The sequence below is a fragment of the Nostoc sp. genome, assembly GCF_036916655.1.
Taxonomy (GTDB): domain Bacteria; phylum Cyanobacteriota; class Cyanobacteriia; order Cyanobacteriales; family Nostocaceae; genus Nostoc.
The window spans coordinates 57672-115342 of the sequence record NZ_JBALFY010000079.1 but is presented as its reverse complement, the minus strand read 5'-3'; the positions used below and the strand labels follow the sequence as shown (position 1 = coordinate 115342).

Annotated in this window: 52 protein-coding genes, 2 tRNA genes, 1 pseudogene and 1 riboswitch; of the genes and pseudogenes, 31 read left to right on the top strand and 24 right to left on the bottom strand. The window is 41.4% G+C overall.

Annotated elements, in window-relative coordinates; translation table 11 throughout:
* Window positions 1–195: 195 nt before the first annotated feature.
* The 3 genes from V7L31_RS22455 to V7L31_RS22445 all read right to left on the bottom strand — a co-directional run bounded on the left by V7L31_RS22455 (window position 196) and on the right by V7L31_RS22445 (window position 2626).
* Window positions 196–1503: a recombinase family protein gene (locus V7L31_RS22455; protein WP_334698311.1), complete on the bottom strand. Its 1308-nt coding sequence runs from the start codon at window positions 1501–1503 to the stop codon at window positions 196–198.
* Between the two features lie 127 nt (window positions 1504–1630).
* Window positions 1631–1990, bottom strand: coding sequence for a VOC family protein (locus V7L31_RS22450; protein WP_334698310.1), 360 nt, complete (start codon window positions 1988–1990; stop codon window positions 1631–1633).
* Window positions 1991–2359: 369 nt separating this feature from the next.
* Entirely contained in the window at window positions 2360–2626 is a 267-nt protein-coding gene (locus V7L31_RS22445; RefSeq protein ID WP_334698309.1) for a transposase family protein, read from the bottom strand.
* 136 nt (window positions 2627–2762) lie between these two features.
* Here V7L31_RS22445 and purH point away from each other — a divergent pair, with 136 nt between their 5' ends.
* Together purH and V7L31_RS22435 are read left to right on the top strand one after the other, a co-directional pair.
* Window positions 2763–4283 (top strand): bifunctional phosphoribosylaminoimidazolecarboxamide formyltransferase/IMP cyclohydrolase, encoded by a 1521-nt coding sequence (purH, locus tag V7L31_RS22440; protein ID WP_334698308.1) that lies wholly within the window; start codon window positions 2763–2765, stop codon window positions 4281–4283.
* A 609-nt stretch (window positions 4284–4892) separates the two neighbouring features.
* Entirely contained in the window at window positions 4893–5270 is a 378-nt protein-coding gene (locus tag V7L31_RS22435; protein WP_334698307.1) for a hypothetical protein, read from the top strand.
* 76 nt (window positions 5271–5346) lie between these two features.
* Here the strand turns inward: V7L31_RS22435 and uvrB are convergent, their stop codons facing one another.
* Entirely contained in the window at window positions 5347–7344 is a 1998-nt protein-coding gene (gene uvrB / locus V7L31_RS22430; protein ID WP_334698306.1) for an excinuclease ABC subunit UvrB, read from the bottom strand.
* 253 nt (window positions 7345–7597) lie between these two features.
* On the opposite strand from uvrB, the gene V7L31_RS22425 reads away from it, so the two are divergent.
* The 3 genes from V7L31_RS22425 to V7L31_RS22415 all read left to right on the top strand — a co-directional run bounded on the left by V7L31_RS22425 (window position 7598) and on the right by V7L31_RS22415 (window position 9478).
* A complete protein-coding gene (locus V7L31_RS22425) occupies window positions 7598–8062 on the top strand; it encodes a hypothetical protein (RefSeq protein WP_334698305.1) in 465 nt (154 codons plus the stop codon).
* Between the two features lie 823 nt (window positions 8063–8885).
* The gene (locus tag V7L31_RS22420; protein WP_179063932.1) at window positions 8886–9068 is read left to right on the top strand and encodes a CsbD family protein; all 183 of its coding nucleotides are present in this window, start codon (window positions 8886–8888) and stop codon (window positions 9066–9068) included.
* A 212-nt stretch (window positions 9069–9280) separates the two neighbouring features.
* Window positions 9281–9478, top strand: coding sequence for a hypothetical protein (locus tag V7L31_RS22415; RefSeq protein WP_334698304.1), 198 nt, complete (start codon window positions 9281–9283; stop codon window positions 9476–9478).
* Window positions 9479–9603: 125 nt separating this feature from the next.
* On the opposite strand, the gene V7L31_RS22410 is transcribed toward V7L31_RS22415, so the two are convergent.
* The 9 genes from V7L31_RS22410 to fbp form a co-directional block, all read right to left on the bottom strand.
* Window positions 9604–10401, bottom strand: coding sequence for a WecB/TagA/CpsF family glycosyltransferase (locus V7L31_RS22410; protein ID WP_334698343.1), 798 nt, complete (start codon window positions 10399–10401; stop codon window positions 9604–9606).
* A gap of 779 nt (window positions 10402–11180) precedes the next feature.
* Window positions 11181–11264 (bottom strand) — tRNA-Leu (locus V7L31_RS22400).
* A gap of 94 nt (window positions 11265–11358) precedes the next feature.
* Window positions 11359–12498, bottom strand: a complete 1140-nt coding sequence (locus V7L31_RS22395) for an alpha-hydroxy acid oxidase (RefSeq protein ID WP_334698302.1) — start codon at window positions 12496–12498, stop codon at window positions 11359–11361.
* 39 nt (window positions 12499–12537) lie between these two features.
* Complete coding sequence (locus tag V7L31_RS32690; protein WP_442944472.1) at window positions 12538–12801, bottom strand: helix-turn-helix domain-containing protein; 264 nt, start codon at window positions 12799–12801, stop codon at window positions 12538–12540.
* 400 nt (window positions 12802–13201) lie between these two features.
* Window positions 13202–13486, bottom strand: a complete 285-nt coding sequence (locus V7L31_RS22390; protein WP_334698301.1) for a peptidase — start codon at window positions 13484–13486, stop codon at window positions 13202–13204.
* A gap of 468 nt (window positions 13487–13954) precedes the next feature.
* Complete coding sequence (opcA, locus tag V7L31_RS22385; RefSeq protein WP_334698300.1) at window positions 13955–15331, bottom strand: glucose-6-phosphate dehydrogenase assembly protein OpcA; 1377 nt, start codon at window positions 15329–15331, stop codon at window positions 13955–13957.
* 101 nt (window positions 15332–15432) lie between these two features.
* On the bottom strand, window positions 15433–16962 hold the full coding sequence (zwf, locus tag V7L31_RS22380; RefSeq protein WP_334698299.1) for a glucose-6-phosphate dehydrogenase: 1530 nt from the start codon (window positions 16960–16962) through the stop codon (window positions 15433–15435).
* Window positions 16963–17074: 112 nt separating this feature from the next.
* Window positions 17075–18220 (bottom strand): transaldolase, encoded by a 1146-nt coding sequence (gene tal / locus V7L31_RS22375; RefSeq protein WP_334698298.1) that lies wholly within the window; start codon window positions 18218–18220, stop codon window positions 17075–17077.
* A 337-nt stretch (window positions 18221–18557) separates the two neighbouring features.
* On the bottom strand, window positions 18558–19607 hold the full coding sequence (fbp, locus tag V7L31_RS22370) for a class 1 fructose-bisphosphatase (RefSeq protein WP_334698297.1): 1050 nt from the start codon (window positions 19605–19607) through the stop codon (window positions 18558–18560).
* Window positions 19608–19965: 358 nt separating this feature from the next.
* Here fbp and V7L31_RS22365 point away from each other — a divergent pair.
* The 3 genes from V7L31_RS22365 to V7L31_RS22355 all read left to right on the top strand — a co-directional run bounded on the left by V7L31_RS22365 (window position 19966) and on the right by V7L31_RS22355 (window position 22561).
* A tRNA-Val gene (locus V7L31_RS22365) sits at window positions 19966–20037 on the top strand.
* Between the two features lie 566 nt (window positions 20038–20603).
* Window positions 20604–21383, top strand: a complete 780-nt coding sequence (locus tag V7L31_RS22360; RefSeq protein ID WP_334698296.1) for a class II aldolase/adducin family protein — start codon at window positions 20604–20606, stop codon at window positions 21381–21383.
* 74 nt (window positions 21384–21457) lie between these two features.
* Complete coding sequence (locus V7L31_RS22355; RefSeq protein WP_334698295.1) at window positions 21458–22561, top strand: LLM class flavin-dependent oxidoreductase; 1104 nt, start codon at window positions 21458–21460, stop codon at window positions 22559–22561.
* A gap of 100 nt (window positions 22562–22661) precedes the next feature.
* Here the strand turns inward: V7L31_RS22355 and V7L31_RS22350 are convergent, their stop codons facing one another.
* From V7L31_RS22350 to ilvN, 3 genes are all read right to left on the bottom strand, one after another.
* Window positions 22662–23279, bottom strand: a complete 618-nt coding sequence (locus V7L31_RS22350) for a Uma2 family endonuclease (RefSeq protein ID WP_334698294.1) — start codon at window positions 23277–23279, stop codon at window positions 22662–22664.
* Between the two features lie 26 nt (window positions 23280–23305).
* Window positions 23306–24958, bottom strand: a complete 1653-nt coding sequence (locus V7L31_RS22345; RefSeq protein WP_334698293.1) for a metallophosphoesterase family protein — start codon at window positions 24956–24958, stop codon at window positions 23306–23308.
* A 377-nt stretch (window positions 24959–25335) separates the two neighbouring features.
* Window positions 25336–25854 (bottom strand): acetolactate synthase small subunit, encoded by a 519-nt coding sequence (ilvN, locus tag V7L31_RS22340; protein WP_179064652.1) that lies wholly within the window; start codon window positions 25852–25854, stop codon window positions 25336–25338.
* 271 nt (window positions 25855–26125) lie between these two features.
* Here ilvN and V7L31_RS22335 point away from each other — a divergent pair, with 271 nt between their 5' ends.
* Window positions 26126–26491 (top strand): BON domain-containing protein, encoded by a 366-nt coding sequence (locus V7L31_RS22335; RefSeq protein ID WP_334698292.1) that lies wholly within the window; start codon window positions 26126–26128, stop codon window positions 26489–26491.
* A 41-nt stretch (window positions 26492–26532) separates the two neighbouring features.
* On the opposite strand, the gene V7L31_RS22330 is transcribed toward V7L31_RS22335, so the two are convergent.
* Together V7L31_RS22330 and bioU are read right to left on the bottom strand one after the other, a co-directional pair.
* The gene (locus V7L31_RS22330) at window positions 26533–27486 is read right to left on the bottom strand and encodes an alpha/beta fold hydrolase (protein WP_334698291.1); all 954 of its coding nucleotides are present in this window, start codon (window positions 27484–27486) and stop codon (window positions 26533–26535) included.
* A gap of 163 nt (window positions 27487–27649) precedes the next feature.
* Entirely contained in the window at window positions 27650–28669 is a 1020-nt protein-coding gene (bioU, locus tag V7L31_RS22325) for a (S)-8-amino-7-oxononanoate synthase BioU (RefSeq protein WP_334698290.1), read from the bottom strand.
* Between the two features lie 579 nt (window positions 28670–29248).
* Here bioU and V7L31_RS22320 point away from each other — a divergent pair.
* The 7 genes from V7L31_RS22320 (at window position 29249) to V7L31_RS22295 (ending at window position 34747) form a co-directional block, all read left to right on the top strand.
* A complete protein-coding gene (locus V7L31_RS22320; protein ID WP_334698289.1) occupies window positions 29249–30832 on the top strand; it encodes a beta strand repeat-containing protein in 1584 nt (527 codons plus the stop codon).
* Window positions 30833–31135: 303 nt separating this feature from the next.
* Window positions 31136–31234 carry a DUF6888 family protein gene (locus V7L31_RS32685; protein ID WP_442944468.1) on the top strand — a complete coding sequence of 33 codons (99 nt, stop codon included), beginning with the start codon at window positions 31136–31138 and terminating at the stop codon, window positions 31232–31234.
* On the top strand, window positions 31231–31446 hold the full coding sequence (locus V7L31_RS22315) for a DUF6887 family protein (RefSeq protein ID WP_334698288.1): 216 nt from the start codon (window positions 31231–31233) through the stop codon (window positions 31444–31446). Before V7L31_RS32685 ends, V7L31_RS22315 begins: the two co-directional genes overlap by 4 nt.
* A gap of 75 nt (window positions 31447–31521) precedes the next feature.
* Window positions 31522–31618: riboswitch (TPP riboswitch) on the top strand.
* 7 nt (window positions 31619–31625) lie between these two features.
* Window positions 31626–32999, top strand: a complete 1374-nt coding sequence (gene thiC, locus V7L31_RS22310; protein WP_334698287.1) for a phosphomethylpyrimidine synthase — start codon at window positions 31626–31628, stop codon at window positions 32997–32999.
* Window positions 33000–33092: 93 nt separating this feature from the next.
* Window positions 33093–33236, top strand: a complete 144-nt coding sequence (locus tag V7L31_RS22305) for a hypothetical protein (protein WP_334698286.1) — start codon at window positions 33093–33095, stop codon at window positions 33234–33236.
* A 55-nt stretch (window positions 33237–33291) separates the two neighbouring features.
* A complete protein-coding gene (locus V7L31_RS22300) occupies window positions 33292–34074 on the top strand; it encodes an ATP-grasp domain-containing protein (protein WP_334698285.1) in 783 nt (260 codons plus the stop codon).
* A gap of 211 nt (window positions 34075–34285) precedes the next feature.
* Window positions 34286–34747, top strand: a complete 462-nt coding sequence (locus tag V7L31_RS22295; RefSeq protein ID WP_334698284.1) for a hypothetical protein — start codon at window positions 34286–34288, stop codon at window positions 34745–34747.
* A gap of 49 nt (window positions 34748–34796) precedes the next feature.
* Here V7L31_RS22295 and V7L31_RS22290 read toward each other — a convergent pair whose 3' ends face one another.
* From V7L31_RS22290 to holA, 3 genes are all read right to left on the bottom strand, one after another.
* Window positions 34797–36338, bottom strand: coding sequence for a phytoene desaturase family protein (locus V7L31_RS22290; RefSeq protein WP_334698283.1), 1542 nt, complete (start codon window positions 36336–36338; stop codon window positions 34797–34799).
* A 98-nt stretch (window positions 36339–36436) separates the two neighbouring features.
* Window positions 36437–36919 carry a DUF4168 domain-containing protein gene (locus V7L31_RS22285; RefSeq protein ID WP_334698282.1) on the bottom strand — a complete coding sequence of 161 codons (483 nt, stop codon included), beginning with the start codon at window positions 36917–36919 and terminating at the stop codon, window positions 36437–36439.
* Between the two features lie 109 nt (window positions 36920–37028).
* On the bottom strand, window positions 37029–38018 hold the full coding sequence (gene holA, locus V7L31_RS22280) for a DNA polymerase III subunit delta (protein ID WP_334698281.1): 990 nt from the start codon (window positions 38016–38018) through the stop codon (window positions 37029–37031).
* Between the two features lie 204 nt (window positions 38019–38222).
* Between holA and V7L31_RS22275 the strand changes: the two genes are divergently transcribed.
* Window positions 38223–39011 (top strand): DUF1868 domain-containing protein, encoded by a 789-nt coding sequence (locus tag V7L31_RS22275; protein ID WP_334698280.1) that lies wholly within the window; start codon window positions 38223–38225, stop codon window positions 39009–39011.
* Between the two features lie 303 nt (window positions 39012–39314).
* Window positions 39315–40613, top strand: coding sequence for a chloride channel protein (locus tag V7L31_RS22270; RefSeq protein ID WP_334698279.1), 1299 nt, complete (start codon window positions 39315–39317; stop codon window positions 40611–40613).
* Window positions 40614–40666: 53 nt separating this feature from the next.
* Here V7L31_RS22270 and V7L31_RS22265 read toward each other — a convergent pair whose 3' ends face one another.
* Both V7L31_RS22265 and V7L31_RS22260 read right to left on the bottom strand, forming a co-directional pair.
* The gene (locus tag V7L31_RS22265) at window positions 40667–41452 is read right to left on the bottom strand and encodes an RDD family protein (RefSeq protein ID WP_334698278.1); all 786 of its coding nucleotides are present in this window, start codon (window positions 41450–41452) and stop codon (window positions 40667–40669) included.
* Between the two features lie 42 nt (window positions 41453–41494).
* Window positions 41495–42340, bottom strand: coding sequence for a hypothetical protein (locus V7L31_RS22260; RefSeq protein WP_334698277.1), 846 nt, complete (start codon window positions 42338–42340; stop codon window positions 41495–41497).
* An 80-nt stretch (window positions 42341–42420) separates the two neighbouring features.
* Between V7L31_RS22260 and V7L31_RS22255 the strand changes: the two genes are divergently transcribed.
* From V7L31_RS22255 to V7L31_RS22200, 12 genes and pseudogenes are all read left to right on the top strand, one after another.
* On the top strand, window positions 42421–43407 hold the full coding sequence (locus V7L31_RS22255) for a stage II sporulation protein M (RefSeq protein ID WP_334698276.1): 987 nt from the start codon (window positions 42421–42423) through the stop codon (window positions 43405–43407).
* Between the two features lie 69 nt (window positions 43408–43476).
* Window positions 43477–44077, top strand: a pseudogene (locus V7L31_RS22250) (Uma2 family endonuclease).
* A 48-nt stretch (window positions 44078–44125) separates the two neighbouring features.
* Window positions 44126–44944, top strand: a complete 819-nt coding sequence (locus V7L31_RS22245; protein WP_334698275.1) for a DUF6745 domain-containing protein — start codon at window positions 44126–44128, stop codon at window positions 44942–44944.
* A gap of 382 nt (window positions 44945–45326) precedes the next feature.
* Window positions 45327–46370: a phosphate ABC transporter substrate-binding protein PstS gene (pstS, locus tag V7L31_RS22240; protein ID WP_334698274.1), complete on the top strand. Its 1044-nt coding sequence runs from the start codon at window positions 45327–45329 to the stop codon at window positions 46368–46370.
* Between the two features lie 188 nt (window positions 46371–46558).
* On the top strand, window positions 46559–47560 hold the full coding sequence (gene pstC, locus V7L31_RS22235) for a phosphate ABC transporter permease subunit PstC (RefSeq protein ID WP_334698273.1): 1002 nt from the start codon (window positions 46559–46561) through the stop codon (window positions 47558–47560).
* A 71-nt stretch (window positions 47561–47631) separates the two neighbouring features.
* Window positions 47632–48513: a phosphate ABC transporter permease PstA gene (gene pstA / locus V7L31_RS22230; protein ID WP_334698272.1), complete on the top strand. Its 882-nt coding sequence runs from the start codon at window positions 47632–47634 to the stop codon at window positions 48511–48513.
* Between the two features lie 193 nt (window positions 48514–48706).
* Window positions 48707–49486, top strand: a complete 780-nt coding sequence (gene pstB / locus V7L31_RS22225; RefSeq protein ID WP_334698271.1) for a phosphate ABC transporter ATP-binding protein PstB — start codon at window positions 48707–48709, stop codon at window positions 49484–49486.
* A gap of 368 nt (window positions 49487–49854) precedes the next feature.
* Entirely contained in the window at window positions 49855–50634 is a 780-nt protein-coding gene (locus V7L31_RS22220) for a phosphate ABC transporter ATP-binding protein (protein ID WP_179065392.1), read from the top strand.
* Between the two features lie 186 nt (window positions 50635–50820).
* Window positions 50821–51969 carry an IS1/IS1595 family N-terminal zinc-binding domain-containing protein gene (locus V7L31_RS22215; protein WP_334698270.1) on the top strand — a complete coding sequence of 383 codons (1149 nt, stop codon included), beginning with the start codon at window positions 50821–50823 and terminating at the stop codon, window positions 51967–51969.
* A 210-nt stretch (window positions 51970–52179) separates the two neighbouring features.
* Window positions 52180–52884, top strand: a complete 705-nt coding sequence (locus V7L31_RS22210) for an SDR family oxidoreductase (RefSeq protein ID WP_334698269.1) — start codon at window positions 52180–52182, stop codon at window positions 52882–52884.
* A 106-nt stretch (window positions 52885–52990) separates the two neighbouring features.
* Window positions 52991–54067, top strand: a complete 1077-nt coding sequence (gene hppD / locus V7L31_RS22205) for a 4-hydroxyphenylpyruvate dioxygenase (protein WP_334698268.1) — start codon at window positions 52991–52993, stop codon at window positions 54065–54067.
* Window positions 54068–54146: 79 nt separating this feature from the next.
* Window positions 54147–54839 (top strand): HAD family hydrolase, encoded by a 693-nt coding sequence (locus V7L31_RS22200; RefSeq protein WP_334698267.1) that lies wholly within the window; start codon window positions 54147–54149, stop codon window positions 54837–54839.
* 158 nt (window positions 54840–54997) lie between these two features.
* On the opposite strand, the gene V7L31_RS22195 is transcribed toward V7L31_RS22200, so the two are convergent.
* The gene (locus V7L31_RS22195) at window positions 54998–55624 is read right to left on the bottom strand and encodes a CPP1-like family protein (protein WP_334698266.1); all 627 of its coding nucleotides are present in this window, start codon (window positions 55622–55624) and stop codon (window positions 54998–55000) included.
* Window positions 55625–56271: 647 nt separating this feature from the next.
* On the opposite strand from V7L31_RS22195, the gene V7L31_RS22190 reads away from it, so the two are divergent.
* Window positions 56272–56991, top strand: a complete 720-nt coding sequence (locus tag V7L31_RS22190) for a response regulator transcription factor (protein WP_334698265.1) — start codon at window positions 56272–56274, stop codon at window positions 56989–56991.
* The last annotated feature ends 680 nt before the right edge of the window (window positions 56992–57671 follow it).

Genomic DNA, 57671 nt, shown 5'->3' with positions numbered 1-57671 from the left:
ATAAATTTTCGGGCTAATAGCTTAAGTCTACTGAAGTAGACTTATTTAGTCATCTTCAGATGACTTTAGCTATGAGACGGGAATTGAAATTCCCGGCGGACAAGCGGTTTCGCGTTAAGTTGACACCAATGAGCATTGCTGTGCCCCTATCCCGTTTACCATACTCAGCACTCTTCATCTGAAAATAGCTGTAGCTTAAAAAATAAAAATAACTTGGAGTTTTAATTCTTTATTCTGAAAAATAATCTCAATTTGCCTGATAAATTCTCGAAAGTAAAATCGTCGCTCTGTTTCCGACAAATCTAACCAAAATTGTGGTATTGAAACAGCTTGAGCAACAGAACGCAAGTTAACCGGGGGGAGAGTTGCCAACTTTGCTTCGAGTGCAGATATTTCTGTGCGGAGTTTGTAAGCCCTTAACTTTGCTGTTTCGGCATCTAAAATTCCAGTTTCAATTAAAGCGGGTAACTGAGCGAGTATTTCTTGCTGACGAGCGATCGCTTGCCCTAAACTATTTTTGACTGCATCCAATTGGGGAAAATTCATCCCTGCTACCGCCAAAGGTAAATCACGGCAAACGGTTTCAATGGTATGTTCCAACACCTCTTGGTAAGGAATAGCCTTACACTTAGGGGTTTGGGGGCAGCTAGTAGAACGTAAATAAAGATACTCCTTATCTTGGTTGCGTCGGGTGACACGGGTAATTGTCAGATGTGACTGACATTCACCACAGACAACTAAGCCAGCTAAAGAACGAGGCGCACTAGCAGTTCGAGATGGTAAACGGCTGTTACGGCGTAAAAGTCGGTCAACTTGGGCAGCTTCTTCTTTAGAAACGATCGCAATATGGGTATTGGAGATAATTTCGCCATTTTGGTAAGCTGTATTGCCGCGATAGACTGGATTAGTTAGCCAGCGTCTTCCGGTGGTGACAGAGATTTTCTTGCCGTATTTTTTCGCCAAATAACGAACTGAACCCCGCAGGGAACCATAGAGTAAAAAGTGTTCAAAAAAATCTTTGACTACTGGTGAAGTACTGCGATCAATGGTATATTTTCCCTTACCTCTGCGATAGCCGTAGGGAACTTTGCCGGGTGGTGGTGCAACCTCAAGACGATTACGGGCGTGTCCTTGGCGGATGCGACGACTGCGTTGTTGACGTTGGATTGCGTGTAGTAGATTCAGCAAATCAGCGCCCAGAGGGTAATTTTCGGAAGTGTAGGGTTGTTCGGTGGCGATTACAGCTATTCCCATAACTTCGAGTTGATTTAAGCGATCGCTAATTTCTTCTACAGTATCCCCCAATTCTTCCAACCGACGGATCAGGAGATAATCTGCTGGTTCAGTTTCGCAATCGGTGAATAATTGTTGTAATTGCGATCTTTCAGAAGAGTCTGACTTGCCCAAATCTTCATAAACCCGATCCACCTCCCATCCCCAATCGGCTTGATCGGGAGAAGATTCTAAAAGCGGATCGGTATAAGAGTAGGCAATGATTTTCATTATTTATGGGGCATTGGTTATTACTCATTACTCATTACTCATTACTCATTACTCATTGGATAGGTTATTCTCTTGATCTCCCCAGTCCCCAGTCCCCAGTCCCCAATCCCCAGTCCCCAGTCCCCCATCACTGCTGACTCAACTCGATAATATTGCCATCGGGATCTTGAGTGAACAGGGCAGGGCGACCGGAGGCGCTGGCTTGAATGGGATAATTATGATTGAGTAATTCCTGTTTGGCGGTGTCTAAGTCAGCAACAGAGAAAGCAATGTGGGGATTGCGCCCCCATTTTTCGTTTGGGTTTTCTGTGGGGACAACAGTTGCAACTATCAGGTGAAGTTGGTAGTCACCGACTTGATACCATACGCCAGGGTAGTTTAGGGAACGATATATTTTGGATAATCCCAATACTTTGCCATAAAATTGCTCAGAGCGTTCTAAGTCAGTCACAAGAATTGCTGTATGGAGACTTTGGTTAATCTGCATTGTCGGTAAGATGCGATCGCATTTATTTAGATTTTGACTTAGTTTGCATTCTTTTAGGGAGTAGGGAGGTAGGGGAGGCAGGGGAGGCAGGGGAAGAAGAATTATTGATTGATTCTTTAACCATGCTCAATCCCCAATGACAAATGACAAATGACTAATAGACTTGTCCGCAAATCCTAAATGCTTATGAGGCAAGGTTTTGACAGATTAGATAGAAACTGCGATCGCGTCATGAAAGCCACGAGAAAAGTAGGTTTTTGAGACTATAAGTGGCTATTTTATCAAAACTTTCTGCCAAAATAGAAAAAACTAAAATCATTTTTAAGAGCAGCTACCAATTGTTTATGTGAATAAAACTAATCGATTTAGTCATAATCTAACTAATCCACTAATAGTTTTAATTACTTGAATGTATGTATTCCTATTCATACCGAACCTTTCACTGGCAATTCGGAATATTTTGAGCCGACATATAAGATGTTCAACAGCTATTCTTCTGGAAGATAATTCTTTGTTTTGGTTTTTTTGTAATTCCGTGATTTCAGTTTTTTCGTTTTTTTTTATGTGGTGTGATAATCGTTTCTTCTCCCTTGTAAGTCTAATACTAAAGGAGACGCTTAAGATAATACCTGCCATTTGTAGCAATATTAATTGATAAAACTGATGGACAGATAGTTATTAACGCTATTATCCTTAATGGTCTTGAAGTAAACCAAGGCTTATGCAAAACTTGAGATCCTTCGCTTCTAGCCTAATTTTAAGGAATTGATCAATGGCGCGTCTAGCCCTGCTGAGTGTATCTAACAAAACTGGTATAATTGACCTAGCCCGTAGCTTGGTTGAAGAATTTGACTTTGATTTAATCAGCAGTGGGGGAACAGCCCAAGCCCTCAAAGATGCGGGACTCCCTGTCACCAAAGTTGCAGATTACACAGGTTCACCAGAAATTTTAGGTGGCCGTGTGAAAACCCTACATCCCCGAATTCATGGCGGGATTTTGGCGCGGCGAGATGTTCCCCAAGATATTACAGATTTAGAAAATAACCAAATTCGCCCGATTGATTTAGTAGTGGTGAATCTTTATCCTTTCGAGGAAACGATCGCTAAACCAGGGGTAACATTAGCTGAAGCCGTTGAACAAATTGATATTGGTGGCCCTGCTATGCTACGGGCATCATCGAAAAACTTCGCTCATCTGGCTGTATTATGCGAGCCAGGGCAGTATGACGAGTATTTGCAGGAATTACGCCAAAATAACGGCGAAGCATCCCTAGAGTTTCGCCAAAGGGCTGCATTGAAAGGATTTTCGCACACTGCAAGCTATGACCAAGCGATCGCATCTTATCTCGCAGAAGCAGAGCAGTACACCCTTAGCGGTACACAATTACAATCTCTGCGTTACGGCGAAAATCCCCATCAACCCGCCATCTGGTATCAAACTGGTACTACCCCAACAGGATGGGCAGCCGCTACAAAACTCCAAGGCAAAGAACTTAGTTACAATAACTTAGTTGATTTAGAAGCTGCACGCCGAATCATTGCTGAATTCACTGATACCCCAGCCGCAACGATTATCAAACATACAAATCCCTGTGGTACGGCATTGGGAAGTACTATTTCTGAAGCCTATCAAAAAGCTTTCAATGCTGATTCTACTTCTGCCTTTGGCGGAATTGTGGCACTCAACCGTCCGATTGATGCGGCGACAGCTAGCGAGTTAACTAAAACGTTTTTAGAATGTGTGCTTGCACCCAGTTGTGATGCAAAAGCTCAAGAAATCTTGGCTAAGAAATCTAACGTGCGGGTTTTGACTCTAGCTGATTTGAGCAGTGGCCCTAAGGATACCGTGAAAGCGATCGCAGGTGGTTTCCTTGTCCAAGCTAGCGATGACATCATTGCTGACACCAGTCAATGGCAAGTAGTCACCGAACGTCAACCCACACCCGACGAATTAGCCGAATTGCTGTTTGCGTGGAAAGTTTGCAAACATGTGAAATCTAATGCCATTGTTGTAACCAGCGATCGCACTACAATAGGAATAGGCGCTGGTCAAATGAACCGCGTTGGCTCAGTTAAAATAGCTCTAGAACAAGCTCAAGAAAAAGCCAAAGGTGCAACTCTCGCCAGCGATGGATTCTTCCCCTTTGATGATTCAGTCAAAACAGCCGCAGCCGCAGGAATTATAGCCATTGTCCAGCCAGGGGGAAGTTTGCGCGATAAAGATTCAATCAAAGCTGCTAACGAACTGGGTTTGCTGATGGTCTTAACTGGTGTACGTCACTTTTTACACTAAATTATTGACCATAAGGTGTACACTTTTCAAACTGTCACATAATTTACTTGCCCTTTGATAGAAGCGGTGATATATTAAGGTCGTGTGTGAGGAGCAAGTTAAAAATAAAAAGCGTTTGGGGTGGAAACACGGCAACACTCCCAGGCGCTTTTTAATTTGTCAGCAATTAGATTGCTTGTGGGATTTTAAAATGTCACTCAATATACTTGCCATTTAATAGAAGTAGTGATAATATCTATTTGTGTGAGGAGCAAGTTAAGAATAAAAAATGCCTGGGGTGGAAACACGGCAACACTCCCAGGCATTTTTTAGTTTATCCATAGAAATTAACCCTTCCAAAATAATTTCATATTTTTACTTCCAGTTAAAGACACGAATATTGTTAAAGTTAATCACGTCAATTTCTACGCTTTGAAGATAACTTGCTAGCTTGAAAGTGGCTATGAAAAAAGTAGCGGTGTTTGGCAATACTGGAGGCGGTAAATCAACTCTAAGCAAAAGATTATCGGAAATCACTGGTTTACCACTTCACGCCTTAAACAAGATCAATATCAATCAGGCAGTATTGAGGTTCCACAGGAAGAATATAAGCACACCCATGAGAAAATTTTGGCTACTGAGCGTTGGATTATTGACGGGTTTGGTTCCATAGAAACTGTCTGGCTGAGACTGAACGAGGCGGATACTCTAATTTTTATCGATCTACCGCTATATGTGCATTTCTGGTGGGTGACTAAACGACTAATTACAGGCCGTTTTAAACCACCAGAAGGCTGGCCGGAAAAGAGTTCAATATTTAAGAGTTCGCTTACTAGCTACCGCATACTTTGGTTATGTCACAAATATTTGACCCCAAAATATCGTGAGTATATCGAGCAGACTCGAAGTACTAAAAGTGTTTATCACATTCGCTCAACTGAACAGATTTCGCAATTTTTTGAATTCATTGAAAATGAGACTAACCTAGAAAATAAGGCATTAGGCTAACGCCGGAGTTGTACCACGCCTGCGACTAAACGTAATTCATAATTATTAGGCGAATATGGTCAGCAGAAGATTCACGTTAATGTCCTAACATTTTATCCCGCAGATGTTTAATGCGATCGCGCAATTTCCCAGCCTCTTCAAATTCTAGTTTCTTCGCCGCCTCTTTCATCTGTGCTTCTAACAGAGTAATCAACCCTGGAATCTGTTCTAATGGCAATTCATCTAGATGTTCATCTACAACTTTCAAGTCAGTTGCATTTAACCGCCGAGATACATCTAAAAAAGCCAAAATCGCATTACTTGATTTTTTCACAATTGGTTGTGGCGTAATTCCATGCAGTCGATTATGTGCTGTTTGAATACCACGCCGCCTATCCGTTTCATCAATAGCTTTAATCATGCTACCTGTCATATTATCGGCATACAAAATCGCTTGTCCCTGGACATGACGCGCGGCTCTGCCAATAGTTTGAATTAAGGAACGCTCGGTTCTCAAAAAACCTTCTTTATCTGCATCCATAATTGCTACTAAGGAAACTTCGGGTAAATCTAAACCTTCCCGCAGCAAATTCACACCAACCAAAACATCAAATTTCCCCTCGCGCAAGTTCTGCAAAATTTCAATGCGTTCAATAGAAGTAATCTCGGAATGTAAATACCGTACCCTTATACCGTGGTCTTGCAAATATTCGGTTAAATCTTCCGCCATGCGTTTGGTTAACGTAGTAATTAACACTCGTTCATGACGATCGGCTCTATCTTTAATTTCGCCTAACAAATCATCAATTTGTCCTTCTGTGGGACGCACGGAAATTTCTGGATCGACCACCCCAGTTGGTCTAATCACTTGCTCAACTACATTGTCTTCAGAAACTTCTATTTCCCAATTTCCGGGAGTTGCGGAAACAAAAATACACTGATTTACCTTTTGCCAAAATTCTTCTGCTTTCAAAGGACGATTATCAGCCGCGCTAGGAAGGCGAAATCCATGATCGATTAAAACTTTTTTTCTCGCTTGGTCGCCGTTATACATACCACGAATTTGGGGTACGGTAACGTGAGATTCATCGATAATTAATAGCCAATCTTTTGGAAAATAATCAATTAAACATTCTGGTGGATCTCCACCTTGTCTTCCTGCTAAGTGACGGGAATAGTTCTCAACTCCGTTGCAGTAACCTACTTCACGCAGCATTTCTAGGTCATAGCGTGTACGTTGATCTATGCGTTGCGCTTCTAATAATTTGCCAGCTTGTTCTAAGTCTAGTTTTTGCTGTTTTAATTCAGCGGCAATATCATGACAAGCTACTTCTAATCGTTCTTCTGGAGTCACAAAGTGACGCGCGGGGTAGATATTTACCGCTTCCAAGCTTTTGAGAATTTCACCTGTCACTGGATCTATATAGCGAATTGCGTCTATTTCATCACCAAAGAATTCTACACGAATAATTCGGTCTTCATAGGCTGGGCCAATTTCTAAAACATCACCACGGACGCGGAATTTTCCTCGACCCATTTCGATGTCGTTGCGGCTATATTGAACATTTGCCAAATCTCGTAAAATTTGGCGTTGATTTACTTCCATACCTATCTGAAGGGGGATGGCAGCTTTCAAATATTCTGCTGGCATTCCTAAACCGTAGATGCAGCTGATGGAAGCAACGACAATGACATCACGGCGTTCAAACAGCGATCGCGTCGCTGAATGCCGCAACATATCTATTTCATCATTAATCGCTGCCGTTTTTTCAATATAAGTATCGGTAACGGGAATGTACGCTTCTGGCTGATAGTAATCGTAGTAGCTGACAAAATACTCGACTGCGTTGTTGGGAAAGAAATCCCGCAACTCGTTACAAAGCTGTGCAGCCAAGGTTTTGTTATGCGCCAGAACTAAAGTAGGCTTGCCAATTTTCTCAATAACTGCTGCTACCGAAAATGTCTTGCCAGTTCCAGTGGCTCCTAGTAAAGTTTGGTAACGATTACCATCTTGGATACTCGCAGTAAGTTGGGCGATCGCTTGTGGTTGATCGCCTGTGGGACTAAAGGGAGCTTGAAGACAAAATTCTGTCATACAGTTTTGCTGGAAATACCCTATCTCATAGTGACGATTCCGCCCTGTATCTATTGTAGCTGGCTTATTAGAGCAAATAAATAGTAATATTTATTTGCAAAACTTATTAATTTAAATTTACTTATGTATTAGTTTTAAAGATTCTTATATCTATGTGAGGTTTTTTAAGGTTAAACTCTAAGGTATATGGGAAAAAATTTCATCTTTCCTTAATTATTGTAAAATTCAATTAACAAACCAGAGGTCTTCGTTTATGGCTATTAGCAGCGCTGGCAAAGCAATCAGTTCTCGGCAAAACAATGCCAAGTCTTCAGGGGAAACTACAGAGGGAGTTGAAAATCAACAAGACCAGAGCTTGAATGCTGATAAAGTCGAGGAAGTTAATGAACTGCCAGTGGGAGCTTCTGGAACACTCGCCATTTCTGGAATTCGTCCAATAGGCGCTAGCGACCTAGAAGTTGCTGAACACCTCTCAATTGCTGGGGTGCGTCCTGTTAGCACTAGTACCTTGGAAGTAGTTGAAACCTATAACTCAATGGGTATTCGTCCAATTGGTGCTAATACATTTCAAGTAGTCGAAAGCATAAATCTCTCTGGGATTCGTCCAATTGCTTCAAGTACATTGGTAATTTCTGACAGTTATTCCACCTTTGGGAATCGTCCCATAGCACCAAATGAGATTGACAATTCTGAAAGCCTGATGGGTTTTCTAGATTAGACAAAAATATCTTCATAGCTTTATCAACCCAGTTGCTATACGAAACTGGGTTTTTTTAGTTAATAGAGTCGAGAGTAGAGATTACGATATTTGCACTTGTTGCGAGTATCTCACTTTTATGAAAAGTGCTGAGTTCCGTTAGCGGATAGCTAAGGTTTAGCCCGTGGTGAGTTGAAAGACCTCGCCACAAAAGGCATTCAGGACTGAGTATGGTAAAAACACACCTTGCCCTGGCGAATGGAATGAGACTGTTGGAATTAATAGGGAGTCTAACCCATCATTATCTATTGCTCTTGATTTCCCTGATTGGAGTCCGTTGAAACGGACTTGAGCTATTAGCCCGAAATTTATTTCAGGGCGGGAAAGCAACGCCAAACCAAGGTTTTAGGGGTGAGGGGTCAAACCCATCGAGAATTGACCAACAGTCGGAATTCCCAACTATACGAGACTTTATGCACCTCTGTGGGTTTCAAACTCTTTGAGTCCGCCTAGGCGGATTCCCCTCCGGGTTTTCCAAAGGTGTGGGTTTGTGTAGCCGCGATTTTTAAGAGACTGGTATATTTGCTTGTTCTATGTCTTTGAGCATAGATAACTAAACTTTTCTAGCTGTAATTTACATTCAGCTAACAGCTAGGATGCCTACTACAATTACTTTTCTTCATTTTGAATTTTGAATCTTGAATTTTGAATTATTTAATATGCCTTGTGGTGGAAGGCTTTAACAAAAACTTTAAGCTACTGTGTAAAAGTAATCACAAAAGATTTATTTCAAAGTGATTTATACAGCTTTGGAATGAACTTTCCATTAAATCAGGAGTACAAAATGAGTATTGAAGATCGCGCAAAAGCTGCTGCTAAAAATGTTGAAGGTAAAGCCCAAGAAGCATTAGGAAATATCACTGGAGATCCAGAAGATAAAGCAAAGGGTAAAGCAAAGCAAGCTGAAAGCGAAGTACGTCATGGAATTGAAGACGTGAAAGATAGTGTGAAAAAAAATATTGACTAATAATTCATAATTTTTTTGCAGAAAATCAAGGAATTAAAATGGGGTGGATTCCATTTTTGCAAAAGATATGAGTTGTTTGAGAACCAAGCGAAACCTTTTTGATATTCCCTGAGCAAGGGGTAAAGAATAGAGTACTAGCTTGATTTACAGAATTTTTGTAGAGACGTAATTCATCACGTCTCTACACTTTCCAAAAATTTTAAAATTTAGTTATGCTTGAAAAGATACAAGATACCCGACTTCCTGAAGAAGTCGGGTATCTGAGTTTTTTGGTGTTCTGCTCTAAAGTATCACAGCTAGAAGAGTTGTTAAATAAATTGCTAAATGGTCGCGTAGCGTCTGTCTGCGACACGCTGCGCGAACGCAGAGAAGAAAGTTTTATTATTTATAAAATAGGAGCTAAAAATTAAAATAAAGGTGATGCTAGGATTAAAGCACAAAATTCTGCGATCGCAATTTCCTCTGCATCTAAAATATGCTTCACTTGATAATGATTTCAGGTCTATTCCTCCTGAGCAGGAACACACATTTTTCTTCACTCCCCAGTTTCGTGAAGGAAGACTGCCGCAATCCGACTTGATGATAGTAGTTGCTTAGTAGCCAGCCATATAAAGAGTGGAATAGTCTTAGCATAGCGACTGAAAAGGCGGCGTGGTTCTTGAATACATCGATACAGCCATTCAAGCCCTAAGTCTCTAACTATGCGGGGTGCCCGCTTGTAAATTCCTGCATAAACAGGGAAAACTCCACCCAGTCCAATCATTACAGCTTGTATCTTCCCCTTATGTTGAGCTATCCAATTTTCTTGTTTAGGACATCCCAGAGACACTAAGACGGCACTAGCACCACTAGAGTTAATCTTTTTCACCAAAGCTTCGTCTTCAGTTTCAGTCAAGGGACGAAAAGGTAGAGGTTCCATCGCCGCAATCTTCACCTGCGGAAATTCCTGCTCTAACTTTTTTCGCATCTTAGAAAGAATTTCTGTTTGGGAACCTAAAAAGAAAATACTAATATTTTGTGTTTGAGTTAGCTGACACAATGCTAAGAAAATATCCATCCCTGCTACTCGGTCTTGGTAAATAGCTCCCATTTTCCGCATCATCCATACCAAAGGCATACCATCAGGAGTAACTATATCTGCATTTCGCAATATGGCAGCAAACTCTTGATTCCAATGAGCTTCAATGAGCATGTGTACATTTGCTACATATACACTTTTGCTCTCACGCCTACTCGCCCACTTCAATATTGTTTGTATTTGCTCATCAAAGCGTAAAGCAGTAATAGAAAAATCAAGCACTTTTTTAGTAGGTAGAAGCACTCTCGCCACAATCAATAACTCCTGTGTCCAAGAAAAAAATCCATAGATTACATACACCATTCCGAATATTGAATAATTCGCATCGGATCACTCCTGACTTTTTGTAGGCTTGTGTCATCGTTGGAAATTAACACATGGAGATGCAATTGCCTTCTTAATATACTTTTGACTCAATCGGTAATATTATAATTTTTTCCTGCTGTGTCCTAGCTTACTGTTTTAAGTTAGGGATTTTAGGGGCAGTGTGACAAAATTCATACTTCCTTCATAATTAATTTTTGATTAGTTCATACAAACATTATAATTCCAATAAATTTCTATAGATATGTATTTTATTTAGTAATATTTATTACACAGAATGCTTGCGTCGCCAAGCAAAATACCAGACAAGTCTACGGATTTTGATACGTAAGTATGCGCTTAAGAGCTTTAATTGAAATTTGGTATATTTTAAACGATGTAAAATAACTTTTTCCTATAGATTCCAAATCTATTACAGATTGAATTTATTCTCTATGTTGAAAATCCTTTCCCTAAATTTTATTTTGTTCCTAGATAAAAGCCCAAAAAACAAGGGGAAGATAAACTTATCTCCCCCTGCTCTCTCGTTTTTGTTATTGTCTGGTTTGTTACTCTCCTTTAGTCTTTGCCGTAGCATTTGCCTTTGTTTTTTGAGTTGCCGCTTTCTGGCAGAACCGCCTCTACCTTTATCATTCCTACCTTCTTTCCGGGGAGATTCCCATCTTTTCAGGCGCATAAGCTTTTTCACCTCTTTAGCAATTGTTTGGTAGTGGGCAGGAGGAGAATCGAACTCCTATGACCGTAAGGCCGCCACATTTTGAGTGTGGTGCGTCTACCAATTCCGCCACCCGCCCTTATATCTAACCTTAACTAGTATACACTAATTAAGTGATTTTGTAACAACTCTAAAAATTATTTCTCAAAGTTTTGCTGGAATAACAAGCAGTTTTAATAGTTTTCCCGCTTAAGACTTGGCAGGGTCAATAAACTAGGGTCGATATCCTGTACTTTGGCACAGCCACTAAGTGCCATTCCCACATTTAACTCATCTTGCAGCAGTGAGATGATATGAGATACGCCGATTTGTCCTGCTACGGCTAGTCCCCACAAAATAGGTCGTCCGATTAGTACTGCTTTTGCCCCTAATGCCAGAGCTTTAAGAATGTCTGTGCCTCTACGAATGCCTCCATCCAACAGCACTTCTACATTATCGTCTACTGCTGCTACTATTTCAGCTAGGGCATCTAAAGAAGCGATCGCACCATCAAGTTGTCTACCGCCATGATTGGAAACAACAATTGCTTTGGCTCCATATTCTACAGCCCGCACAGCATCATCTCCCCGTAAAACTCCTTTGATGACTAGGGGTAACGGAGACAAAGACTGTAACCATTCCAAATCATGCCAAGTGACTGCTGGATTTAGCTGTTGGGCAAAATAGGTAAATAACCCAGATTCGCCTTTTTCATGGGAAATATCTAATCCTGAGATGGTGGCAAGATTAGCCAGATGTAAGTCTTGGGGTAAAGCAAACTCATTACGTTTATCTCTCTCGCGCTGTCCGAGAACGGGTGCATCTACAGTTAAACAAAGTGCTTTGTAGCCTGCTTTATAGGCTTTTTCTACCAAAGCACGAGTCAATCCCCGATCTTTATGAATGTAAAGCTGGAACCATCGCAGAGAATCTGGAAACTGATTACATGCAGTCGCCACTTCTTCAATACTCTTTGTTGCCATTGTACTTAATACCATGCCTACACCAGCTGATGCAGCAGCTAGGGCTGTGGCAACTTCTCCGTCTGGATGGGCTAGACATTGAAAAGCCATCGGCGCAATTAACAAAGGTAGTTGCAGGGGTTGTCCTAAAATGGAGGTAGTTAGATTGCGATCGCTCACATCGACCAATATCCGAGGTCGTAGCTTGACTCGCTCAAAGGCAGCACGATTGTCTCGCAATGTGATTTCGTCCCAAGCACCACTGCTATAGTAATCAAGTGTCGTTTGAGGCAGACGCTCTTTTGCTAGCTTTTCGTACTCAAATAGGTTGATGGGTTGAAAGCGATCGTTGTTAGAAAAGTAGGTAGACATCGTTAAATTTAAGCATAATTTTTGTTCGTAGTAAGCGATTTACCGCTCTGCATAAAATTTTAAATGGCTAGAGTCACTTTCTATGGCTTGCTCTGCGCTATCTACAATTAATTCGTATTCACCAAGTATTTTACGTAAATCTTGATACTTTTTGCTATCTTTTTCTACTTCTTCTATTTGAGAAGCTGGTAAAACTTCTCTTAAAATTTCTACCCAATAATTAAATGTGTCATTAGCTTTTGTTTTGGAGATGTCAAAGAGTAAACCTAATATTTCAAAAATTGGTTTTTGTCTAAGATAAATTAGGCATAAGCAGATCCCTTAGGCATGAAGATATCTCCGGTTTTCGTCCACCCCCAGGAGCAATAATACGAGTTTTATTCCTTTCGATTTCTGCGCGTTTTTCTAAATGGCATTTTTCCGCTAAACTTACTAATACTAAGAATTACTCATAATCAATACCGATTAATCGCTTTGCTTCTTGCTGATGTGATTCAATTCTTGCCAGAGAACTTGTCATTATTCAATATACATATTTCTTAATTCTTGTTTGATTATCCCACAAAGATTATATTAAGGATAGGTCTTTTGGGATTAGCTATTGCCGATGCGATCGCTAAAACTCATGGAGGAGATATTACCGTCACCAGTTAAGTCAGTATTGGTAGCTGCTTTCAGATACGTTTGCCATTAGCTTCTTAGTTTAATTCTTAGGATTTTGCCGAGTTCTTTTACCAAATAAACCAGACATACTTAATCCTGTTGCCAACAATCCCAGAATTCCTAATCCGTTCAAAATTGGGTAGATTCCTTCAAGATGAAAAATTTCGCCTGTATGGATACCTAATAGGAATCTAGCTGGAACTCCTATACTAATAGACCACTCGCGAACAAACGTTACTAACATCCCAGTCAATACAGTTAAAATGAGTGGCACAGATAGGATGATGCCAAAGATCCGATGATACTTACGAAATGAACGTTTCATAGTAATTCTTCACTCAGTAAAAACTTTTACCAAACAATACAATGTAGGCTCAATATCGCCTAAAATGCAAAAACTTAATAGTAACGTGAGTTCGACAAGTCTTATTTGACCTCTCCCCAGCCCCTCTCCGTGTCGGAGAGGGGAGCAAAAAGCTTAATTTTTCGTTGCTCCTCCCTTTCCGTTTCGGAGAGGGAGATTGGGAGGGAGAGGTTCATCGAACTCACGTTAATAGTATTGTTTTATATCAGTTCCGTGAAATAGAAAAACCCTCCAGATGATTGAAATATCCAAAAATCTGAAGGGTTGGTATCAATACGGTTCAATTAGGGGTTATTGGTGTAGATAACAGGTCTATTGAAGACGCGATAAATCGCTGTCTCTACAAGTGTTTTGTTGCTCTATCTGAACTGTATTGGGGTTGTATTTGATTTGGGCAATTTTGGTAACTTTTATGCTTTCCAGGTGAGACTAGCTATTTGTTGCCAACTTGAAAATATTGGCTGTAATTCCCAGACTTTCTTCAAAAAGTGACTCGCGACCCCAACGTTGCACCTGCTGACTCAGCAATGCTTCTGCCTTTTGTTCTGAAAGTGAAGTCACCTGTTGAAACAAACCAGCAGATTGGGCACCGCCGTGGGTTTCCATCCGCATACAGCCACCAGTCTCCGAGCAAATCACTGTACCACAGTCTGCCTTCGGATTGGTCGAACTGAGGCGCAAAGCAATCAAGTCGCCAGCAATCTCGCCGACATCAGCCAGAGGAACACCCGCTAATTCTGCTTCTACTTGTCGTTGGTCTTGGGCAATAAAGTGAATGCGAGTGATGTCGTAATCTCCGATTTCCTTTTGATAAGAAACTGGCTGCCATGCTAGACGACTTGCTAGCCAACCCAAAAACAGCAATGCTTGTGCGGGGTTACCTTTTTCGTAATCAATAGTTACTCGGTCAACTTCCCGAAGGGCAGCCCGACGGTTAGGTGAGTCATAGGCTTCAGCTGTCAATTCCTGCCAAGCTGAGAGGCGACGCCAGTTGAGGTCAGCAAGGGGAACTCCACTATCCACCAATTCTTGCAGGCGGAGTAAATCACTTTCTGGTTCGTTAAAACGGCAAGAATCCACAATCACATTATTGCAGACTGCTGCTAGCCGCTTAAATAGAGCATTGTTGGGGACTGGTGTTGCTTTCCACCAAAGAAACTTTGGTAAGCCGCCAATCAACAATGCTGGAAGCATACCACCGATGCGTTCCAAGGCAGCAGCAGTACCACTAAGAGTTATGTATTCGCAGCAGATTAGTGTACTTGACGATTGCTTTTGGATGGGACAATAGGCAGAAACTTGAGCCTTGACCCCTTCATCTTCGCCAGTAATGGGAAATAGGGCAATAATCCGACAAGGATTGCGGAGGGCAATTTCATCGGCAATTCTGGGGCTTGGGGCATTTAAGCTGGGGAGTTCAATAGAACCATTATCTCCCGTAGCTCCGTTTCCTTGACGTTTGATGAATTCTTCTCTCAAGATAGCCAGGGTTTCAGATGTTGCTGTTCCTGTATCTGGCAGTGCATATTTTTTCTGCACTTGCCGCAAAGCAGCTTCCATTTGAGGCCCTAAAATCCCGTCAAGCGGGCCGTTGTAAAATCCCAAAGTAGCCAAAAGATATTGGGTTTCTTCAGGTTCGTAAACCACTAAGGTAAATGTCGTGGCCCGAGTAGCAGCAGGAAGCCCGCCATCCTCGCCAGTAATGCCGTAACTTTGCCAAATTTGATTAAGTTCCGCTTCTATTTCGTTAAGCGAAATATCTTTTGGCGCCTGAAGTGAAAAAATTGTAGAAGCTTGGGGAGCCATAGGAGGTTTTGGATTTTGGATTTTGGATTTTGGATTTTATCATTGGTCATTAGTCATTTGTCATTTGTTGTTACTAGTGACTAATGACTAATGACTAATATTTAGAGTCTGCGCCAGCGACGGCCATCTTGGTTAATTAAGAATTCTGCTTCTGCTGGTTCCCAGGTGCCGGCTTCGTACTGGGGAATAGTATTGGCGTCGGCGGGTGCATCCCAAACGGAAAGGGCTGGAGTTACTACCTGCCAAGCTGCTTCTACTTCATCTGCGCGGGTGAACAAAGTTTGATCGCCCATCATACAATCAAGGAATAAGCGATCATAGGCATCAGATGTAGCTTGGATGCCAAAGGAACCATAACTAAAGTCCATATCAACAGAACGGGTGCGGAATTCTGCCCCCGGCATTTTCACATCAAAACGCAGGGAAATACCTTCATTCGGCTGAATCCGCATCGTCAAAATGTTGGCGTTTGTTTGTTGGGCGGCAGATTGGAACATCCGAGATGGAACTTCGCGGAAGTGAATGGAAATCTCACTGACTTTTTTCGGCATCCGCTTGCCAGTACGCAAGTAGAAAGGCACACCTTTCCAGCGCCAGTTATCTACCAAAAACTTCATGGCGACGTAGGTAGGTGTGGTGGAGTTAGGATTAACACCTGGTTCTGTCCGATACCCTGGCGCTGCTTGACCCTTCATCCAGCCAGCACTGTACTGACCGCGTACTGCTGACCGGGACAGATTGTGAACATCAGCTAAACGAGTAGCTTGGAGTACCTTCACTTTTTCTGTGCGGATGCTGTCGGCATCCATTGCGTTGGGTGCTTCCATCGCCGTTAGACAGTAAAGTTGCATGAGGTGATTTTGCAACATATCCCGTAGTGCGCCGGCGCTTTCATAGTAACCAGCCCGGTCTTCCACTCCCACGGTTTCTGCTACAGTAATTTGCACGTGGTCAACAAATTGACGATTCCACAACGGCTCAAAAATCGCATTGGCAAAGCGAAACACCAGCAAATTCTGGACTGTTTCTTTACCTAAGTAGTGGTCAATGCGGTATACTTGGTTTTCTTTACAATATTTCTGTACCACTTGGTTAAGACTTTGGGCAGAAGCCAAGTCTCGACCAAAGGGTTTTTCAACTACTAGACGATGTTTGTAGGGATCTTCTAGCATCCCGGCGCTTCCTAGCTGCTTAATCGCTTCGGGAAAGAATGAGGGGGCAACTGAGAGGTAGAACATGCGATTACCTCGCGTGCCCCGTTTTTCGTCTAATTCTCCCAATAAGTTTTTTAGTTTCTGGTAACCTTCGGGATTATCTATATCTCCAGGGCTGTAGAACAAACCTTGAGAGAAATCTTGCCAGAGTTCTCCTAAATCGACATCAGGATGGGCTTCTTCCATGCCCTTTTGCATTTGTTCGCGGAAGTACTCGTGGCTCCATTCTCGACGTGCCACGCCAACAATGGTGGTTTCTGGGGGAATACGCCGTTCTCGCCGCAATTTGTAAAGTGCTGGCACTAGTTTGCGCCAGGTGAGATCGCCAGAAGCGCCAAAGATAACTATAATCTGGGGTTCGGGCATCCCTTGTTGTTGCAGACCAACGCGCAAGGGATTTTCTAGCAGACTAACCATAGGAATTTTGGATTTTGGATTTTGGATTTTGGATTGGGGATTAGGGACTGGGTATTGGGTATTGGGTATTAGGAAAATTGTTTACCAGTCCCCAGTCCCCAGTCACTAGTCCCTACACTGGTGACAATACCTTGATCTTGTCTTCTAAAGAGTTCATCAAGGACTGGAAGGGCTGGATAAACTTGTCGATACCTTCGACTAAGAGTTCATCCATTACGGTATCGAGATCGATGTTGATGTCGGGATCTTTGAGGTTTTCGATCAGTGTGTAAGCATTTTCGACATTTGTTTCTAAGCGATCGCTTACGTTACAATGATCGGCACAAGCTTTAATGGTCGCTGGTGGTACGGTGTTGACGGTATCATGGCCAATCAACTCTTCGATATACATCACATCTCTGTAGTTGGGGTCTTTGGTGCCGGTGCTAGCCCAAAGTAGGCGTTGTTGTGTAGCCCCTTTTGCTGCCAATTCTTGCCAACGCTCGCTTCTAATGATTTTCTTGTATTCCTGATACGCAATCTTAGCGTTAGCGATCGCAACTTTCCCTTTGACAGCTTTTAGCTTTGCTTCCACTGCAATATCATCAACGCCTTTTTTTAACTTAGCATCAATTTTGGCGTCAATGTTGCTATCGATCCGGCTGAGGAAGAAACTGGCGACTGAAGCAATTCTACTGATGTCTTTACCCTCAGCCAGCCGTTTTTCTAAGCCCTGAATATAAGCCCAAGCTGTGTTTACATAGCTTTCTACAGAAAACAGTAGCGTAATATTAACATTCATCCCTTCGGCTATTACCTGTTCTACTGCTGGCAAACCAGGTTCAGTACCGGGAATTTTAATCATCAGATTTTCCCGATCAATTTCTTGGAAATAGCGTCTGGCTTCGGCTATGGTTGCTTCAGTATCATGGGCAATGGTCGGCGGGACTTCAATACTCACATAACCATCTAGTCTATCCGAGGCTTCATAAACAGGGCGTAAAATATCACAGGCATTACGGATATCTGCAAAAACTAGCGATTCGTAAATTTTGTATGTCGGTAAGCTAGCCCGAACTCCAGCTTCGATATCGGCATCATAAATAACGTTACCAGCGATCGCTTTCTCAAAGATAGCTGGGTTAGAAGTAATCCCAGATATACCTTGATTTTCAACCAGTTCTTTGAGTTCACCTGATTGAATAATGTCACGGGTCAAATTATCCAGCCAGATACTTTGACCGTATTGGTTAATTTCTAGTAGATGATTGGTAGCCATAGCTAGTTTATTTCACTCCTGTATAGTGATGCTTCTAAGTAAAGTTGGCAAAACCCATCAAATATTGATGGTTACTTTTGAATTGTGGCGTTGCCAATCACTTATTGCATCGGCCAGCTGAGATAATCTTTAATTGATCTTTAAAAAGCGCTATTTTGCATTCCCAATCCTAAATCATCATGATTAACGTTTAATTAATGGCAGATGCTAGACGCATCCTGATACTTTTGTCTCTATCTTCTAGTCCCGCATGGCAAAAATAACTATCCAGTTGAAAAAAGTTCAAAAATTTAATTAATTTACAAGCTTTTTTTCTCCTGTCTTCTGCCTTCTCACACTAATGTCCGTTTTGAATAAAAGACTCCACCTTTGCTACATCCTCTTTGCTACCAATAATTAAAGGCGTGCGCTGATGCAGTTTTTTCGGCACTACATCCAAGATATCCATTAGTCCGGTGGTAGCACGACCGCCTGCTTGCTCAATCAAAAAGGCCAGAGGAGCAGTTTCATAAAGCAAGCGCAATTTCCCTTCTGGATTTTGAATTGTACCGGGGTAGAGAAACACGCCGCCTTGAACCAAAATTCTATGGATGTCGCTCACCATTGCGCCGCTATAACGAGCGCTGTAGCCTTCTGTACGATGAACGTAGCGGATGTATTCTCGAATCGATTCTTCCCACTGCCAGAAGTTACCTTCATTCACGCTGTAAACAGAACCGTGCTTAGGAATACGAATATTTTCTTCTGTGAGAATAAACTCTCCTAAGCTGGGATCGAGAACAAAGGAATGAACGCCCTTACCTATAGTATAAACCAGCATTGTGCAAGGCCCATACAGGATATATCCAGCAGCAAGCTGCTTACGTCCATTGGTGAGCAGGTCAGTTGCCTTACCATCGCTATCAGTTCCTTCTTGTTGGCGAATGGCAAAAATGGAACCTAAACTGAGATTATTATCAGTGTTGGATGAGCCATCAATTGGATCGTAGAGCAGCGTATAGCGTCCAATGGGGCAATTTTCGGGGATGTAATAGGGATTTTCCATTTCCTCAGAAGCCAGGCGACAGACTAAGCCGCTTTGCTTAAACACTGAGATAAATACATCATTGGCATAGACATCCATCTTTTTGACGGATTCGCCTTGGACATTAACTTCCCCAGTAAATCCGAGAACGCCTTCCATTAAACCAGCACGACTCATGCGACGAGCAACGAGTTTGCCAGCAAGGGCGATGCGATTCATCAGCGCACTTAAATCCTGTGCATCTGGCGAAAAACTCTGAAGTTGCTGGAGGACGTGACGAGATAAGGTTGTACAATCACGATCTAGAGCTAAGTCTGTAGAGTCGTAAGTAGATAAGTCTAAAGATTCTGGCGTTTTAGCCATTTTTTATGTTCTCCGCAGCCACTAGCTGTTAATTGGGTGTTAGTCGTGTATGGCAACTTATGGTTGCTGCTTCTATCTTAGGAAGGTAATTTGCTAACTTAGATGCGACTTTAGATAAACTAAAGAAATGAATCTTCAGTGACCCCACACCCAGAGCAAAGATACGTAGTACAGCACGGCGGAAATAAACTTTTTACTCAGCACTCGTTACTCAGCACGGGCTAAACGCCCCGCTATCCATGTACAGCACTGTTTTGGTGATTTATATGAAGAACGCGGGAGGCACGAGATTTTCGTCCTTTCTCGTTTAAAGAGAGAATGCTAATGTGAGCAAGTGTATGATATAATTAGAAATCTTGGGCGATTAGCACAGGGGTAGCGCACATCCTTCACACGGATGGGGTCACTGGTTCAATTCCAGTATCGCCCACTTAAGTAATATCAAAAGTTTCAGCTAATTAACTTTCAAAGTGACTACGAAAATCTCGTTTTTTCTCTTTGCACCTGTGTAGTTTAGAATAGTTTTATCTTCACTGAATGTATAAACAAGAGCTTTTCGGCAATAATATTGGGATGATGTAGCTAAAGATTTAGCTTGTTTATTTAAATGAACTGTGGTAAATTCATTTAGACTTAAACTACTGTAAGTCGGTCGAGTTGTAGTAGTTTATTTGATAGTATAACTACTCTAGTTAAGAAATTTGTTGTCGCTAGGTAGTTTAAAAGCTGACATCAAGTAATTAGTAACGTATTTACGGTTATTGTCAAAAGTTATTTGTAGCATTGCCTACTGGACATGATTGAACAATACGTATTTGCAGCGATAAAAACTGCGTAGGCGCAGCCCGTCGTAGACATCGCCACTAAGCAATAACCATAAATCCTTTATTGTCTCGCTAGTTTAATGGTGAAGCAGTGTTTATAAACCTTGACGCTTTCACCAGCAATGAGGCAGCACCCTGCATCTAGCCAATCCATACGTAGGAGTTGAAAATTATGGTGCAAACTTCTCTCGTCCGTCCCAGCAATCCCTTCCAACCACCGACCTTCGTTTCTATTGAATCGGAGCGTCGTCATCGCCAAGAACGTTTGGCAGCAGCTTTTCGGGTATTTGCGCGTTTTGGTTTTGCTCAAGGATTGGCAGGACATATCACTGCCCGCGATCCTGAACTTACCGATCACTTTTGGGTAAATCCCTTTGGGATACATTTCAGCCGCATTCGCGTATCTGACTTAATACTAGTAAATAGTGAAGGTCAAGTAGTCCAAGGTGAAGGCAAAGTTAGTCAAGCAGCATTTGCGATTCACTCTCAAATCCACGAAGCCCGCCCCGACGTTATCGCTGCGGCTCATGCCCATTCCTTTTATGGCAAAACTTGGTCATCTTTGGGTCGCTTGCTCGACCCGATTACCCAAGATTCCTGTGCTTTTTATCAAGACCATGCTCTATTTGATGATTTTACAGGCATTGTCTTGGAGACAAGTGAAGGAAAACGCATTGCTCAAGCACTAGGCAAAAACAAAGCTGCGATTTTACGCAACCACGGCATATTGACTGTGGGACACAGCGTAGATGAAGCTGCTTGGTGGTACATCAGATTAGAGGATACTGCTAAAGCACAGTTGCTAGCAGAATCCGTAGGAAAACCTATCCTGATTGACCATGACATCGCCTTAAATATCCAACAACGCGGCGGTACTCACCAAGCAGGCTGGGGTGGATTCCAGTATTTATGGGATGAAATTACCCACGAGCAGCCAGATTTGTTTGATTAGGTATTGGGGATAAGGGGTAATGGGGATTGGGGATTAGGAATAACCAATCCTCAACATTTTTAGGAGAATTAATTATGCCAGTTGAATTTATTGGATTGATTCGGACAAAGCCAGCTTCGGAATTAAATAGTACACCAGGTAGTTTGGGCGATGACATCATTGATCCGGCTTATGTTCGTGAATTTGCCAAAGCTCATGAAGAAGGAGGCTTTGATAAAGTACTGATTGGCTATAGTTCTAGTAGCCCTGATGGTTTAACTGTTGCTAGTTTTGCAGCTTCGGCAACCGAGCGATTGGGCTTTTTGATTGCTCATCGTCCGGGTTTTGTAGCACCAACTCTGGCAGCTCGTAAGGCAGCTACCCTTGACCATTTTACCAACGGTCGAATCGCAATACATATTATTACTGGTGGCAGTGATGCTGACCAGCAAAAAGATGGTGACTGGCTAGATCATGATAGCCGCTACCGCCGCACCGATGAATATTTAGAAATTGTTCGTCGCGTCTGGACAAGCGACACTCCCTTTGATTATGAGGGTGAATTTTATCGCATTAAAGATGCTTTCTCAGCAATCAAGCCGCTACAACAGCCCCACATCCCCCTTTACTTTGGTGGTGCATCTGGGCCAGCTGTGCAGGTAGGAGCCAAACACAGTAATGTCTACGCCTTGTGGGGTGAGCCAATTGCCGCAGTTAAAGAACGAATCGCAGAGGTTCGTGCTGCCTTACCAGCAGGTCGTTCGATTCGCTTTAGCGTCTCCCTGCGACCGATTCTTGGTGCTACAGAACAAGAGGCTTGGGAGAAGGCACATAAGATTTTAGCGCGAATTCAAGAGTTGCGCGGAGGGGCGAAAGTAGCTGCGCCAGCTAGACCCCAAGCCGTAGGGTCACAACGCCTACTGGATTTTGCAGCTAAAAATGAGGTTTACGATAAGCGTCTCTGGACACCGATCGCAGCGGCTACTGGTGCGGCAGGTAACACTACAGCCCTAGTGGGTACACCAGAACAAGTAGCTGAAGCTTTGGTTGATTATTACGATGCAGGTGTGACTACCTTGTTGATTCGCGGCTTTGATCCTCTAGAGGATGCGATCGCTTATGGGCGTGATGTCATTCCTTTAGTACGTGCAGAAGTCGCACGGCGAGAACGCCAAACGGTTGGAGTTTCGAGTAGATAAGGTTCAATTAATGTGATTTCTAACGAACTTTTCCCATCTTTGAACTAAAGTTCAATTCTGTCCCTCTCTAATTCAGAGAGGGACAATTTTACTTACTTAATTATTGACCAGCATGAAAAACTTGTTCTGCCGTCAAAATTAACTCAGGGAAAGTAGGAGATATAATTTTATCGCTACCCCGAAACTGAGTGACTTGGTATTCCCCATCAATTAGCTGATAGATTGAAAAAGTGGGTTGTTTAGGACTACCGATAAATTTTCTAGCTCCTAATGCTGCATAGTCAACAATCCAATATTCGGGAATGCCTATCTCCTCATAATCGGCAAGTTTGAGATAGTAATCATCGCGCCAATTTGTACTGACCACCTCAATAACTAAAGGAATTGATGTACCCTTGGTTACAGTAGAAGATTTTTCCCAAAGCGGTTCATCAACTAAAGCAGTGTCATTGAGGATTAATATATCTGGGAAATAACCTGATTCTCTTTGGGGTGGTCTTACTATTGCTTGATTGGGAATAAAGTAGGGGAGATTTAATCGTCTAAACTCTAAAGTTAATTCAGCAGCCGAAAATCCTTTTATTCTTTCATGCTTCCCTGTAGGCTGTGCCATTTCGACAATTTCCCCATTGTGCAGTTCGTAGCGTACCCCAGAATTTTCAGGATACCATGCGATAAAGTCGTTAAAGGTAACTATTTTTGGTAAAGCTTGGGTCATAATAATTGATGACTGTGGGTTTGCTTTTATTCTAGAAGTGCGTTCAATTTAAATTCATCAAACTTCAATACTTCTGAATCAGGTTTGCGAGTGTCAAAACGATAACTACTTATCGTACCTGTCCCTGTATCAAAGATACTGAAAACCGTAATATCATTACTTGCAATATAAGGCATCGGCTTTCCATCTTCGCCTAGCAAGGGGGCAATTGTTGGCACTATCGGTTCTAATCCATTGGGATCGCCAACCTTAACATAATCCTCTTGATATCCAATTGGTACTTCTCGTTTTCTGTCACCCCAAGCAGCACCGTAACTATTACCCACATTGGATGTTTCTAGAAAGTGCATGCCACTTTGACTAACAAAGCGATTCCATAGATGGGAATGCCCATAAAATACTAATTGCACTTTAGCGGCTTCAAGTATTGGAACAACATCACGAATAATATAATCTGCGTCTTTAGGATATTCGTAACGGACTGCTTTGATATTATTACCATCCCGTTCAATTATTTGTACTGGTTCTGTATAGGCAGGGACTATATTATCACCTAATGTGTGGGGTGGATGATGGAACATCACAACTTTGTATTTCGCTTGTTTAAACTCCGCGCTGTTGAGTTCTGCCTCCAGCCAATTATACTGTTTGCTGCCTTTAGCAACTGGCTCATAAATTAGTTGTCCATAGCCCCAATTCTCAGGATTATTTAAGTCTTTTTCGGCTTCTTGATATCTACCCCTACGCTTGACATCTAAGCTGGGAGTCCGCCACATATTCGTAATGTAGAGTACCACCAAACGCACATCACCAAAGCTGACTGCATAATACTTTTTTCCACCCTCTTTACTTTTTGGTAAAGAGAAAATCTCTTCGTAGGTATTAGTATTAAAAGAATTATCTATTAAAGATTTATCCTGGTAGATTTTTTGAGCAACAACACGGGGAATTGTATCATCAAATTCACCATCTAAACTTTCTGTTCTGGCAAAGCGCCCCATCACCTCATGATTGCCAATGCAAGTAAACATGGGTGCGTGTTGAATTATTTGTCCACCGATGTAGGTTGTCTTAACACCATTGTGAGTCATGTCATAACTAGCACGACCTTGTAAACCGGGAAACAATGCACCACCACTACTATCATCAAACCATTCTGAGGCGCGATCGCTGACATTAACCAAATCACCAGCAAACCACACTCCATCAACTCTGCCAATTGTTTCTACCACCTTTTGCAGATTTGCAGAGGTCATGGGCTTTAATTGATGATCTGAAGTGAGTAAAATTTTGAGTGGCGTATCGGGTTTGGGAGTAGCTGTAAGGGTAAAAACATCACTGTTAACACTCTCGCCATCTTCTCGCACACTTGTAACGCGATAGTTTACCCGTAAACCAGGAGTTAGCCCAGTTACCTCAGCTTCATGTCGCCAAATGTCACGCTGGATGGGTTTTTGATCGGTTTGGCTGTCTTTAGTTTGGTTAGCAACTCTTGACTTTTGGTCTTCGCGCGTGCGACTGAGTTTAGTAATATTTGCTTTAGCAGTTTGTTTGAGATTTTCTCCATAGAAGACTGTGTGATTAACACCAGCAAACTCAGTAAACCAGACTACTCGCACTGAGTTTTCAGTTGGCAGTTGCAAAAATGGATCGGTGAGCAGTTGGGGTGCTGATGTCATAATTGTTTGCCCAAATGAACGCACACTTATCAGAGTAAAGCATATAACAAGCACAAGCATAACCACTGAGGATATTTTACGGCTGCTTTTACGTCTGAGCATGAGTAACATACCAAATTTTTTCGGGTATTAACTTACTGAACACAGTTTTGTTTTATTATCCAAGAAATAAATTATCCAATTTTGTGGGGTGGGCAACATGAGCGCCCAGTCTATAGGGCGCTCATGTTGCCCACCCCACAAGAGTTAATTGAATATTTTTTTATTTGGAAGTCCCTAAGCATAAAGTCATAGTAACAACTGCTACCATGACTTCTGCTATGTTTAATTTATGCGCTTGCTGTTGAGTATTTCTGAACCTTGATTTAAATTCCCAACTAAACCTTTGCTTCCAAAGATTTGAGTAACTCGGTATTGACGCCAGACTCACGAGTTAGGGCAATTTTGCCGGTGCGGGCGATTTCTTTCAAACCAAATTTTTGCAAAACTTGCACGATCGCTACCATTTTACCTGGATCTCCCACAACTTCTAAGGTGAGAGAATCTTCTGCCACATCCACGACTCGCGCCCGGAAAATTTGAGACAGTTCAATGACTTCTGAGCGATTGCTGGTACTAGCATTCACCTTCAAAAGCATCAATTCCCGCTCGACACAAGGAATTTCGGTAATATCCTGGACTTTCAAGACATTGACTAATTTGTACAGTTGCTTGGTGAGTTGCTCGATAATGCGATCGTCACCAGGGACAACCATTGTAATTCGAGAGACTCCTCCTTGTTCAGCAGGGCCAACAGCAAGGCTTTCAATATTGAAGCCGCGACGCGCAAATAAACCAGATATGCGGGAAAGAACACCCGCCTCATCTTCTACGAGAACTGAAAGGGTATGTTTCATCTTCGCCAACAGAGGCTAGAGCAGGAATTGAGTAACGCAGACACTAGCAAAAGGCAACGCTAGAACTACTACCGCACTAAATTTTCAGTGCGACCTCTTATTGTAAACTTAAGCGTTGCACTCATTGCATTCTCAATCGATAAATTGTTTAGAAATCCGACTACAAGCAAAAATTTCATTGAATGTATATCCTTTCATTGGCAGATGTGGCATTCTTGTAAAGCTTTTATACTCAAGCTTGATAAGCCTCTAACTAAGGAGAAAAGTTTTTATGGGTTGGTTACAAAGATTGTTTGGATTGGAAAAACCTGAAAATGCAGAAGTAAATCCGGCTCCACAGGCTATACAGCAAGCTCCTAGTAGTGATGTTGCTACTGCGACGCAATCGATACCCCCAGAACGTCTAGGATTAAGCGGAGAATATGACCAAAGTGGTTTAGCCAAACGGGTAGCGTTGGCATTTGATGAAGACCCTCAAATTGACGACGTTAATACCCTTTGGGTGGCTCAAACGGGTAGCACTGTAGTGTTGAAAGGTAAAGTTCCCAGTCAGGAAATTCTCAATAAGGTAATTTCCGTGGCGCGTTCAGTGAATGGCGCGACAGATGTTGACTCTAGTCAAACGACGATTGAGTAGGTATTGCTGATGCGATCGCACCCATTGCATAACCATAACATTTAAGGAATAATCAATGGTTGCCGACGCCTGCGGCGGGCTTCGTCTACGCCAATCCATTTCTCAATCCAGTCTAAAATCGCTTGGTTAACTAGTTCTGGACATTCATCATGGGGACAATGCCCGACATCCTCCAGATTCAGCACTTCCAATTTTTTGTTGTATTGGGCGAATTGGTTAGCAAGGGCTGGCGGCACAAATCGGTCTTTTTGTCCCCAAATTAACAGCATCGGAATTGTTAAGGTTGGTAATACTACCTTGACACTGGGACTAAAATTAATTCCGATCGCAGCTTTGAACAAAGCACTAAACGCCCTCGCAGAACCCCGATCTTGGGGAGGCCCTGCTAAAATTTCAATGAGTTCATCAGTAATCGCCTCTGGGTTAGCGTAAGCGATACCAGCCCAGCGACGCAGCACCCCAGGACGGCGCACGAAGTTAAATATAGGTTTAAGTATCAACGGCGAAGCAACAACATTTTTAATTGCTGTGACAAGTGGGCGCAACACAGGAGGAATTGCTTCTTGTTCTAGTGAAGGGTCGGGTAAACTCATCATTACCATACCCAGCACCATATCGGGGTGGGTGGCGGCGGCGGCCATCGAAATCAGTGAACCGTTAGAATTGCCTATTAATATCGCTGGTTGACGGATAAATGTTTTCCAGAAATCGTAAACTTGCTCAACCCAGAGTTCGATGCTGTAATTAGCTGCGGCTTTTTCAGAAGCGCCAAAACCCAACATATCGATTGCGTAAACTGTGTGATGTTCACCCAAAACTTCTAAATTATGTCGCCAATGACCAATGGAAGCGCCAAAGCCATGTAACAAAATTAGCGGTGTTGTATTGTGGTGATTTTGGCTAGAACGAATGTAAGTGTAGCGAGTTTGCCAGCCCCGCCAAATCCAATCCCTTTGATTACCAACTCTTTCTTGCCAGTGTACCGTAGTGGTCACACTTACCTCCGATTTATCAGCACTGAAGTTCTATTATAAGAATTGGGGATTGGGTATTGGGCATTGAGAAGAGGCAGAGGGGCAGGGTGCGGGGGGCAGAGGGGAAAACTCTTCTCCCTTGCTCCCTGCTCCCTTGCTTCTTTCCCAGTCCCCAGTCCCCTACTTACCTAACAAATTGCGGCATAATTTCGGCGGCGGTGAATATTCCATAGATGCCACGTTGGTGCAATTGTCTACCAGCTTTGAGATAGCCGAAGGCAGGGCCGCAGACATTGGCTGCCATACTGGTTTCATCTCCCAGGGTAAATGTATGGGTGGAAATCTTGCCTTCAAAGGTACGTCCTGTTACCTTCACATTGGTGCTGAGAGGCTTTTTGGGATTGCGGGTATCGACGACACCACCAACTGTAACGCGATCGCGTCCCACTATCCCAGCTACTTCTAACATCACATCATCAGCGTGTTCCATATTTGTCAAGGTAAGCACGCCATTAGTTTTATCTAATAGTGCTTCTACCTCGGCATCAGTCATCGCTCTAGCAGTTTCCACTGTGTAACCAGGCATGTGGCCGATATCTTCCCGAACAGTGGCGCGGTAAGCTTCCCAGTTAGCAATTCCCACCCCAAAGGTAATTTCAACTTGATGAATTTCGGCGTAGCTTTGGGCAGCTAATGCTGCTGCTGCTGTTAATAGTCCAGGTGTAGCACCGCATCCTGTCATGTAGGTAATTCCAGCAGCTTGTAGTTCCTCCTTCATCGCTAGGAGTTGTTCTACAGCAGTGGTGCGTTTAATTGCATCTACTAGTACCCCACGCCAACCAGATTTGATAAATTCCTTAGCGACATTGGGAATAAAGTCATTAGGTAGGTTGGGTAAAGCCAAAAAATACCCATCTACTTCAGCTATTTCGATTAAATCCTGAATACTTTGATTTGTTAATGTACCAATTGGCTCTAAATAACCCACCGAACCTTGGGCTTGATAGGTTACAACGGATTTTTCAGTATTTAAACCTTCAGCAGCATAAGCGTAACCTTTTTGGTCTGCTGCTGCGACTAAAATCATTTCTCGTTTGCCAGCAAGTACCTTGGCGGCTGCTTGTCCGAGTCCGCCAAAACCCAGTACTCCCACCCGTATCGCTGGCGAAATATTTAGAGAATTTTTGATTTGTTCAGAATTCATAGTCAATTCGTTAAGTTGAATCAAAAACCTTGAGTATTCGGCATCTCAGCTTCCGGTTTGTAACTGGTGGCTGATGGCTGATAACTCAAAGCTATAGAGATTAATTATGATTCATTATCCTGGGTTCTTTGACCTGATATTGCAGATATTTATCTGTTAGTGATCGCTTTTAACCCAACCCAGACATCACCTTAAGGCTTATTTAATCGGTGTTGCAAGAGTACATCTTACTTTTACAATTAGTCTTGATATTAGTAATAATACGCAAAAACTTACTCTAAAAAGTACAAACATCGACAATTAAGGTGAAGTATAGAAAATGCTATTCCAAGTAGTGACACTTAAATAAACAGACACTATAGTAATGAAATTAACTAATGCTCGTATGTAGCAGGTTAGCTGAATAATGCTTGTCAGCCAGTAAAAAGCTGAATAACACTGAAAAAGTAGTGTTTTCAGGTCGGCATAAACTATACCGAAAAAGCTAAATTTCGGCTAATTTGTTGTGCCTTAAAACAGCAATAACCGCATAGTTAATATCTCAAGTTTCTCAAAAATTGATTTGGGTAGATAGAAGTTATGACAATTATCAACGGTACTAACGCTAATGACAGCCTCTATGGCTTTGGCGGTGGTGACAGCCTTTATGGCTTCGGGGGCGATGATATCCTCAATATTAGCAATTCTTCTGGCAAAAACCTCTTAGACGGCGACTCTGAGAGCGATAGACTTTATGCTACAGCTACCACTGGCAATAATACCCTCAAGGGCGGAAGTGGGGATGATTATTTAGATGTTTCTAATTCTTCAGGAAATAACCTTTTAGACGGCGGTTCTGAAAGCGATCAAATTTATGCCACAGCTACCACTGGCAATAATATCCTCAAGGGCGGAAGCGAGAATGATTATTTAGATGTTTCTAATTCTTCAGGAAATAACACCCTCTATGGAGATACCGGAAATGATGAAATTTCAATTCAGGATAGTTTTGGCAAAAATACTGTTTTTGGCGGAACTGGTTCTGATAAATTTTACGCCTATAGAGTCAATGGTGCTAACACCCTGAATGGAGGAGATGGCGATGACTCTTTCTATTTAAGCGCCCCATCTACTCCCCCTTCTGTTTTAGTAACTCAAACGATAAATGGGGGTTCTGGTTCGGATTTTTTGGAAGTTAATTACAGTAACTACACTACCAAAGGAATCACCTCGACTTTCAATGCAACCACTAACCAAGGCTCGATTACAGCTGGTACGAGTCGAGTTAACTACAACAATATTGAACGATTCAATATCACCGGTACAGCCTACGCTGACAATATTGTGGGAGGCAATAGCGAAGATGTACTCAATGGCGGTACTTCTGGCAATGATACGATTAGTGGCGGTGGAGGTAACGATTACCTTGATGTTTCTTATTCGTCTGGTAATAACATCGTAAATGGAGGCGATGGTAACGATACCTTTTACGCATATTCAACCAAAGGCGCTAACACCCTGAATGGTGGAAATGGCGATGATTCTTTCTATTTGAGTGCCCCATCTACCGCCTCTGCTGTTTTGGTGACTCAAACGATAAATGGGGGTGCAGGTTCCGATCTTTTGGAAGTCAATTACAGTAACTATACTACTCAAGGAATCACCTCAACTTTCAATGCAACCACTAACCAAGGCTTGATTACATCTGGCACAAATCAAGTTAGCTACAAGAATATTCAACAATTAAATATCAGTGGTACAGCCTACGCTGACAAGATTGTAGGGGGTAATAGTGGCGATGTCCTCTATGGGTATAATGGCAACGATCTCCTGACTGGAGGAAGAGGCAATGATGTTCTGTACGGGGGAGATGGCACTGATACTTTTGCGTTCAATAATTACAATGAAGGCATTGATACCCTTGCTGATTTCAACCCGACTGATGAAGTTATTCAGGTATGGGCTGCTGGTTTTGGTGGCTCTTTAGCAGTAGGTACACTCTCTGCTAGTAAGTTTACCATCGGTTCAACTGCGACTGCGATCGCTCAACGATTTATTTACGACAATAATACGGGCGCACTGTTCTTTGATCGAGATGGCAGTGGTAGTGCCTTTTCTCAGGTGCAATTCGCGCAAATCAGTATTGGACTGTCACTAAGCGCAACCAATATCGTTGTAGTCTAATTGGATGAGCCAACCGTACAAAATTAAGGCGATCGCATAATACCTGGTAGTTAAAAGCTTTTACTTAAAGGGTGTGAGGAAGTGCGATCGCCTTTCGTATGATGTTCGAGTTACAGCTTGTTAAACTACAAGATGTTTGCACATTAATAGCCATAAATCTCAGCGATATGTCTATCTAGAAACTACGCCAAATTAACAGACTAAGGTATCACTTTAGCTCCATTAAATTACTATAAAATATAGATAAGCTTTTATATCAAAGGAGCGGCTATTCTTCCAACAGCAGCACAAGGGCTAAAATGTGTGGTGCGTCTGGATGAGCGCACTGGAAAAATATTCATCTTGGCTGGAGAAGATATAGAAATTCTGATTAGTCGTGATGGCAACTGGGAATATCCATGAGTAAACCAAACTTTGATGCTATGAGCAAGGCAGAATTACGCGCCTACGTCATTGCACACCAAGACGATCAAGAGGCTTTTTACGCACTTGCAGATCGTTTGACGGCAAAACCTCCCTCTGCGACTTATCCCGCTTCAATGACTCCAGAGGAAATCCACAAGGCAGTATTAGATATTATTCAACAGAAACAGCGTAGGCGCAGCCCGTCGTAGAAATCGCCAGACTCCGAAAAAACAGCATAAATTTTTCACACCCTTACCCCCAGATATAACCAAAGTGGTACACTACATCCATGCTAGGGGTGCCTACATAACCAGGCTGAGATCACACCCTTAACACCTGAGTCTGGGTAATACCAGCGGAGGGAAGCTGTTTATTGAGGAATGACAATATGCGGACAGAATGGGTTGCTAAACGGCGTGGGCAGGCTAATGTATCTCAAATGCACTACGCCCGCCAAGGTGTTATCACTGAAGAAATGCACTACGTCGCCCAACGGGAAAATCTCCCTGCCGATCTCATTCGTGAGGAAGTAGCGCGGGGAAGAATGATTATCCCAGCTAATATTAATCACACGAATTTAGAGCCGATGGCTATTGGCATCGCCTCTAAATGTAAAGTAAATGCTAATATTGGCGCTTCTCCCAATTCTTCTAATCTTCAAGAAGAAGTTGATAAGCTAAACCTAGCGGTGAAATACGGTGCTGATACCGTGATGGATTTATCCACAGGCGGCGGTAACTTGGATGAAATTCGTACCGCGATTATTAAAGCTTCACCTGTTCCCATTGGTACAGTACCGGTGTACCAAGCTTTAGAAAGTGTCCACGGCACAATTGAGAACCTGACTGCTGATGACTTTCTCCATATCATCGAAAAACACGCCCAGCAAGGAGTAGACTATCAAACTATCCACGCAGGGATTTTGATTGAGCATTTACCTTTGGTGAGAAATCGCATCACTGGGATTGTCTCTCGCGGTGGCGGTATTTTGGCGCGCTGGATGCTACATCACCACAAACAAAACCCACTTTATACCCACTTCCAAGACATTATTGAGATTTTCAAAAAATACGATGTCTCCTTCAGTTTAGGAGATTCCCTGCGTCCCGGCTGCACCCATGATGCCTCGGATGAAGCACAATTAGCTGAATTGAAAACCTTGGGACAGCTAACTCGCAAAGCCTGGGAAGATGATGTACAGGTGATGGTGGAAGGGCCTGGACACGTCCCAATGGATCAAATTGAGTTCAACGTCCGTAAGCAGATGGAAGAGTGTTCGGAAGCACCTTTCTATGTTTTGGGGCCATTGGTGACAGATATTGCTCCTGGTTATGACCATATCACTTCAGCGATTGGGGCAGCAATGGCTGGATGGTACGGAACTGCAATGTTGTGCTATGTAACACCTAAAGAACATTTGGGTCTACCAAATGCCGAAGATGTCAGAAATGGTTTGATTGCCTATAAAATAGCAGCTCATGCGGCTGATATTGCTAGACATCGCTCTGGTGCAAGGGATAGAGATGATGAACTTTCTAAGGCGCGTTACAACTTTGATTGGAACCGTCAGTTTGAATTATCACTCGATCCAGAGAGAGCTAAGGAATATCACGATGAAACTCTACCAGCAGATATCTATAAAACTGCTGAGTTTTGTTCGATGTGTGGGCCTAAGTTCTGCCCAATGCAAACTAAGGTTGATGCTGATGCGCTGACAGAATTAGAGAAGTTCTTGGCGAAAGAGCCTGTGACTCAAAGCTGATACCATTTTAGACATCTCCAGAAATTAAATATGCGTCACCCATAACCCTTGTAGAGACGTAGCACTGCTACGTCTCTACATTCTTTTTCGGAGATGTCTAACCTACGTTTAATGCACTATTTTAAGCTTGCCATGCCATTAATGTACGTTACGGATATTCATCCTAACGCACCTCAAGTTCGAGGTGATGTTGTTACACTGCGCGATAATTATCATTATGATTTACTAGTGATTTGATTTTTTGAAAGTCCTACTATAATCAGTAATTACCTATATATTCAATCTAAATACCGTGAGATTTCTTTTTCCCAGTGATTACTTCAATCCTAAGAAAGCGGATGCAGCATACTTGGAGCAAGTTGCTTGTATACAAAATGCTGGGTTTGCAACTTCCGTTATTTCTTTGGAGTCTCTGGGATCTGATTCATCAAAAATTATCCCAGTTCCTACTCCTGATTCAAAAGTGATTTATCGTGGTTGGATGCTCTCGCCCTCCGATTATGAGCTATTAGTTGGGGTTGTAGAGAGTACAGGAGCAAGTGTCTTAACTTCTAAAGCTGAGTATTTAGCCACACACTATCTGATAAACTGGTATCCCCTGATTACTGATTTAACTCCAGAGACTAAATTTTATTCCGTCGATGATGATTTAGAAACTGAGTTGAATCGACTTGGCTGGAATAGATTTTTTATCAAAGATTATGTTAAATCTCTCAAAACCTCAGTTGGATCGATGATTGATAAAGCTTCGGAAATCGAAACAGTGGTTGTCGAAATGCAGAGGTTTCGAGGCAGTATTGAGGGAGGTATTTGTGTGCGGCGGATTGAAGATTTTGTGCCTGAAACCGAGAGGCGTTACTTTGTCGTATATGGTAAACCTTTTGCCGCTTTACCAGATGAAGAAATTCCAGAGATTGTTTCTGAGTGTGCCAACCGGATTAGAAGTCAGTTTTTCTCTGTGGATGTAATAGATCGTACAGATGGTACTAAACGGATTGTAGAAATTGGTGATGGTCAAGTATCAGATATTGTTGGATGGACGGCTGAACGTTTTACTCAACTGTGGGTAGTGTGATAATTACCTGAAACCCTTTGTACGGACAATTTATGTAGATGTCAAGCGGCTTCCCGTAGGGCATTGTCCCTATCCCAATTCTTTAGAGTTCTTGCAAAATTCGGATGCTCCCTGTAAGTAAGCCTTAGCATCAAATTGCCTACTAGATTAGTAGTCTAGTAAAATTAGCAATTGATAAATTTTGCAACTTAATTCAAAGACTATATAAATCATGAACAACAGAATTGAGAAAGGTGACATAGTACTGATAAATAAAAGTGGAAAATATTACAATCAAATTGGTGAAGTTATTGGGGTAGATTACAATATTTTCTTCGTCAAAATAATCACGGTAAAGTTAGATAATCAAGAAGAAACCTTTGAAGAAAAAGATTTACAATTACAAACGAAAAAGCCAAACTTACAAGAAATCATTGCATCAGTAGACAAAATTCTAGAACAAGTTGATCGGATTTCTCACTTGCCGACAAAAGAGAAAGTAGAGTTACCCAACCGTCTGAAGTATCTTAAATTAGATATTCCTAAACTAGATAAGCAGTTGATTGAAAAAAACTTTGACAGTATAGATAAAATACTTACAGTAGCAAGAGAAGCAGACTCTTCAGCAAGCTTTTGGCAGGAAATAGATTCTAATTTGGAGAAGATAAGTTGGTGGATTAGAACAAGTTTGTAAACCAAGAAGTAAATCGGCAAGAATAAATCAAACTATAGCAATCTGAAAATTAAATACACTTGATATCCTGAAGCATAGCTAAATGCTTATTAACAGATGTCAGGGTATTGGCAGCAATCATCCCACTGGCGGCGACTGCTGGTAAACCAATACCGGGAAATGTCGAGTCTCCACAACATATCAATCCTGCTAGAGGTGTGCCAGGGCCAGGAAACATACCAGATCCAGCCGGAATTGCTGGGCCGTAGGAACCTTGATGACGGCGCAGAAAACGTTCGTGAGTTAGAGGTGTACCAATAAGTGTGACTTCGCAACGAGAGCGAATATCTGGAATGATCCGCTGTAGCGCTTGCCACATTACTTCTGCACGCGATCGCTTTTGTTCGGCATATTCTTCTTTTCGTCTATCCATTCCCTGCCAGATAGCATACGGTTCATTACCAGGAGTATACACATGAATCACGTGTTTACCTGGTGGTGCTAGAGATGGATCGAGAATTGAAGGAATTGATATAACTACAACATTTTGAGGTGCGCTTACGCCCAATTCCCAGTTATTAACGACGATGTAATGACACCGCAAATTTGACTGTAATCCTTGAGCATCAATGCCTAGATGTAGATGCATAAAGCTGTCGCACTCAGGCGTTGCCTGTCGTTTTGTGCGGTACTGTTTAGGTATTGCCTTTTCTGGTAGTAGCTTCAGTGTGTCCCAAACCGAAGCATTAGAAATCACTGCTTTACTTGCCCGAATTTCCTGGCGATCGCGCAGACGCACACCTACGGCGCGATCGCCTTCTACTAGCACTTGCTCCACATGAGCGCCCAATCTCAGCTTCCCTCCGTGACGCTCTAGCCCTTGTACAAGGGTATCAACTAAAGCACCACTACCACCAATGGGATATTCCAGTACTGCATCTGGTCGATACCAATCCGCAAACATAAATGCTACCTCTGCGGCACTAGTACCATCTGCGGGCAGTCCAGAAAGCAGAAAACACAGCAAATTTAGCCAGTTTCGAGTAAATGGGTCTTTAACAACATCATTCATAATCCGGCTGAAGGGGCCTGTCAACTTGATGATATCTGCCAGATGTTTAACCAAAGATGGAGCAAAGGGGGCTACAGTTCTAGCTGCACCAAGATCAAAGCGTAATGCTGCTGGTGGTATGGAAATTGCTGCACTAGCGAATGGTTCCATAACGCGCTGGAGTTTCTGCCATTCAGTTACAGCATTCTGACCACGGAATTTCATCAGTACTTCACAAAATTGTTCGGCACCAACTGATGTGTCAAAATCACCTTCTGGTAGACAACAGCCCCAAGTATCGTAAGTTACGCATGGTAGTTCAGAACCAATGGCATCTAGCACTTGTCGCAAAGGGTTAGCAGAGGGGCTGTAAGAAAGTCCAGAATAGAGGGAAGGGCCAGAGTCAAATTTGAAACCGTTGCGCTCAAAACTATGGGCGGCACCACCAGGAATAGAGTGGCTTTCGCAGACTATTACATTAAAGCCATACCGTGCCAAAAGAGCAGCACAACTTAAACCGCCAATACCACTACCAATGACAATTATATCTGTGTTCTGCATCTCTCTATTCTATGTTTAATCAAGGCAATTTAAAGCTCGTTTGTGTTGTCGGGAAATGCTATAACTCACTACGAGCTTTGGTTTAAAGCCTTTCATACTTACCGAGACTCAGAAGGTTGTTGCAGGCGTAATAGGGTGTTGTAAACTTGCCTCTTTAAAATAGTATTATTTTGGAGTTCTATAGTAATTTTGTTGAACTGTTCAAATTTTAAACCATTATCTTCGACAATTTTTTGAGCGTGGGTACAGTAATTTACTGCGATATCTTGAGCCTTCTTTGGAAGACCATTTATGCTGTTAGGATCGTTACAAACAATTTTAGGAATTTCTCCATTGCCAATAAGTTTTTTAATTTCTCCAAAGGCATTTTGACGGGCTGGTTCCATTGCTAGCACGGCTTGAGCGTAGCTGTCAATTTCACTATTGTTAACGATTGGTGCTGGAGTTTGACCATAAGCTTTTGAACTGAATGAAAAAGCGTTGGAAATCACACCCACAGTAGCGATCGCACCGAAAAGGAATGATTGTGTAAGGATTCGCTTTCGGCTAGTTCGAGAAAATAAATCGGAAATTTTCTTCATATAGTTTGTGATCCAGAACTACATCAGGGATATTATAAGGACTTTGAATTATTTTCGGAGTTGGAAGTTCCGGTAACTGTTCAATACATCAAGTTTTTATATTTGATTGTCAATTTCCTCGGCATACTTGACAAAGTTCGATTATTTTAGTCTGGAGTGTTGATGTTTCTGATGCTCCTTGCTTGAGGTTCACTTCTAATTCTAGTAGTAGGGGCAAGCAAGAGATTAACTGTTGCACAGAAAGCAATCTGATTTCTTGCTGTAAGAAATAGAGCCGTTTGGGATTACCGATATCAGCAGCCTGAGCGATCGCTTGTTGATTGCGCTCACCACTTTCGATCATAATCTTCACCCATAGCCAGGTGCGAAATTGTCCAATCAGTGTAGCAACTATCCGTAATCCCGGCTCGGAAGCATTGCTCAAATCTGCTAAGGTTGTCAAAGCTTTAGCTGTATCTCCTGTTCTGATTGCTGCTGCTAATTGTAAGCTATTTTGAGTAGTATTTCTTACTAACTTTGTAATGGTATCTGTATCTAAAGGCTGATTACTACCTTGGGCATATAGCCGCAATTTCTCCAACTCATTGTAAAGAAGCCGTGTATCATTCCCTACGGATTCTGCCAACAGTTGGGCAGTATTGGCAGTTAGTTTAACACCCACAGTCTGGGCTGCTTGAGTAACAGATTGCACCAGTAATTCTGTTTTCCAAGGGGGAATCAGGGGAAATTCTCGGAATTCGGTGGCAAACTGTTTTAATAATTTCGTAGATTTGAGGCGTTCATCTGGCTTGTTGCGGCTGGTGAGCAATAAAAATGAGTTTTCGGGAATCACAGGTAGCGATCGCCCCAATTCTGCCAACACGTTCTCTGGACAGTGCTGACACAGGCTTGTATTGATCAGCCATACCAAGCGCCCACCAGCCCCAAAAGTAGGCGTCATGACCTGATTTAGCCCCTGGATAGCAGCATCAGCTTGATCGGGGGAGAAGGCAGTGTAGTTAAAGCTTGTCCATTGAGGATCGAGGACGTGATCGCGCAGCATAGCGATCGCCTTTTCCATCGCAAAATCATCTTCACCCCAGTAAACATACATTGGCATAGATAAACCTCTTAGTAGATGGGCATGGGGCATTGAAAGAGGCAGAGGGGCGGGGTACAGGGTGCGGAGGGGAAATTACTCTGTCCCCAGTCCCCAATCCCCATTCCCTATTCCCAAAAATTAAATAAATACTTTTGAAATCATTCTGTTAATTAAGGTAATTTTCCCTAAAATCTATCAAGTGAGAGCGTGAGGCTATGAAGATTGGACGACAACTATCAAACTTACTTAAATCGGTTAGCACGACTAACGCTGCCAGAAGCCTACAAATCCCAAGCCCAGCATATTCAGGAATCTTCTAAATTTCAGCTACATTCTGGGCTGAGACAAGCAGCATCCTTTCCTGGCTATACCCTAATTACCCCGCCTGCGGCAGAAGAATCACAAAACTCTGCTTTCTATGCCAAATTACAGACTTACCAACAGGAACTTTTACAGTTGCCTGTAAACTGTAATTTGATTGTACCTGTACCTCCTGCTAGCTTCCATCTGACTTTAGCGGATTTAATTTGGGATCACGCTTATCTTGACGCCTACGAAAAAAATCCCAAATTTGACGAGGAGTTACATTCTTGTTTAGCTGAAGTGTTTCAGCAATATCAACAATTGATGACAAATAGGAGTCATCCAATTCAATGGCAAATGCTGGGACTGATACTGATGCCAAGAGCAATAGCCGTTTGTTTAGTACCTCAAGATGAACGCTGCTACGAGGAAATTATTAAATTTCGTCGAACAATTTATCAAAATCCCAAGTTAATTGCTTTGGGTATTGAGCAGCATTATCATTTTACAGCCCATGTTACATTAGCCTATTTTGGGGAGGTTTCATCTGACTTAGACCGCATAAGCTTCAGCACAAGGCTTTCGGAATTGAATGAGCAATGGCTGTTGAATTTGCCAGAATTTTCGATCGATCGCGTCGAGTTGCGAAAGTTTGATAACATGACACGCTATTATCGCGAACCAGATTGGCCGATTTTAGATTTTTAAGTAATTAGTTAGTAGTTAATTGTCAGTAATTTCCACTCCCTGATAACTGACTACTGATTATTAGTTATCTCTGCCGAAAGTTGACAGCCTCGCCGGGCTAAAGCCACGGTGATTCTGGAGTAATGAGTAATAAGTAATAAGTAATGAGTAAATACCCATTTTTCATCTACTCATTACTCCTTACTCATTACTTTTAACTTTATTTTAAAAGCTCTTTTTTATGATGATCCAGTGAACTAAATAGCCTTTACGATCAAAAACGTAATATTCTATATTCTTCGTTTCACAAATAGGAAATAAGCTGTGTTACCAAAAAAGCCCACCGCTACCAATCAAACTCAACGCTGGACATTTGCTCAACTTTTTGGACTGGTAAAACGTAATCCCTTGATGATTTCACAGTGGCTAATCCTCTGGGTAGCTGTGGGCACTGCTGGTGGTTTATTTGCTGCGTTGTACTGGAATGTTTTAGAACTTTTAACTCACCAGTTACAGCGGTTTGAAGGTTTTAGCCTTCTGATCGTGATGCCACTAGCCGGTTTAGTTATTGGGCTGGTGATTCATTTATTGGGAAATCCCGGTGAAATTGCCGTGATTGTTGATAATATCCATTTTCGCGGCGGACGCTTAGATTCTCGCAAAAATCCCTCAATGATTCTTGCTTCTCTAATCAGCATATCGGCAGGCGGTAGTGCTGGGCCAGAAGCACCACTAGTACAAGTAACAGGTTCTTTTGGTACTTGGGTTGCCGATCGCTTAAAACTCCAGGGTGAAGACCTCAGAACTATCAGTTTAGCAGCGATGGCGGCTGGCTTCACCGCTTTATTTGGCGCACCTCTTGGCGGTGCAATGTTCGCCCTAGAGATTTTACACCATGAGCATATTGTGGAATATTACGAAGCCTTGATGCCAGCTATTGTTTCAAGTTGCGCTAGTTATCTAGTATTTGCAGCGATTACACATTTGGGAATTGCACCCACTTGGCATTTTCCCCAATACCACCTAGAAAAGATCGATGATTTTGCGATCGCTATCATATTCGGAATCATTGGGGCGGTGGTGGGATGGATTTTTATGGGCATTTTTCGCGGCTGCGATCGCCTGTTTGCTCGAATTCCCGGCCCCATTTATGTACGCACAACATTAGCAGGGTTTGCGCTTGGCACTTTAGCAGTTTTATTACCCCTAACCCGTTATTTTGGACATGAAGAATTAGAGTCAGTTCTCACTACTAACTTTGGTGCTGTTTTTCTCTTAACTCTTGCTCTTGGTAAAATGGCTGCCATTAGCTTAACGGTAACTGGTGGGTGGCGCGGTGGATTCATCATCCCCCTGTTTTTCACTGGTGCTTGTATTGGTAAAGCAGTAGTAATCTTAATTCCGGGGCTTAATTCCACTCTTGCCATGATTTGTACAATGGCAGCTCTGAATGCAGCCGTAACACGTACACCTATAAGTACGACTTTGCTACTGTCAAAGCTGACTAATTTAAGTCCTTTTACACCAATCCTTTTTGCCAGTTTAATTGGATTTTTTCTTGCGCCCAAAATTCCCCTGATTTCATCTCAACTGAAGTCCCAGACAGAAGTTACTGAATTGTAGCTAGGGTACTGTGCTAATTACGGGCAATTATGTTTTATTTAGCTATCTCTAACCTAAAATTCCGGTTTTTGATAACCGAGGTAAATTGCTTCTAAAAAAACATCAGGTGTAACAGTTTCCGGCAATTTTTCTAAATTAATAATAGCTACAACTTGCTCGGCTAACTTTAGAGATAATGAAGCTCTTGCCTTGAATGACATTGCACCACGTCGCTGCAAATATTCACGAATAACTGCAAAATCATCTGGCATCAATGGTGATAAATCGGCAATCTCTACTAACTGTTTATGGAGTGTTTTTGCCTGTTCTGAAATTGTCAATGTTGCAGATGCAGTGGGTGTTTGGGCTTGAATTACAATTGTGCCAGCAGCCAAATCACCTAAGCGCTTTTCGCGGCTACCTAACATAATTAAAAAAGCGCCAATAAACAAAGTTTCATCAAAGGGTCGCAGTAAGGCGCGTAGTGTTGCTTGTTGTAGTCCGATGAGTCTACCATCATCTCGAACTACGCGAATTTTAGCAACCCGTTTACCAGGAGTTTGACCAAACCATAAGGTTTCAAAAAATACAAAATAGCCGATATAAATTGCAAATGCAATCAGGAAGAAAATTGCTATTAACCAAACTCCTACATTTCGAGCATTCGTAATTAAGCCTTCAAAAAAATTGAAGAGTTGTGTTGAAAAGACAGTCCAGGTAAGTAAAAATACAAGCAAGGTTACAATCAAGATTGTATAGTCAATCAGCAGTGCCAAAGCTCGATTACCGATTCCCGCTAAAGTAAATTCCAACTCTACACTTTCTGGAGTCTGGAATGTGATGCGATTAAAAAAGCGCATATAACTAATTCAAAATTAATAGAGTTGGATTAAGATGTTGAGTTAACGAAAATCTTGCAAGGGAGGTTCTCTTAATTGCAAGCCTAGACCTTCACGCCGACTACGCAAGTCCAAGTATAAAACAGCTTTTAGTGATTGCCAGAATGGCATGATTAAAACTCCACCGATCAAGCTTCCAATCACAGAAATAAGATAGACAATCGAGTAAATAGCAGTACCAGGCTCAAGCCTGAGTAGGAATAAGCTAGGTATATAGTTTAATACAAACACCAACGGCAATGTCACGATAAAACCAACTAAAACAACGCCCTGAATGCGAAATGCTGAGGCTTTAGTTAACTCCCAACTTCTGGCAACACTTTCGCCACCATTGATATTTTCCTCAACTGCTAACGGCACTTCAGCTACTATCCAACGAGAGTAGAACCAAGTTATTCCCGACAATATAATGCCTGCTGTCACAATTATTGCCAATGTGGTTGCGACTATAACACCCGCACGACCTAATATTCCTCCAAATAATGCTACCAGCAACGCAGACAGCATACCGCCCATGATCGCTAGTCCCAAATAAATGAGAGCCAAAGATATACCGACTTGGAAAGCAACCCTTAAAAATGACCAAAGACGTGGATTAATATGGCTGCTGGCTGTTTGGACACCTTCAGGTTGGTAAATCAATTCTCCAAAAGCCAAGCGTGAAATTAGTCCAGAGATAGCTGCATATTTTGCCCAACCATACACAGGAACTAGAACCCACAAGTGTGCGATCGCAGCCAGGTTAAGATAAGTCTTTAGATGAGAACGATACAACCGTACAGCAGCACTAACAACGTTACCGACACTCAGTGGTTGTATCTGGCCGGAAGATCCAAAGTTTTCAGACATAATGATAAATTTCCCTTGAAATTACGGAGATGAATTTGAAGCTATCTTAAGCTAAGTTAAATTCAGTATTCCCAAAATTCATGAATATTCAACGTTGGATTGCACGACGAGAACCAAATTGGCAGCGTTTAGATGCCCTATTAAAGCAGATAGAAAAAAAAGGGTTAAAATCCTTACGAGCAGCAGAGATTAGAGAGTTAGCGAGTTTATATCGTTCAGTCGCGGCAGATTTGGCACGTGCCCGCACTCAGCAAATCGGCAATACTTTGATCCAAAGTTTACAATCTTTAACAACTCGTGCCTATACGCAGATTTACCAAGGTTCCCGGCGACAGGAATGGCAGGCAATCCTAGAATTTTACCGTTGGGGATTACCATCTGTAGTCCAGAAATCTTTTGTATACATTGCTGCGGCAACGGCGCTATTTTTACTAGGCGCACTAGTGGCTTGGTGGTATTCCTGGCAAAACCCCAGCTTTATGCCTTTGATTGTACCTGAAAGCTTGATTACCAAGGTGCGAGATGAGCATAAATTATGGATGGGTTCAATTGTCGGTGTTGAACCTCTAGCATCCAGTGGTATCACGATCAATAATCTGTCAGTGTCTTTTGGGGCTGTCGCTGGTGGCATGACGGCTGGAGCATACACAGCCTATTTGATGATATTTAATGGCTTATTAATTGGTGCTGTTGGTACTTTAGTTGGTCAAAATAATCTAGCTTACCCTTTTTGGGCTTTTGTGTTTCCGCATGGTTCCTTGGAATTACCCGCGATCTTTTTTGCTGGAGGTGCGGGATTTTTATTAGCAAGAGCAATTTTGTTTCCTGGTAAATATCGCCGTGGGGATGCACTGAAATTCTACGGTTCTCAAGCGGCGCAGCTAGTATTTGGGATTGTACCAATGTTGATTATTGCTGGTGCGATCGAAGGCTTTTTCTCCCCTAATCCTATTGTACCCGATGCAATTAAATATCTGGCAGGGATAGGATTATTTATACTTTTAGTAATGTATTGTAGCCGCAAGCAAACAGGAAATAATTTAGGTAATGACAGATTAGTAAATTGAAAAGATATTTTAGAGTAAGATAAATACTAACTATGTAAAAAAATATCATAAGTTGAAGCTAGGATAATTATGGTACAAACACCAAATAAAATATTGACTATAGAAGAGTTTCTCGCACTACCAGAAACTAAACCATATTGCGAGTAAATCGATGGTAAAATCATTCCAAAACCTATGCCTCAAGGAAAACATAGCACTATTCAAGGAGAACTTTGTCATACAATAAATTCTGTTATCAAAGTGCAAAAAATGGGTTGGGCTTTTCCAGAATTACGTTGCACTTACCCTTCGGGAAGCCGTGCTTCGCACGTCTATGCAGGACGTTCCATAAGTTCCCGATGTTGCTGTATTCTCTTGGGCAAGGCTTCCTGTAGATGAAAATGGTGATATTTCTAATACATTTGCCGCAGCACCCGACTGGATAATCGAAATTCTCTCCCCCAAACAAAGCCATATAAAAGTTACAAAAAAAATCTTACACGCTCTCAATCACGGCACTCAAATGGGTTGGTTAATTGACCCTGATGAGCGATTCATTGCTGCTTATCCTGCGGGACAACAACCTTTACCTTTTGAGGAAATTGAGTCTGTTTTACCAGTGCCAGAGTTCTGCCAGGGGTTACAGTTGACGGTAGGTGATATTTTTGGATGGTTAAAGGTGACTGTGTAATAAACATTTTGTTTAACCCAACTTACTATTTTTATACTGAAAATATATATGCCAAAATGCATCATCACTGAACTATCTGATGAACAAGAGGCAATCCTTCCTGTCTATAGAGATAAGTGGCTATCAATAGAAATATCAACTGAATCAATTGAGCAAGAAAAAGTCGCAGCAGTAATCAAAGCTGCTTATGCGGTGAGTGATTATCCTGAGCCTGAGATATTATTCTATAGCAGTCCTATGACCGCAATTGAGGAGATTATTACTATTGAGAACTTTAAGGCATATCTAGGGCGCGAGATCCACATCAAATTCCTTAAAAGAGTAGTAGATCATCTTATATATGGAATAAAGCAACAACTTGCCGACTATCTCTTTATCAGGTTGCGGAACCAAGTTCAATACCCTGAATTTCCGTACTACTCAACTGAGAGTCATCCACTAGTTTCATACTTTCCATACACAGGAAGATGTCTTGAACATCAACTAATTGCCGACCTCGACAAGCTCGATCTTGAATTTACTGATATTTCATACTTTACAAACAACCTGACTAGACCAGCAGAACGGGCAATTTTGGGTTGTATGCTAGATTTTTGTATATCAGTTCTTAACCTTCAACACGACAAGAAAAAATGGAATGTAGTTCAACAGTTGATGCAACATTGTGGTTTTATATTCCAATTTGAAAAGGTTTGTATAGTCTGCGATCGCCCTTGCAAGTTGTCTTTTGACGAAGAAAATATGCTTCATGCTGAAGGGGAACCTGCTCTTCAATTTGCTGATAGCTATAGTGTTTATGCTTGCCACGGAAGACATCCTTCTCAAGAAGAACGATATTATGAAGAGCAAGATTCTGAATCTGCGTAGATACACTTCATAAATCTGTTCGTGGGTAAAGCATTTAAATCAAGTTATAGAAACTGTAAAAAAATATTTTTTATTTAAATTAAACTTAAATTTTTCATCAGGATGTTTTTACTAAATTAATGTATTTAATAAAATAAGCTGTTCCATATTTAAATTGCATAAGCTGGGCACTCATGTTGCCCACCCTACAAGAGTTATGTCTAATTTGATTATGCAAGTTAGATGTTTTTAGCTGATCAATAAGTAGAAATATTTAAAAGTAAGATTTAAACACATCTTAATTTTTTGTTTATCAATTTTTAAAGAAGCTTTAACCATAAAAAATGTAGCCTATTTAAGGCTGGAATTACAGCAGGAAAAGATTCCTTTAATCAGAGGTAATATGATTTTTTCGACCGCCATTTTGAATCGTGTCGTTGTTACTTCAGTGGTGACAACTTCTATTGCAGTGAGTCCATTTTTTAGTGCGATCGCACAAGCTGAAACCTTGAACGGTGCAGGAGCAACTTTTCCGGCTCCCCTTTACGAACGTTATGCTCGTGAAGTCAAGAAAAAATATCCAGACTTGAAAATTAACTACCAAGCAATTGGTAGCGGTGGCGGTATTCGTCAAGTCATCGCTGGAACCGTTGACTTTGGTGCTAGTGATGCTGCAATGAAAGATGATGAAATCGGTCAAGTCAAGAATGGTGCAATTTTAGTACCTACAGCAGGCGGTGCTGTTTCTGTTGTTTACAATCTTCCAGGCGTTAATAGTCTCAAATTATCCCGCGCTACACTACCAGCAATTTATTCAGGTCAAATTACCAAATGGAATGACGCAAAAATTAAAGCTGATAATCCGGGTGTGAATCTACCAGATCAAACAATTAAATTTGCTGTTCGCGCTGATGGTAGCGGTACAACTTTTATTTTCACTAACCACTTGAGTGCAACCAGTGGTTATTTTAAAGGCAGAGTTGGAGCTAACACTGCTCCAAAATGGAATCTACCAAACGTTCTCAAAGGTAAAGGTAATCCAGGTGTAGCTGCTATAGTAGCTCGCACTCCTGGTTCTATTGGTTATGTAGAATATAGCTACGCTGTCCAAAATAATCTGAAATCAGCACTGATACAAAATAAGAAAGGAGAATTTGTTGCTCCTTCTTTAGAATCTGCAAATGCGGCTTTATCAACTGTTAATTTTCCAGACAACTACCGTGTTTTTGTAGGAGATCCAGGACAAGGTTATCCCATCGTAGGACTCACCTGGATTATTGTTTACAAACAGTATGCTAATGCTTCTAAAGCTGATGCTATTAAAAAATGGATTAATTGGGTATTGAAAGATGGTCAACAATATAACGATGACCTCAATTACACCAAGATTCCATCTGATGTGGTAAATCGGGTACTTCAGACAGTAAATAGCACTGTCAAACCTTAATTTGTAACCTTACTATCCAATAAATAAATTATCCAATATTGTGGGGTGGGCAACATGAGCGCCCAGTCCATCCCCACAAGAGTTAATTGGATATTTTGTTATTTGGAAGTCCCCTATCTGGGATTGCTGTATTAGGGTGAGTTTTTAACTCACTCTACTAATAAAAAAATCTATTTTATTGATTTGTAATGGCAAATTCATCGGAACCAGCCGATAGCAATTCATCAGATGATTCAAATCTAGATGATGAAAGTTTTAATCTAACAGCGATCGGCGGCACAAATTTCTGGTTTGACCAAAGTTTTACACAGTTAGTATACTTTTTTGCTGTGATTACCGTTGCAGTGCTATTTTTGATGAGTTGGGTAATTTTACACGAAGCTCTACCAGCTATTCAGCAGTTTGGATTAGGGTTTTTGTGGGGGCAAGATTGGGATACAGGTAATAAGATTTTTGGGGCATTACCCTATATTTATGGAACTTTGGTAAGTAGTGCGATCGCTATTTTATTTGCTGTCCCAATTGGAATAGCAGTAGCCTTAGTCACGAGTGAAAATTTCTTACCTTCATCGCTCCGAATCATCCTAGCATTTGTTGTTGAATTAATCGCAGCAATTCCTAGTGTAATTATTGGTTTGTGGGGAATTTTTGTTTTTATTCCATTTCTCGAACCTCTCCAAAAATGGCTAGCCAGTACTTTGAAATGGATACTACTATTTAACACAGAAGATCCTTCGGGGACTAATATGTTGACTGCTGGAATTATTCTAGCCATCATGATTTTGCCCACAATGGCAGCAATTACTCGTGATGTCTTAATGGCTATCCCTAAAGAATTACGTAGTGCATCTATGGCTTTGGGTGGCACTCGCTGGGAAACAGTTTTTCGGGTCTTGTTACCAGCTGGATTTTCTGGAATGGTGAGTGCAGCCATGCTCGCTTTAGGACGTGCTTTGGGTGAAACAATGGCTGTCACTATGGTGATTGGCAACTCTGCTCAAATCAGTGCTTCTCTACTCAATCCAGCCTATACGATTCCCTCTGTATTAGCTAATGAATTTGCCGAAGCTGAACCGGGACTGCATATAGGCGCTTTAAGCTATTTAGCATTGATTTTGTTTGGGTTGACTCTAGCTGTAAATATTGGCGCTGTACTCTTAGTTAAGTGGGTTGGCAGGAAAAATAGCTAATACTGCTTATGTTTAAAATTTCCACAAATATTAGTGTAGCAAGACATTTATCAATCAAAACTTGAAAAAATATGAGTGGTTATATCCAGTCAGAAAATGATGAATCTTTAGCGAAAGAATTATGCAGCCCTTTGCCAACAGAACGAGTAATATTTACTTATGCAATGAATGCGATCGCATTTGGTTTGACAGGTCTAGCACTCATTCCTTTATTATCAATTTTGTGGGAAATTCTCATCAGAGGAATATCTGGATTGAAATCAGAGATGTTTGTCAAAACAGTGATTGACAATGGCTTTGGTAATGCCATCCTGGGAACCATAATTATGGTAGTAATTGGTGCTATTTTAAGCATTCCCACAGGTATCATGACAGGAATTTTCTTGGCGGAATTTGGTCAAGGCAATCCCATCGCTGGATTTGTTCGTTTTATCACTAATATTTTGACAGGTGTGCCTTCAATTGTTGTCGGCGTATTCGCTTATGGTGTAATAGTTTTAGTAACTAAAGGATTTAGTGCGATCGCAGGTGGTTTTGCTTTAGCCGTAATTATGCTACCTGTAATTATACTGACAACAGAAGAATCCTTAAAACTTATTCCCACATCTCAACGCCTCGCTTCCGCTGCTTTGGGCGGAACTCGCTTCCAAACAACTTTTCGCATCATTGTAACTGCTGCAATCCCCGGAATTACCACAGGTATTTTATTAGCTGTAGCTCGTGCAGCTGGGGAAACAGCACCCTTAATTTTTACTGCTTTATTTAGTCTAGATTGGTCAGAAGGATTGTTAAGTCCAACAGCTTCCTTACCAGTATTGATTTTTAATCTCTACAACGACCCAGATCCGCAAAAAGGCCAATTAGTCTGGACTACTTCTATAGTTCTACTCAGCTTAATTTTATGTGTAAGTATTCTTTCTCGCTTAGTTATTAGACAGAGAAGACTAAATTGAAGAAGAATTCAGAATTCAGAAGTCAGAATTCAGGAGCGGAGCCGGAGACGCTCCGTCTCTGGTCAGAATCAAGACGCAACTCGAAAATACTCGCTACCGCTTCGGAGAAAATTCATTCTGAATTCTGACTCCTGACTACTGAATTCTGTTCGATAAAATAAATTTTTGTTTTTGTTTCGCACCTTGGGAAAGCATGAGTAACCTAATTCCAGCCATAAAAGTTAAAAATATCAGCTTTTACTATGGCACTATAAAAGCAATCGAAAAGGTATCAATAGATATTTATCAAAATCAAGTAACCGCAATTATTGGCCCTAGTGGTTGTGGTAAATCTACCTTCATCAAAATTCTTAATCGTATTAGTGAATTAGAAGGCCCCGTAAAAGTTGAAGGAGATGTAGAATTTTTTGGTCAGAATATTTATGCCCCTCGTGTCAACATCAATCGGTTACGCCGCCAAATTGGTATGGTCTTCCAAAAACCGAATCCTTTTCCGATTAGTATTTATGAAAATGTTGCCTACGGGATGAGAATAGCGGGTAGATATTCAAAATTAGAATTAGATGAAATTGTCGAATCTGCACTTCACAGTGCTGCTCTTTGGCATGAAGTCAAAGATAAGCTGGATAAATCCGCTTTAGGGCTTTCTGGTGGTCAACAACAAAGATTATGTATTGCCCGTGCTTTAGCAGTCAAACCGAAAGTTCTATTGATGGATGAGCCTTGCTCGGCTCTTGACCCCATCGCTACGATGAAAGTTGAAGAACTGCTCCATAGTTTACAGTCTGAGTTGACAATTGCGATCGTTACCCACAATATGCAGCAAGCTGCTCGTGTCTCTGATTTTACGGCTTTCTTCAGCACCGATGAAAGTCGCATTGGTCAAATGGTTGAATTTGGCGCTACAGAGCAAATCTTTAACAACCCACTAGATCCCCGCACCCGCGACTATATTTCAGGGCGTTTTGGTTAAAATCTTATAGCAGTTTTCATGTATTTGAACCACATCTGTTTCCTAATTCAGGTTTTAGGAATTGTGTGTACACCGTAGTAGTCTGTCAATAAATAATTGATGGATAAATTACCTGTAGAGACGGCAATTTATCACGCCTCTCTAAAGATATAGTTAAGGTGTGAAAAAGGGGTATAAAAAGTCTTTAAAAGATAAATTTAGGGACACGGCTTGAATACAGGTATTCATTAACCGTTTATCTGCTGTATAGCTACCATGTAGCTACGTAATTTCCATGAATATCTCCTTTTGGGAGTAACATAGTGAAACAGCGGCGCTGATTTGTACTGTTTTACCTAGTCAAGTTTTGTTTCACACGTTTTGGGAATATGAGTAAACTAATTCCAGCTATCAGAGTCAAAAACTTCAGCTTCTATTACGACACTCAAAAGATAGTTGAAGGCGTGTCAATGGATATTTACCAAAACCAAATCACAGCAATTATTGGTTCTAGTGGTTGTGGCAAGTCTACTTTTCTTAAATCGTTAAATCGCATGAGTGAATTAGAAGCAGAAGTGAGAGTTGAAGGAAAAGTAGAATTTTTTGGACAGAGTATTTATGAGCGTCGTGTTAATATCAATCGCTTACGTCGCCAAGTTAGTATGGTTTTTCCCAAGCCAAATCTTTTTCCTATGAGCGTTTATGATAATGTTGCTTATGGGGTGAAATTGGTTGGATGGCATCCGAAAGTAGAATTAGATGGAATTGTTGAATCTGCCATCAAAGCTGCCGAACTTTGGGATGAAGTTAAAAATAAGCTGCACAAATCTGCTTTAGAACTTTCTGGTGGTCAACAACAAAAACTATGTATTGCTCGTGCTTTAGCAGTCAAGCCGAACGTTTTGTTGATGGATGAACCTTGTTCAGGTCTTGATCCTTCAGCCAGCATAAAAATTGAGAATTTAATCCATAATTTACGTTCTGAATTAACAATTGTGATTGTTACTCACAATATGCAGCAAGTTACTCGCCTATCTGATTTTACAGCTTTCTTTTGTAGTAATGAAAATCGGATTACTCAAATGGTTGAATTTGGTACTACAAATAAAATGTTTACTAACCCCGTAGATTCTCGCACCCGCGACTATGTTTTCGCCCGCGTAAGTTGAAGAGTTTCTAAAATTCTAGCTATTTAGAGGGTTACTATATGAAGCAAGCGGAAATTAAGGGTTAAATTTAATTTCCTCTTGCCTTGAATTTTTCTTGTGTTGGGCAATACGAACTGACATTTGCAGTATTTTTTTATACTATATATTTAAAGACAAGTATCTGCTCTAGACCACCTGAATCATAAAATGAAATGTCCCCGGTGCGAATCTACTTCATATCGTAAAAATGGTCGTCGGAATGACAAGCAGAATTACCTCTGCAAAAATTGTGGTAAACAATTCCTTGAGCCTGTATTCCCTGCTTCTCTAAAAACTGACTTGCTTGCTAATAGTAACGGGCATACAAAAGTATCTACGGCTGAAGCAACGGAACTTTCTTTAGTGAACAACTTTCTAGAAGAAAAAATCACAGAGAAAAGCCTTGACTCTTTTAGTTTGAGATTAGCTGAAGAATTACTGCAAGTTATCTTATCGGCTGGTTGGCTAGAATCTGCTGCATTTAGCCAATTTATCCAAAAAATTCAACAAAAATCCGAAATTAAACATCAATTAGAAACAGGAATTTCACTTCTGCTTTTGGATGCAGAAAACTTAAAATTAGATGTGAATTCAGAATTATTTTTAGCCAGTATTTGTAAGTATCCTCTCCAATTTAAAATGGCATTTGCTAACTGGAGAAATCCTAGTATTGGGAAGAAAGATATTGAATTATATAATCGTGGTTATCAACTTGTCCATGTGCCAGAGGGTAAGGATAGCGCTGATGCAAAAATGATTGCATTTGGTGCTTGTATTTTACGCTCTTATCCAACAGTTAAAGAAATTTTAGTCTGTTCTAGCGATGGAATTTTAATTCACCTCTGTAACGAACTCCAAAACCAGGGATTGATTGTTTATTGGGTACGTAGACAAGGACAAGCTTTGCATATAGAAAACCGAAATACTGCCAAATTAACTTATTATTCTTTAACAATGGCAACAGAAGTTCCATCTTTGGAAAAAGTGGTTGAGCAAATTCAAGATTTAATTAAAAATGAACAAAATTCAATCAATGCTCGATTAAACAGTTTAGCAACGATAGAAAGTTTATTTCAAGAAAGAGCCAATATCAACATTAAACATCATCCTAAGCAAGCAGAAATTGAGGAAATAAGCCCGATTTTAGATAACTTATCTGCACAATCTATTCAAGAAGAAAATTCTTCGGTAATTTTTAATAAAAAAACGTTAGATGAATTACTATTAAACATTATTAAGGATATACAACTCAAGTCACCTAAAACTAAATTATCTGTGTCTAAGTTAGGTTCCGAATTACAGAAAATAACCGGATAATCTCCTAATTCAATTATTAAAAAATTAAAGTTAGGTTACAATTTTACTAAATATTTAGAATCATCTCCCACATTTACATTAAAAGCGAGTGGTAAGGAATATGAAGTAATGCCGCTACTCTCCGAATAGATTTTTTCTGGATATTTACCTACAACCTGAGCCTGTAATTCTGTATTATGTAAAAAGATGTAAAGAAATGTAAATAATAAGATGCAAGATAAAGTCGTTGTTATTGTCGGTGCTACTGGTGGTATTGGTTCAGCTTTAACATACAAACTTGCACCTACAGGAGTTCGGTTGGTATTGGCTGCGAGAGATGCCAGTCGTTTAGCAACACTGGCAAATGATTTACCAGGGGAAGTTTTGAGCGTTCCTACAGATATTACTGACCCTCAACAGGTAGATACTTTGATAAAAAAGACCATCGCTGAGTTTGGTCAAATCGATATTTTAGTGAATGCAGCTGGTGCTGGTATACTCAAGCCCTACAACAGCCTGGAACCAGCTGATTTAGACAAGATGCTAGATGTCAACTTAAAAGGCAGCTTCTACACCACTCAAGCGGCTGCTGAAGAGATGCAAAAGCGCAAGTCTGGTCACATCTGTAATGTAGTTGGAATTCTAGGCAAGCATTCGATGGGGATGGCAGCGGCTTATTCTGCTTCTAAGTTTGGTGTTGTCGGTTTCAGCAAGTGCATGGCAGAAGAACTCAAGCGTTTTGGTATCAAGTTCACGCTATTCTACTTTGGTGGGGTAGATTCTCCTTTCTGGGATAACGTCAACCTAAAAGTAGACCGGAAAAAAATGCTTAGTCCTGAAACTGCTGCCAATGCGATTTTCTTTGCCCTTTCTGCCGAACCGCAAGCTGTACCAATGGAAATTAATATTCAACCTGATAGTCATCTGTTCTTTTAGAGTGGGAGTACGCTTAGATAATTCTTGCTTAGGAAGGACGTGAAAATCTAGCAAAAATGGCAAAATTTACAGAGATATAAGCTGTTATGCTGTATTTTCAGTATTTATGAAAATTGATCACGTTCATTTCTATGTAGAAGACGCGAAGGTATGGCGGGATTGGTTTATACACCATCTTGGTTTTCAACCAGTAGCCGATCGCATCAGTTCATTTCATACTTGTACAGAAGTGGTGAAAAGTGGTGATGTCTGCTTTTTTCTGTCTTCACCACTGTTGCCTACCAGTCCAGTAGCCGAGTTTCTGCGTCAATATCCCCCTGGTGTGGCAGATGTGGCTTTTGCTGTTGAAGATGTCGAAGGCGCGATCGCACTAGCTCAAATGCACGGTGCTACAATTCTGCAATCCATTCAGGAACGCCGGATAGGTACGGCATTTATCAAATGTGGCAAGATTGCCGCTTGGGGTGGACTGACTCATACTTTGATAGAAAGGTCATTAGTCAGTAGTCATCTGTCATTAGTTTTTGACAAAGGACAAATGACCAATGACAACACTTTTACCGCCATAGATCATATAGTGCTGAACGTCGCAGTTGGGGAATTAGAGAGTGCTGTGGCTTGGTACGAAAAAATCCTAGATTTTCAACCCCAGCAAGCATTTAAAATTAAAACCAATCGTTCTGCTTTACACAGCCAGGTGATGGTTTCGCGCAACGGTAGCGTCCAATTGCCAATTAATGAACCGGCTTCTAGCAATTCTCAAATTCAGGAGTTTCTCGATGTCAACCGGGGGCCAGGAATTCAACATATTGCCTTGCGGACGAATAATCTTGTAAGTGCGATCGCTAAATTTCGTGCTAATGGTTTATCCTTACTCTCGGTTCCCCAAACCTATTACACCCAGCTAAAACAGCGTCCAGGACTCACACTATCACCTCTAGAACTGGATGCGATCGCTCAACAAGAAATTCTGGTGGACTGGCAAGAGTATACTCCCGTAGGGGCACAACAAACCGCACCCCTACTACTGCAAATTTTCACTCAGCCCATTTTTGAACAGCCAACATTTTTCTTTGAGTTTATTGAACGCCGTTTCCAAGCTAAAGGTTTTGGTGAAGGTAATTTTCGCGCCTTATTTGAAGCCATTGAAAGCGAACAAATCAAACGCGGTACTTTGCAGTAGAATGCTGATACTAAATTTATCTCTCGAAAAATAGCCGTACATCTGAGATAATCTTAATAAAAATTAACATTTCCCGCCGATGCTAAGACTGATTACTGACTTCGACGGCCCAATTATTGATGTTTCTGAACGGTACTACCGTGTTTATCAATTCTGCTTAGATAAAACCCGTCGTCCAAACCAAGTAGTGCAAGAACTTCCGAAAGCGGAATTTTGGGAGTTAAAGCGATCGCGCATTCCTGAAAAACAAATCGCCTTAAATTCAGGGTTAGACGAAGCCCAAGCCCAAGAATTCGCCCAATTACGGCGGCAAACTGTGCATACAGAAGCTTATTTCAACTATGATACTCTCGCGCCTGGTGCTGTGGATGCACTGTTAAAAATTCAACAAGCTGGCATTGATTTAGCAGTGATGACGATGCGCCGAGTTCGAGAACTAGATTATGCTTTCAAAAAATACGATTTAGGTAGATTTTTCCCAGAAAACCGTTGTTATTGCCTAAATAACGACTACGTGAAAACTCGTGATATTGAAGATAAGCCCTTGTTAATGGCTAGGGCATTACAAGAATTGCCCCCCGCTGCTGATACCTGGATGGTGGGAGATACAGAAGCCGATATCACCGCTGCGAAAAATTATAATATTAAAGTGATGGCTGTAGAGTGTGGGATTCGCGATCGCACCCAATTGGAACTTTACCACCCCGACTTAATAGTTAAAGACTTTAGCACTGCTGTAGATTTAGTTCTAGAATCTCAACGCCTTGCCTAGAAAGACTCTGTAGGCTGCAACAGCTTGAATCAATACCATATCCGTAGTGAGGGTACACGTATATGCACCCTTACCGCGTGTTAAAACCAAGAAAAATAACACAAATCAATCATGTATTCTTTTTAAAAGTTTCTAGAAGCTTCCTTACGGCTATCGATTTAGCGTAGAAAGCTACTAACCAACCAAAAGAATATAAACGTCAGTACAGTAGAGAACTGATTCGATGACAGATTGAGGAATGGTATTTGTGGTAAAAGCCAGATAGCAACTAGTCCCCCAGCGATTAAGCCAATTATTAAAGTAAGCAGGGTGAGTAAAACTGCCCGGCCAAATTTGCCTTCCTTACGATTGAGAAAGTAAATACTAGTGCCTACACCAACCACCAATGCCAACTGTAAAACCTGCTCGCCTCCCTCTGGATAGAACAGGCTAATAGAACTCAAACCAAGAAACCAAGCTCCTGGTAAAAGTATATCCGCAGGCGATGGCTCATCGATTAGCCGTTGTAGCCATGCAGGTGACTGCTGGCGAGGGATTGGACTTTCTTTAGGAGGCGATTGCACTCGCAACTCTGGAAACCGGATACGTTCAGGGACTTTGATTTTACCTTCCTGGCGCATCCGTAGGCGATCCATTAAAATCGCATCGTAAGCCGCTTCAATTACTTCTAAATGCTTGGCATCGCCATTGTGTTGCTCGAATAGGCGATTACGAGCATCCTGAATTTCATCGAAGCTAGCCTCTTCTGATACCCCAAGTTTTTCGTAGGGATTTTGATCGCTCATGGGAGTTTATTACTTCAGCCTCAGTCAGCGGCAGTCTTTATGTCGAAGAAAAAACAGCTTTAGGTTTTATTTTGATCGAAACTAAAGTCTCGATCTACTTTATGCCCTACCAGGATAGTAGCACGGGTTAGTTTGATCGACTTTGTAATTTCAACTATAGTCACTTTAACATATCGCTATAACTCCGTGTATACCCTCATGCCGTTGCTTAATTCTGGCTCTAATCTAGAATTTGATCGGAGAGTACCTAAAAATGCATAGTTTTTATGAAAAAATCAACTTTCCTATTTCAAATTTGGCAACTTACAGTGCCCTAATAGATTTTTTTTAACTATACTGAATAATCGCTTGTGGTATATATCCGCATATCGATTTAAAATTAAAACGTTTTAAGTTACCACCTAACTGGGATTAAGAGGTGTTTTGGTATCAAGAACTGTTGCGACTAAAGGCAGAGCGCTTATATACTGTGCATAACAGAAATTTCGCGTTCTCATCGCCCACAATCCTGATTAGAGTATTTATTTTTGAATGATCGGGATTCTTATACCGTAGCCATGTAGATTCTTAGTTAGTGCCAAAGTGGCAACTGCGTTTTTACGCAATTCTCTTGTTAATCTTACGAATTTTTGTGCAAAGTAATGGTCATGGCTCCCGCCAAGATTCTTGTAGTTGACGACGACCCTGCGGTTCGGAATTTAATCCAACGCTTTTTGATTAAGCAGAACTATCAGGTGGAGGCTGCCGAAGATGGAAAGACAGCCTTAACTCTATTTGAGCAATTTAACCCTGATTTGGTGATTCTAGATGTGAATTTACCAGATGTCACAGGGTTTAACCTCTGCCAAGAGATGCAAAGTCGTAATGGTGTTTTTGTTCTGATGTTGACTAGCCGTGCTGACGAAGCTGACAAAATTCGTGGCTTTGCTAAAGGTGCTGACGACTATCTCACCAAGCCTTTTGGGCTAGGAGAGCTAGAAGTCAGAGTCGGAGCTATTTTGAGGCGTCAGCGAGTGATAACTACGGCCGAGCAGAAACGCTTGGTATTTGAAAAACTTATGATTGATCCGGTGCGACGGGAGGTAGCACTCAATAATCAACCAGTACCTTTAACTGCTCTGGAATTTGACTTGTTGCATTTTTTAGCCAGTCATCCCGGCCGAGTTTGGCGGCGTGCAGAACTCATCCAAGAGGTCTGGGATTATGAATATGTCGGCGACCAGCGGGTTGTAGATGTACATATTGGCCAAATTCGCAAGAAGATTGAAATTGATGCTAGTCAGCCGGCATTAATTCAAACTGTACGCGGCGTAGGCTATAAGTTTGAATCTCCTGCCCATCCCCAGCAATTGGAAGCCAAGTCCTGAGTTTTATAGTCTAGAGTTTTTTAACTCTTGACTGTTGACTCTTGGGGCAGATATTTAGTGAATTTCTTTGACTTTAGTAAAAGACAAATTTAGACAATCAACATAGGTAGATATTCCTTAAATACAGAAAAAGCCTTCTCTCGTTTCCAGTTTCTTGCTGGGAATGCTTATTGTGGGGCTACCAACATCTGAATTTGCGGTAGCAACCCAATAGACCTCTTGCAAAAGTGCTTTTTGCACTCTCGTGGTTAAAAGGGCAAGGGGTAAAATGCAAAACTTTTACCCCTTGCCCTTTGCCCGACTTCTGCAAGAAGTCTAATGATGTTCATTTCTACCCAGAGGCTAGAAACAAGAATTTCCTCTTGTGTTTTGGCTGTACGAACCAACAAACATGTTTGTAAGCTGTTACGTATACAACTTGCATTATCAGGGCGGGCAAGATGCCCACCCCACAACTATATTGGAAAAATATTAGTGCAAATTAAAGGCGTAACAGCTTATCCAAGAGAAAACCGCTATATAACAAATACTAACGGTCAGCTAATATACTACTCAAATCTGGCGCTATTACCAACTAGTTTTGGCAATAGAAGAAACTATTGGAACCTTTTTAAAGATCAGAATCTACTGATCTTTTTTGTTGTAATATTGCCGATCGCTATTGGCTTAAAATTCCGTTA

Excerpts from the sequence above, each read along its gene's own strand:
- V7L31_RS22395 (WP_334698302.1), bottom strand. The coding sequence starts at position 12,498 with ATGTCTACCTACTTTTCTAACAACGATCGCTTTCAACCCATCAACCTA.
- V7L31_RS22445 (WP_334698309.1), bottom strand. The coding sequence starts at position 2,626 with ATGGCAGGTATTATCTTAAGCGTCTCCTTTAGTATTAGACTTACAAGG.
- V7L31_RS22425 (WP_334698305.1), top strand. The coding sequence starts at position 7,598 with ATGGCTATTAGCAGCGCTGGCAAAGCAATCAGTTCTCGGCAAAACAAT.
- V7L31_RS22305 (WP_334698286.1), top strand. The coding sequence starts at position 33,093 with ATGTCTAACCTACGTTTAATGCACTATTTTAAGCTTGCCATGCCATTA.
- V7L31_RS22200 (WP_334698267.1), top strand. The coding sequence starts at position 54,147 with ATGCTAAGACTGATTACTGACTTCGACGGCCCAATTATTGATGTTTCT.
- V7L31_RS22290 (WP_334698283.1), bottom strand. The coding sequence starts at position 36,338 with ATGCAGAACACAGATATAATTGTCATTGGTAGTGGTATTGGCGGTTTA.
- pstB (WP_334698271.1), top strand. The coding sequence starts at position 48,707 with ATGAGTAACCTAATTCCAGCCATAAAAGTTAAAAATATCAGCTTTTAC.
- V7L31_RS22190 (WP_334698265.1), top strand. The coding sequence starts at position 56,272 with ATGGCTCCCGCCAAGATTCTTGTAGTTGACGACGACCCTGCGGTTCGG.
- purH (WP_334698308.1), top strand. The coding sequence starts at position 2,763 with ATGGCGCGTCTAGCCCTGCTGAGTGTATCTAACAAAACTGGTATAATT.
- V7L31_RS22285 (WP_334698282.1), bottom strand. The coding sequence starts at position 36,919 with ATGAAGAAAATTTCCGATTTATTTTCTCGAACTAGCCGAAAGCGAATC.
- V7L31_RS22345 (WP_334698293.1), bottom strand. The coding sequence starts at position 24,958 with ATGACATCAGCACCCCAACTGCTCACCGATCCATTTTTGCAACTGCCA.
- pstC (WP_334698273.1), top strand. The coding sequence starts at position 46,559 with ATGGCAAATTCATCGGAACCAGCCGATAGCAATTCATCAGATGATTCA.
- pstS (WP_334698274.1), top strand. The coding sequence starts at position 45,327 with ATGATTTTTTCGACCGCCATTTTGAATCGTGTCGTTGTTACTTCAGTG.
- V7L31_RS22390 (WP_334698301.1), bottom strand. The coding sequence starts at position 13,486 with ATGAAACGTTCATTTCGTAAGTATCATCGGATCTTTGGCATCATCCTA.
- V7L31_RS22195 (WP_334698266.1), bottom strand. The coding sequence starts at position 55,624 with ATGAGCGATCAAAATCCCTACGAAAAACTTGGGGTATCAGAAGAGGCT.
- V7L31_RS22335 (WP_334698292.1), top strand. The coding sequence starts at position 26,126 with ATGGGTTGGTTACAAAGATTGTTTGGATTGGAAAAACCTGAAAATGCA.
- uvrB (WP_334698306.1), bottom strand. The coding sequence starts at position 7,344 with ATGACAGAATTTTGTCTTCAAGCTCCCTTTAGTCCCACAGGCGATCAA.
- V7L31_RS22215 (WP_334698270.1), top strand. The coding sequence starts at position 50,821 with ATGAAATGTCCCCGGTGCGAATCTACTTCATATCGTAAAAATGGTCGT.
- V7L31_RS22420 (WP_179063932.1), top strand. The coding sequence starts at position 8,886 with ATGAGTATTGAAGATCGCGCAAAAGCTGCTGCTAAAAATGTTGAAGGT.
- zwf (WP_334698299.1), bottom strand. The coding sequence starts at position 16,962 with ATGGTTAGTCTGCTAGAAAATCCCTTGCGCGTTGGTCTGCAACAACAA.
- V7L31_RS22295 (WP_334698284.1), top strand. The coding sequence starts at position 34,286 with ATGAACAACAGAATTGAGAAAGGTGACATAGTACTGATAAATAAAAGT.
- bioU (WP_334698290.1), bottom strand. The coding sequence starts at position 28,669 with ATGAATTCTGAACAAATCAAAAATTCTCTAAATATTTCGCCAGCGATA.
- V7L31_RS22245 (WP_334698275.1), top strand. The coding sequence starts at position 44,126 with ATGCCAAAATGCATCATCACTGAACTATCTGATGAACAAGAGGCAATC.
- V7L31_RS22360 (WP_334698296.1), top strand. The coding sequence starts at position 20,604 with ATGGTGCAAACTTCTCTCGTCCGTCCCAGCAATCCCTTCCAACCACCG.
- hppD (WP_334698268.1), top strand. The coding sequence starts at position 52,991 with ATGAAAATTGATCACGTTCATTTCTATGTAGAAGACGCGAAGGTATGG.
- V7L31_RS22415 (WP_334698304.1), top strand. The coding sequence starts at position 9,281 with ATGCTTGAAAAGATACAAGATACCCGACTTCCTGAAGAAGTCGGGTAT.
- V7L31_RS22350 (WP_334698294.1), bottom strand. The coding sequence starts at position 23,279 with ATGACCCAAGCTTTACCAAAAATAGTTACCTTTAACGACTTTATCGCA.
- pstA (WP_334698272.1), top strand. The coding sequence starts at position 47,632 with ATGAGTGGTTATATCCAGTCAGAAAATGATGAATCTTTAGCGAAAGAA.
- opcA (WP_334698300.1), bottom strand. The coding sequence starts at position 15,331 with ATGGCTCCCCAAGCTTCTACAATTTTTTCACTTCAGGCGCCAAAAGAT.
- V7L31_RS22255 (WP_334698276.1), top strand. The coding sequence starts at position 42,421 with ATGAATATTCAACGTTGGATTGCACGACGAGAACCAAATTGGCAGCGT.
- V7L31_RS22315 (WP_334698288.1), top strand. The coding sequence starts at position 31,231 with ATGAGTAAACCAAACTTTGATGCTATGAGCAAGGCAGAATTACGCGCC.
- V7L31_RS22320 (WP_334698289.1), top strand. The coding sequence starts at position 29,249 with ATGACAATTATCAACGGTACTAACGCTAATGACAGCCTCTATGGCTTT.
- V7L31_RS22455 (WP_334698311.1), bottom strand. The coding sequence starts at position 1,503 with ATGAAAATCATTGCCTACTCTTATACCGATCCGCTTTTAGAATCTTCT.
- V7L31_RS22220 (WP_179065392.1), top strand. The coding sequence starts at position 49,855 with ATGAGTAAACTAATTCCAGCTATCAGAGTCAAAAACTTCAGCTTCTAT.
- ilvN (WP_179064652.1), bottom strand. The coding sequence starts at position 25,854 with ATGAAACATACCCTTTCAGTTCTCGTAGAAGATGAGGCGGGTGTTCTT.
- tal (WP_334698298.1), bottom strand. The coding sequence starts at position 18,220 with ATGGCTACCAATCATCTACTAGAAATTAACCAATACGGTCAAAGTATC.
- fbp (WP_334698297.1), bottom strand. The coding sequence starts at position 19,607 with ATGGCTAAAACGCCAGAATCTTTAGACTTATCTACTTACGACTCTACA.
- V7L31_RS22265 (WP_334698278.1), bottom strand. The coding sequence starts at position 41,452 with ATGCGCTTTTTTAATCGCATCACATTCCAGACTCCAGAAAGTGTAGAG.
- V7L31_RS22260 (WP_334698277.1), bottom strand. The coding sequence starts at position 42,340 with ATGTCTGAAAACTTTGGATCTTCCGGCCAGATACAACCACTGAGTGTC.
- V7L31_RS22450 (WP_334698310.1), bottom strand. The coding sequence starts at position 1,990 with ATGCAGATTAACCAAAGTCTCCATACAGCAATTCTTGTGACTGACTTA.
- thiC (WP_334698287.1), top strand. The coding sequence starts at position 31,626 with ATGCGGACAGAATGGGTTGCTAAACGGCGTGGGCAGGCTAATGTATCT.
- V7L31_RS22355 (WP_334698295.1), top strand. The coding sequence starts at position 21,458 with ATGCCAGTTGAATTTATTGGATTGATTCGGACAAAGCCAGCTTCGGAA.
- holA (WP_334698281.1), bottom strand. The coding sequence starts at position 38,018 with ATGCCAATGTATGTTTACTGGGGTGAAGATGATTTTGCGATGGAAAAG.
- V7L31_RS22210 (WP_334698269.1), top strand. The coding sequence starts at position 52,180 with ATGCAAGATAAAGTCGTTGTTATTGTCGGTGCTACTGGTGGTATTGGT.